48 protein-coding genes and 9 tRNA genes (2 of these 57 cut by a window edge) are annotated in these 57,671 nt (G+C 39.9%); 41 read left to right on the top strand and 16 right to left on the bottom strand.

Annotation, left to right across the window (positions count from 1 at the left end; translation table 11 throughout):
- From OCU77_RS12800 to OCU77_RS12755, 10 genes are all read right to left on the bottom strand, one after another.
- Positions 1 to 1,839, bottom strand: the 5' portion of a protein-coding gene (locus OCU77_RS12800; RefSeq protein ID WP_107302749.1) for a response regulator. Its footprint begins 75 nt before the window's first position; the window shows 1,839 of its 1,914 coding nt (coding positions 1-1,839); the start codon lies at positions 1,837 to 1,839; its stop codon lies off the left edge, out of view.
- Between the two features lie 264 nt (positions 1,840 to 2,103).
- Positions 2,104 to 2,188 (bottom strand) — tRNA-Tyr (locus tag OCU77_RS12795).
- A 73-nt stretch (positions 2,189 to 2,261) separates the two neighbouring features.
- Positions 2,262 to 2,346: transfer RNA gene (locus tag OCU77_RS12790), tRNA-Tyr, on the bottom strand.
- Positions 2,347 to 2,419: 73 nt separating this feature from the next.
- Positions 2,420 to 2,504: transfer RNA gene (locus tag OCU77_RS12785), tRNA-Tyr, on the bottom strand.
- 73 nt (positions 2,505 to 2,577) lie between these two features.
- Positions 2,578 to 2,662 (bottom strand) — tRNA-Tyr (locus tag OCU77_RS12780).
- Between the two features lie 73 nt (positions 2,663 to 2,735).
- Positions 2,736 to 2,820: transfer RNA gene (locus OCU77_RS12775), tRNA-Tyr, on the bottom strand.
- Between the two features lie 72 nt (positions 2,821 to 2,892).
- Positions 2,893 to 2,977: transfer RNA gene (locus OCU77_RS12770), tRNA-Tyr, on the bottom strand.
- 72 nt (positions 2,978 to 3,049) lie between these two features.
- Positions 3,050 to 3,134, bottom strand: a tRNA-Tyr gene (locus tag OCU77_RS12765).
- Positions 3,135 to 3,206: 72 nt separating this feature from the next.
- Positions 3,207 to 3,291 (bottom strand) — tRNA-Tyr (locus OCU77_RS12760).
- A 70-nt stretch (positions 3,292 to 3,361) separates the two neighbouring features.
- Positions 3,362 to 3,446, bottom strand: a tRNA-Tyr gene (locus OCU77_RS12755).
- A 203-nt stretch (positions 3,447 to 3,649) separates the two neighbouring features.
- Here OCU77_RS12755 and OCU77_RS12750 point away from each other — a divergent pair.
- From OCU77_RS12750 to aroC, 4 genes are all read left to right on the top strand, one after another.
- Entirely contained in the window at positions 3,650 to 4,762 is a 1,113-nt protein-coding gene (locus OCU77_RS12750) for an efflux RND transporter periplasmic adaptor subunit (RefSeq protein ID WP_048900942.1), read from the top strand.
- Positions 4,762 to 7,902 carry a multidrug efflux RND transporter permease subunit gene (locus OCU77_RS12745; RefSeq protein ID WP_107302919.1) on the top strand — a complete coding sequence of 1,047 codons (3,141 nt, stop codon included), beginning with the start codon at positions 4,762 to 4,764 and terminating at the stop codon, positions 7,900 to 7,902. Before OCU77_RS12750 ends, OCU77_RS12745 begins: the two co-directional genes overlap by 1 nt.
- A 245-nt stretch (positions 7,903 to 8,147) precedes the next feature.
- Positions 8,148 to 9,356 carry a 23S rRNA pseudouridine(2604) synthase RluF gene (gene rluF / locus OCU77_RS12740; protein WP_048900943.1) on the top strand — a complete coding sequence of 403 codons (1,209 nt, stop codon included), beginning with the start codon at positions 8,148 to 8,150 and terminating at the stop codon, positions 9,354 to 9,356.
- Positions 9,357 to 9,557: 201 nt separating this feature from the next.
- Entirely contained in the window at positions 9,558 to 10,643 is a 1,086-nt protein-coding gene (aroC, locus tag OCU77_RS12735; protein ID WP_048900944.1) for a chorismate synthase, read from the top strand.
- A 123-nt stretch (positions 10,644 to 10,766) separates the two neighbouring features.
- Here the strand turns inward: aroC and OCU77_RS12730 are convergent, their stop codons facing one another.
- Positions 10,767 to 11,423, bottom strand: coding sequence for a trimeric intracellular cation channel family protein (locus OCU77_RS12730; RefSeq protein WP_048900945.1), 657 nt, complete (start codon positions 11,421 to 11,423; stop codon positions 10,767 to 10,769).
- A 268-nt stretch (positions 11,424 to 11,691) separates the two neighbouring features.
- On the opposite strand from OCU77_RS12730, the gene OCU77_RS12725 reads away from it, so the two are divergent.
- A complete protein-coding gene (locus OCU77_RS12725; protein WP_048900946.1) occupies positions 11,692 to 12,228 on the top strand; it encodes an elongation factor P hydroxylase in 537 nt (178 codons plus the stop codon).
- 70 nt (positions 12,229 to 12,298) lie between these two features.
- Entirely contained in the window at positions 12,299 to 12,559 is a 261-nt protein-coding gene (locus OCU77_RS12720; protein ID WP_048900947.1) for a YfcL family protein, read from the top strand.
- Positions 12,560 to 12,713: 154 nt separating this feature from the next.
- Here OCU77_RS12720 and OCU77_RS12715 read toward each other — a convergent pair whose 3' ends face one another.
- From OCU77_RS12715 to OCU77_RS12695, 5 genes are all read right to left on the bottom strand, one after another.
- Complete coding sequence (locus OCU77_RS12715; RefSeq protein ID WP_144414943.1) at positions 12,714 to 13,853, bottom strand: LPS O-antigen chain length determinant protein WzzB; 1,140 nt, start codon at positions 13,851 to 13,853, stop codon at positions 12,714 to 12,716.
- 207 nt (positions 13,854 to 14,060) lie between these two features.
- Complete coding sequence (locus OCU77_RS12710; RefSeq protein WP_048900948.1) at positions 14,061 to 16,262, bottom strand: YjbH domain-containing protein; 2,202 nt, start codon at positions 16,260 to 16,262, stop codon at positions 14,061 to 14,063.
- A complete protein-coding gene (locus tag OCU77_RS12705; protein WP_048900949.1) occupies positions 16,262 to 17,077 on the bottom strand; it encodes a capsule biosynthesis GfcC family protein in 816 nt (271 codons plus the stop codon). The genes OCU77_RS12710 and OCU77_RS12705 overlap by 1 nt, the downstream gene beginning before the upstream one ends.
- Before the next feature lie 10 nt (positions 17,078 to 17,087).
- Positions 17,088 to 17,801 (bottom strand): YjbF family lipoprotein, encoded by a 714-nt coding sequence (locus tag OCU77_RS12700; protein ID WP_048900950.1) that lies wholly within the window; start codon positions 17,799 to 17,801, stop codon positions 17,088 to 17,090.
- A gap of 182 nt (positions 17,802 to 17,983) precedes the next feature.
- The gene (locus OCU77_RS12695) at positions 17,984 to 18,283 is read right to left on the bottom strand and encodes a hypothetical protein (protein WP_048900951.1); all 300 of its coding nucleotides are present in this window, start codon (positions 18,281 to 18,283) and stop codon (positions 17,984 to 17,986) included.
- A 625-nt stretch (positions 18,284 to 18,908) separates the two neighbouring features.
- Here OCU77_RS12695 and OCU77_RS12690 point away from each other — a divergent pair.
- The 35 genes from OCU77_RS12690 to OCU77_RS12520 all read left to right on the top strand — a co-directional run.
- The gene (locus tag OCU77_RS12690; RefSeq protein WP_107302918.1) at positions 18,909 to 20,099 is read left to right on the top strand and encodes a polysaccharide export protein; all 1,191 of its coding nucleotides are present in this window, start codon (positions 18,909 to 18,911) and stop codon (positions 20,097 to 20,099) included.
- On the top strand, positions 20,099 to 20,527 hold the full coding sequence (locus OCU77_RS12685; protein ID WP_048900952.1) for an arsenate reductase/protein-tyrosine-phosphatase family protein: 429 nt from the start codon (positions 20,099 to 20,101) through the stop codon (positions 20,525 to 20,527). The genes OCU77_RS12690 and OCU77_RS12685 overlap by 1 nt, the downstream gene beginning before the upstream one ends.
- Positions 20,528 to 20,656: 129 nt before the next feature.
- On the top strand, positions 20,657 to 22,825 hold the full coding sequence (locus OCU77_RS12680; RefSeq protein WP_048900953.1) for a polysaccharide biosynthesis tyrosine autokinase: 2,169 nt from the start codon (positions 20,657 to 20,659) through the stop codon (positions 22,823 to 22,825).
- Positions 22,826 to 23,088: 263 nt separating this feature from the next.
- A complete protein-coding gene (wecB, locus tag OCU77_RS12675) occupies positions 23,089 to 24,213 on the top strand; it encodes a non-hydrolyzing UDP-N-acetylglucosamine 2-epimerase (protein ID WP_048900954.1) in 1,125 nt (374 codons plus the stop codon).
- 17 nt (positions 24,214 to 24,230) lie between these two features.
- Positions 24,231 to 25,490 (top strand): UDP-N-acetyl-D-mannosamine dehydrogenase, encoded by a 1,260-nt coding sequence (wecC, locus tag OCU77_RS12670; protein WP_048900955.1) that lies wholly within the window; start codon positions 24,231 to 24,233, stop codon positions 25,488 to 25,490.
- Between the two features lie 19 nt (positions 25,491 to 25,509).
- Positions 25,510 to 26,523 carry a UDP-N-acetylglucosamine 4,6-dehydratase (inverting) gene (pseB, locus tag OCU77_RS12665; RefSeq protein ID WP_048900956.1) on the top strand — a complete coding sequence of 338 codons (1,014 nt, stop codon included), beginning with the start codon at positions 25,510 to 25,512 and terminating at the stop codon, positions 26,521 to 26,523.
- A 12-nt stretch (positions 26,524 to 26,535) separates the two neighbouring features.
- Positions 26,536 to 27,225 (top strand): pseudaminic acid cytidylyltransferase, encoded by a 690-nt coding sequence (gene pseF, locus OCU77_RS12660; RefSeq protein ID WP_048900957.1) that lies wholly within the window; start codon positions 26,536 to 26,538, stop codon positions 27,223 to 27,225.
- Complete coding sequence (locus tag OCU77_RS12655; protein WP_048900958.1) at positions 27,226 to 28,083, top strand: sugar nucleotide-binding protein; 858 nt, start codon at positions 27,226 to 27,228, stop codon at positions 28,081 to 28,083. It abuts the gene before it with no gap.
- Positions 28,070 to 29,158: an N-acetylneuraminate synthase family protein gene (locus OCU77_RS12650; RefSeq protein WP_048900959.1), complete on the top strand. Its 1,089-nt coding sequence runs from the start codon at positions 28,070 to 28,072 to the stop codon at positions 29,156 to 29,158. The genes OCU77_RS12655 and OCU77_RS12650 overlap by 14 nt, the downstream gene beginning before the upstream one ends.
- Entirely contained in the window at positions 29,140 to 29,805 is a 666-nt protein-coding gene (locus OCU77_RS12645) for a glycosyltransferase family 2 protein (protein WP_107302917.1), read from the top strand. Before OCU77_RS12650 ends, OCU77_RS12645 begins: the two co-directional genes overlap by 19 nt.
- Positions 29,806 to 30,114: 309 nt before the next feature.
- A complete protein-coding gene (locus OCU77_RS12640) occupies positions 30,115 to 31,317 on the top strand; it encodes a hypothetical protein (protein WP_048899062.1) in 1,203 nt (400 codons plus the stop codon).
- Positions 31,280 to 32,986 (top strand): hypothetical protein, encoded by a 1,707-nt coding sequence (locus OCU77_RS12635; RefSeq protein WP_048899063.1) that lies wholly within the window; start codon positions 31,280 to 31,282, stop codon positions 32,984 to 32,986. Before OCU77_RS12640 ends, OCU77_RS12635 begins: the two co-directional genes overlap by 38 nt.
- Positions 32,983 to 34,125 carry a hypothetical protein gene (locus OCU77_RS12630; RefSeq protein WP_048899064.1) on the top strand — a complete coding sequence of 381 codons (1,143 nt, stop codon included), beginning with the start codon at positions 32,983 to 32,985 and terminating at the stop codon, positions 34,123 to 34,125. The genes OCU77_RS12635 and OCU77_RS12630 overlap by 4 nt, the downstream gene beginning before the upstream one ends.
- 295 nt (positions 34,126 to 34,420) lie before the next feature.
- Positions 34,421 to 35,935, top strand: a complete 1,515-nt coding sequence (locus tag OCU77_RS12625) for a heparinase II/III family protein (protein WP_239685980.1) — start codon at positions 34,421 to 34,423, stop codon at positions 35,933 to 35,935.
- A gap of 65 nt (positions 35,936 to 36,000) precedes the next feature.
- A complete protein-coding gene (locus tag OCU77_RS12620; protein WP_244915183.1) occupies positions 36,001 to 37,191 on the top strand; it encodes a glycosyltransferase family 4 protein in 1,191 nt (396 codons plus the stop codon).
- Positions 37,175 to 37,786: a sugar transferase gene (locus OCU77_RS12615; RefSeq protein WP_162845627.1), complete on the top strand. Its 612-nt coding sequence runs from the start codon at positions 37,175 to 37,177 to the stop codon at positions 37,784 to 37,786. The genes OCU77_RS12620 and OCU77_RS12615 overlap by 17 nt, the downstream gene beginning before the upstream one ends.
- Positions 37,783 to 38,409, top strand: a complete 627-nt coding sequence (locus OCU77_RS12610; protein ID WP_048899067.1) for an acetyltransferase — start codon at positions 37,783 to 37,785, stop codon at positions 38,407 to 38,409. The genes OCU77_RS12615 and OCU77_RS12610 overlap by 4 nt, the downstream gene beginning before the upstream one ends.
- 25 nt (positions 38,410 to 38,434) lie before the next feature.
- Positions 38,435 to 39,610, top strand: coding sequence for a DegT/DnrJ/EryC1/StrS family aminotransferase (locus OCU77_RS12605; RefSeq protein WP_048899068.1), 1,176 nt, complete (start codon positions 38,435 to 38,437; stop codon positions 39,608 to 39,610).
- 57 nt (positions 39,611 to 39,667) lie between these two features.
- Positions 39,668 to 41,590, top strand: a complete 1,923-nt coding sequence (locus OCU77_RS12600) for a polysaccharide biosynthesis protein (protein WP_107302914.1) — start codon at positions 39,668 to 39,670, stop codon at positions 41,588 to 41,590.
- A gap of 626 nt (positions 41,591 to 42,216) precedes the next feature.
- The gene (gene rffG, locus OCU77_RS12595; RefSeq protein ID WP_239685982.1) at positions 42,217 to 43,383 is read left to right on the top strand and encodes a dTDP-glucose 4,6-dehydratase; all 1,167 of its coding nucleotides are present in this window, start codon (positions 42,217 to 42,219) and stop codon (positions 43,381 to 43,383) included.
- Positions 43,383 to 44,270 carry a glucose-1-phosphate thymidylyltransferase RfbA gene (rfbA, locus tag OCU77_RS12590; RefSeq protein ID WP_048899069.1) on the top strand — a complete coding sequence of 296 codons (888 nt, stop codon included), beginning with the start codon at positions 43,383 to 43,385 and terminating at the stop codon, positions 44,268 to 44,270. The genes rffG and rfbA overlap by 1 nt, the downstream gene beginning before the upstream one ends.
- A complete protein-coding gene (gene rfbD / locus OCU77_RS12585; RefSeq protein WP_048899070.1) occupies positions 44,271 to 45,152 on the top strand; it encodes a dTDP-4-dehydrorhamnose reductase in 882 nt (293 codons plus the stop codon). It begins immediately after the preceding gene.
- Between the two features lie 4 nt (positions 45,153 to 45,156).
- Positions 45,157 to 45,711 carry a dTDP-4-dehydrorhamnose 3,5-epimerase gene (gene rfbC / locus OCU77_RS12580; RefSeq protein WP_048899071.1) on the top strand — a complete coding sequence of 185 codons (555 nt, stop codon included), beginning with the start codon at positions 45,157 to 45,159 and terminating at the stop codon, positions 45,709 to 45,711.
- Between the two features lie 124 nt (positions 45,712 to 45,835).
- Positions 45,836 to 46,780, top strand: a complete 945-nt coding sequence (locus OCU77_RS12575; RefSeq protein WP_048899072.1) for a hypothetical protein — start codon at positions 45,836 to 45,838, stop codon at positions 46,778 to 46,780.
- A gap of 10 nt (positions 46,781 to 46,790) precedes the next feature.
- Positions 46,791 to 48,587 (top strand): aminotransferase class I/II-fold pyridoxal phosphate-dependent enzyme, encoded by a 1,797-nt coding sequence (locus tag OCU77_RS12570; RefSeq protein ID WP_048899073.1) that lies wholly within the window; start codon positions 46,791 to 46,793, stop codon positions 48,585 to 48,587.
- 13 nt (positions 48,588 to 48,600) lie between these two features.
- Positions 48,601 to 48,990, top strand: a complete 390-nt coding sequence (locus OCU77_RS12565; protein ID WP_048899074.1) for a ParB N-terminal domain-containing protein — start codon at positions 48,601 to 48,603, stop codon at positions 48,988 to 48,990.
- Positions 48,991 to 49,041: 51 nt separating this feature from the next.
- Positions 49,042 to 50,274 carry an oligosaccharide flippase family protein gene (locus OCU77_RS12560; protein ID WP_048899075.1) on the top strand — a complete coding sequence of 411 codons (1,233 nt, stop codon included), beginning with the start codon at positions 49,042 to 49,044 and terminating at the stop codon, positions 50,272 to 50,274.
- A 9-nt stretch (positions 50,275 to 50,283) separates the two neighbouring features.
- Complete coding sequence (locus tag OCU77_RS12555; protein ID WP_048899076.1) at positions 50,284 to 50,907, top strand: LicD family protein; 624 nt, start codon at positions 50,284 to 50,286, stop codon at positions 50,905 to 50,907.
- A 35-nt stretch (positions 50,908 to 50,942) separates the two neighbouring features.
- Positions 50,943 to 52,193 (top strand): hypothetical protein, encoded by a 1,251-nt coding sequence (locus OCU77_RS12550; RefSeq protein ID WP_107302913.1) that lies wholly within the window; start codon positions 50,943 to 50,945, stop codon positions 52,191 to 52,193.
- The gene (locus tag OCU77_RS12545; protein ID WP_048899078.1) at positions 52,171 to 53,070 is read left to right on the top strand and encodes a glycosyltransferase family 2 protein; all 900 of its coding nucleotides are present in this window, start codon (positions 52,171 to 52,173) and stop codon (positions 53,068 to 53,070) included. Before OCU77_RS12550 ends, OCU77_RS12545 begins: the two co-directional genes overlap by 23 nt.
- Positions 53,067 to 54,137: a glycosyltransferase family 4 protein gene (locus OCU77_RS12540; protein WP_261855988.1), complete on the top strand. Its 1,071-nt coding sequence runs from the start codon at positions 53,067 to 53,069 to the stop codon at positions 54,135 to 54,137. The genes OCU77_RS12545 and OCU77_RS12540 overlap by 4 nt, the downstream gene beginning before the upstream one ends.
- 13 nt (positions 54,138 to 54,150) lie before the next feature.
- On the top strand, positions 54,151 to 54,924 hold the full coding sequence (locus tag OCU77_RS12535) for a glycosyltransferase (RefSeq protein ID WP_048899080.1): 774 nt from the start codon (positions 54,151 to 54,153) through the stop codon (positions 54,922 to 54,924).
- Positions 54,925 to 55,072: 148 nt separating this feature from the next.
- Positions 55,073 to 56,119: a UDP-N-acetylglucosamine--undecaprenyl-phosphate N-acetylglucosaminephosphotransferase gene (gene wecA / locus OCU77_RS12530; RefSeq protein ID WP_048899081.1), complete on the top strand. Its 1,047-nt coding sequence runs from the start codon at positions 55,073 to 55,075 to the stop codon at positions 56,117 to 56,119.
- A 100-nt stretch (positions 56,120 to 56,219) separates the two neighbouring features.
- Positions 56,220 to 57,410, top strand: a complete 1,191-nt coding sequence (locus tag OCU77_RS12525) for a UDP-N-acetylglucosamine 4,6-dehydratase (protein WP_048899082.1) — start codon at positions 56,220 to 56,222, stop codon at positions 57,408 to 57,410.
- 18 nt (positions 57,411 to 57,428) lie between these two features.
- Positions 57,429 to 57,671: the 5' portion of a LegC family aminotransferase gene (locus tag OCU77_RS12520; protein ID WP_107302912.1), read on the top strand. Its footprint extends 975 nt past the window's final position; 243 of the gene's 1,218 nt are visible here — the first part of the coding sequence; it begins with the start codon at positions 57,429 to 57,431; its stop codon lies beyond the right edge, outside the window.

Raw genomic sequence — 57,671 nt, 5'->3', positions numbered from 1 at the left:
ATTTTCGCTATAACTATTTTCTACACAGCTATTCTGTGAAGCGCTCTCTTGCGAAGAGTCGTCTTGTGAATAGCGCTCATCGGAATAGTGATTTTCGGCAGAGTCGACATAGGCTGGCGTTAAGTCTATCGCGAGAAAAGACGGTGTGGCTGCTGGTGGTTCATTAAAATGGGGGGATGGGTTATCAAGTTGATTAAAAATACGGCTTCGCCATGCTTCGTAATCAGCAGGTAGCGGCATCACACTGATGGCTTGGCGGCGCTGTCGTGAATAAGACTGCGTTGGCTGATCTAATTGTAATTCTTCTGGTACATTGGGGGGAGTCACTTGGCGGCTGTAAGCATCAAGATAGCCGAGATTTGCATCGGAGCTGTATGGGTAGCGACTGAGTATTTGATTGTAGAGGCGCATGGCATCGATGGGCTGATTGACAATTAAGGCTTTGGCTTCACTAAGCTGTAATGCGAGGGTTTTAATACCGCTTGCCGCCTCAGCATTGCTTTTTAGCGAGTCGATTCGTTGTAGGCTATGGCCGTCAAATCGGTCTCGTAGGCTTAAGGTTTGGTGAACTTCACTGATCAGTAACACTTCGCCAAGGTGGATCAGAATTGGCAGTAGTTCGACCAAAATAACGGAAGGCAGTTTGGTGACTCTATCGAAATAGTGACTGAGGCCAATTAACGCTCGACGTTTTGCTTTTAGTGGTTTGTTTTCGCTGAGGTAAAAACGCGCTCGAACAATATGACCATAGGTGGTTAAAAAGGGTTGCTGAGCTGGTAGCAAGCGGCTGAATGCCCGTTGCTGAATACCTTTAAGCTCTTGTAGTAGCTGACGACGCGATTGGTTGGTACGCGGCGAGAAATACAATTGCTCAAAAATAGCGTTAAACTCAGCGAAACGCACAATCCAGCTGATATCGATAATGGGTAAGTGATTTGCTAATACCCGCCCTGCACTGAGTAATTCATCTGATTTGTTTAAGTCGGCCGCTTGCTGGGCGACGATCAAAGCACGATGACTGGCACTCGGGGTGAGATGAAACGCACGTTGCGCAGTGTTAAGCGCATCAAAAGCTTGATGATTAAACTGCTGGTATTGCACTAGCGTATCCAGTGCTTCAACACAGAGTGGCGCTCGCTCAATTAAAGCCTCTAAATGTTGAATAGCCTGCTCAAGGTAACCGTCATGGTGCATCAGTTTCGCTTCAATAATGGTGACTTTATGGCTTGGGTGCTTTGCATTTAAGAAGGCTAAAATGGGTTTAAGCTGTTGCCAGGCCTGCTCTTCGACCAGTAAATCAAGCAGTAAATCCGAAAGCTTTTGGTTATGACCAAATTGCGTTAACTGTTGTTTACATAGCTCGATTGCACGTTGTGGCTGATGTACTTCAAGTGCTTGATAGACGGGTTGGCGAATGACACAGTCGGTCAGAGTTTGAGTGAGCTTTTGCTTCAGCGTGGTATTGGTTATCGGCTTAGTAAGAAAACAGTCGGGTTGAACGGATAAGGTCGATAAAATGACTTCTGTCGAATGATCACCAGAAATCATCATAATGCCGCAAGCGGATGAAAGCAGGCGTTTACTCCGTAGCAAGCAAATCAATTCACTGCCATTTAATGCCTGATTCAAGTGATAGTCTGTTATAAGGACGCTGTAATGGGTTTTGCGGCAGGCACGAACAGCTTCATCATAAGTATCTGCAATATCGATATGTTTAATCCCAAGGGGCGTGAGTAAACTCTTTAGCATGAGTGAAGCAGAACGCTGATCATCGATAATTAATATTTTGTTTTTTTCCCAGTCAACCTTGGGTGGAACCTTGTTGCTAGCTGTCATCATCCTTGATCCTCGCTGCCTAGCGCACGACAAAATAATTATAAGTCTTGTTGTCGATCTTGTATTTCTTATTATGAATAATAAGAAGTATATGCAATAAGTAGCAAAATGCGTGATATATGATGAAAGTGGTGTGAGGTTGGGTGTAAAAAAGTGCTTACTATGGCTTAGTTATAGAAAAGTGTGTGAATAAATAGGGAAGTGCTTTTTGGTTTAGATTGAGCTGATATGAAAAAAGCCAGCTGCTTGCGCAACTGGCTTGAAGGATGGTGGAGGGAGATGGATTCGAACCATCGAAGGCAGAGCCGACAGATTTACAATCTGTTCCCTTTGGCCACTCGGGAACCCCTCCACGGGGTGTCGCTACACTGTACTTGGCTAAACGTACAGCAATTGAAACACGCTATTGCGAATTTCAAGAAAGATGGTGGAGGGAGATGGATTCGAACCATCGAAGGCAGAGCCGACAGATTTACAATCTGTTCCCTTTGGCCACTCGGGAACCCCTCCACGGGGTGTTGCTACACTGTACTTGGCTAAACGTACAGCAATTGAAACACGCTATTGCGAATTTCAAGAAAGATGGTGGAGGGAGATGGATTCGAACCATCGAAGGCAGAGCCGACAGATTTACAATCTGTTCCCTTTGGCCACTCGGGAACCCCTCCACGGGGTGTTGCTACACTGTACTTGGCTAAACGTACAGCAATTGAAACACGCTATTGCGAATTTCAAGAAAGATGGTGGAGGGAGATGGATTCGAACCATCGAAGGCAGAGCCGACAGATTTACAATCTGTTCCCTTTGGCCACTCGGGAACCCCTCCACGGGGTGTCGCTACACTGTACTTGGCTAAACGTACAGCAATTGAAACACGCTATTGCGAATTTCAAGAAAGATGGTGGAGGGAGATGGATTCGAACCATCGAAGGCAGAGCCGACAGATTTACAATCTGTTCCCTTTGGCCACTCGGGAACCCCTCCACGGGGTGTTGCTACACTGTACTTGGCTAAACGTACAGCAATGAAACACGCTATTGCGAATTTCAAGAAAGATGGTGGAGGGAGATGGATTCGAACCATCGAAGGCAGAGCCGACAGATTTACAATCTGTTCCCTTTGGCCACTCGGGAACCCCTCCACGGGGTGTTGCTACACTGTACTTGGCTAAACGTACAGCAATGAAACACGCTATTGCGAATTTCAAAAAAGATGGTGGAGGGAGATGGATTCGAACCATCGAAGGCAGAGCCGACAGATTTACAATCTGTTCCCTTTGGCCACTCGGGAACCCCTCCACGGGGTGTTGCTACACTGTACTTGGCTAAACGTACAGCAATGAAACACGCTATTGCGAATTTCAAAAAAGATGGTGGAGGGAGATGGATTCGAACCATCGAAGGCAGAGCCGGCAGATTTACAATCTGCTCCCTTTGGCCACTCGGGAACCCCTCCACGGGGTGTTGCTATATTATTCTGGCTTTTCAACCAGTTGAAACCCGCAATTGCGCATTTCAATAAATGATGGTGGAGGGAGATGGATTCGAACCATCGAAGGCAGAGCCGACAGATTTACAATCTGTTCCCTTTGGCCACTCGGGAACCCCTCCACAAGTGCGGAGCGGATAATAGCAAACCCTCTGATGCTGTAAACCTTTTTTCTTGAAATTTTGCGCGCTTGCTGGATTTTTCGGCATATTGTATTAGCTAGACTATTTCTTGCTTAACTTTACATTTCTTTACCGCGCAGGTGACATAACTCAGATATTATTCTCGTAGTGCTAGATCTTTAGAGATATATGGTTTTTTTATCATGAAAAAAGTAATTGTTGCTGTTGTTGTGGCTGTCGCTTTGGCAGGAGGAAGTCAATTCGTCTTCAATGGCGAATCGCAAGCGGCTGAAAAGTCATCGAAAAGTATGGCAGCGCAACGTGCTGTTGCAGTCACGACGGGTATAGTAGCTTCAGAACCTGTTGCCCAGTCGCTTTCACTGGTAGGTAAATTAGAAGCGCAACGCTCAGTCATGGTTGCCACTGAAGTCGCCGCTAAAGTGAATGATATTGCGGTCGGCGTGAATAGCAAAGTTAAGAAAGGTGATCTGCTATTACAACTCGATGATGCAAAAGCGCGTGCCAGCTACAGCGAAGCAAAAGCTTACCTTGCTGATGAAAAACGCAAATACACCGAGTTTGAGCGTTTGGTTAAACGCGGTGCATTAACTCAAACTGAATTAAACGGCCAGCTTGCTAGCGTTCAAATTGCAGATGCGCGATTAGATGCAGCAAAAGCCCAGCTGGATGATCATGCGATTCGCGCGCCTTTTGCGGGCACTGTGGGTTTGATTGATTTCAGCGAAGGCCACTTAGTGGCTACTGGCACTGAACTCTTCTCGCTTGATGATCTCTCTAAGATGCGCCTTGATATCCAAGTGCCCGAGCAGTATCTCTCTTTTCTTCGTGAAGGCATGACAGTTAACGCCACCAGTCAGGCATGGCTAAATACGGCGTTTAGCGGAAAAATTGTTGCCATTGATTCTCGCGTACAGCGTGATTCATTGAATATCCGCGTGCGTGTGAACTTTGATAATAAAGATAACAAACTCAAACCAGGGATGCTGATGGCGGCTAATTTAGACTTTATTCCCCAAGAAGCGGCGATAATTCCTGTTCAAGCGTTGGAGTATTCCGGCTCTAAACGTTTTGTGTATGTGGTTGATGAAGCGGGTATTGCCCATCGCACCCAAGTTGAACTGGGTGCACGTATTGAAAATGAAGTGGTGATTGAATCGGGTATTGGTATAGGCGATCGTATCGTGGTGCAAGGCTTGGTGAATATTCGTGATGGCGCGGCGGTCAATGATTTAACCGCGCAGCAGGCCAGTGGAAAAAAGAATCAGACTGATACTCAGACTAAGGCGGGTGCCTAATGTGGTTATCTGATGTCTCTGTAAAGCGCCCTGTGGTCGCGGTTGTATTGAGCTTACTATTAGTCATTTTTGGTGTTGTTTCATTTTCTAAGCTCTCTGTTCGTGAAATGCCAGACGTTGAAAGCCCTGTGGTGTCGATCCATACCTCTTATAAAGGGGCATCGGCAACCATCATGGAAAGTCGGATCACCACGCCATTGGAAGATGAACTTTCAGGTATAAGCGGGATCGACACCATTCAATCAACCACACGTAACGGTTCTTCACGGATCAGCGTGACTTTTGAAATGAATTGGGATCTAACCGAAGGGGTCAGTGATATTCGTGATGCGGTAGCGCGTGCACAGCGTCGTTTACCTGATGAAGCCGATGATCCTGTGGTATCGAAAGATAATGGCAGCGGTGAACCTGCGGTTTATGTCAATTTAACCTCAAGCGTGATGGACCGTACTCAACTAACTGATTATGCCGAACGGGTATTGACCGATCGCTTTAGCTTAATTAACGGTGTAAGTTCGGTGGATTTAAGCGGTGCGCTGTACCGTGTGATGTATGTAAAGCTAAAGCCCGATCAAATGGCAGGGCGTGGCATTACTACTCAAGACATTGTGAGTGCGCTTAATGAAGAAAACGTAGAGCTGCCGGGGGGGATTGTTCGTAATGATATGACCACCATGTCGGTACGTACCGCGCGCTTATATCGTTCAGCAGAAGACTTCGCTTATTTGGTGGTGCGTACTGCCGAAGATGGTTCGCCAATTTATCTAAAAGACGTGGCTGATGTGTCTATCGGTGCGCAAAATGAAAATGCGACCTTCAAGAACAACGGGGTCTCGAACTTAAGCCTTGGCATTATCACCATGACAGATGCCAACCCTTTGAATGTTTCAAAAAGTGTGTACGAAGAAGTGGAACGCATGCAACGCTTCATTCCTGAAGGGACTTCTTTGTATGTCGATTACGACTCAACCGTCTTTATTGAACGTTCTATTAACGAAGTTTACAGCACACTGTTTGTAACAGGCATGCTGGTTGTTATGGTGCTGTACATCTTTATTGGCCAAGCGCGTGCGACGTTGATCCCAGCGATTACCGTGCCTGTTTCTTTGATATCTGCCTTTATGGTGGCGTACTTCTTTGGTTTCTCTATCAACCTATTAACCTTAATGGCGTTGATCTTAGCCATTGGCTTGGTGGTCGATGATGCTATCGTGGTGGTGGAAAATATTTATCATCATATTGAACGTGGTGAACCGCCATTGCTAGCCGCTTATAAAGGTACTCGTGAAGTGGGCTTTGCCGTGGTTGCTACCACAGTCGTCTTGGTGATGGTCTTCCTGCCTATTTCATTTATGGATGGCATGGTAGGGCCGCTGTTTACTGAGTTCTCGGTATTACTGGCCGTGTCGGTGATCTTCTCTTCCATCATCGCACTGACATTAAGCCCTGTGCTGGGTAGTAAGCTATTAAAAGCCAATGTTAAGCACAGTAAATTTAATCAATGGGTTGATCGCGGTTTTGCAAAATTAGAAGCGGGTTACCGTAAATGGGTTACTGCTGCGGTACGTTACCGTTATGCTGCGCCTGTTGTGGTCGTCGCTTGTATTGGTTTGAGCTTTGTCTTACTGAAATCGGTTCCTGCCCAGTTAGCACCGCAAGAAGACCGTGGTGTGATCTTTGCCTTTGTAAAAGGGGCAGAAGGCACCAGTTATAACCGTATGGTAGGTAACGTCGAAGAAGTTGAGCGTCGTTTACTGCCTATGGTGGGTGAGGGGGTGATCAAGTCTATCAGTATTCAAACGCCTGCTTTTGGTGGTCGTGCTGGGGACCAAACGGGCTTTGTGATCATGCAACTTGAAGACTGGCTAGAGCGTGATGTCAGCGCGGCTGATGCCCTGAGTCAAGTACGTAAAGCGCTAGCGGGGATTCCAGATGTACGGGTGTGGCCTTTCATGCCGGGCTTTCGTGGTGGTTCTTCTGAGCCTGTCCAGTTTGTTTTAAATGGCGCGGACTACACCGAGCTGTTTGAATGGGCGACGGTGCTGAAAAACTTGGCAGAAGAAAGCCCTATGATGGAAGGCGCGGATCTCGATTATGCAGAAACTACGCCTGAATTGGTCGTGAGCGTAAACCGTCCGCGCGCGGCAGAGTTGGGTATTCCAGTTGCAGATATCGCTAAAACCTTGGAAATTATGCTAGGCGGTACCACAGAAACCACGTTTGTTGAGCGTGGTGAAGAATACGATGTGTACCTACGTGGCGATGAAAACAGCTTTAATAACGCGACTGATTTAAGCCAAATCTATGTTCGTTCACGCAGTGGCGAGCTATTAACCTTAGAATCTGTTGCGAGTGTGGAAGAAGTGGCGTCAGCACAAAAGCTGAGTCATAACCAAAAGCAAAAGTCGATCACGCTAAAGGCTAACCTAGTACCTGGTTATACCTTGGGTGAGGCACTGGAGTACTTAGATAGCGAAGCGCTCGATCGTTTGCCAAAAGACATTACGATTGATTACGCGGGTGAGTCGAAAGATTTCCGAGAAAACCAAAGCAGTATTTTATTGGTGTTTGGTTTGGCGCTATTGGTGGCGTACCTAGTGCTAGCTGCGCAGTTTGAAAGCTTCATTAACCCACTAGTGGTAATGCTAACTGTCCCTATGGGCGTCTTTGGTGGCTTGGCAGGGCTGATTATCTTGGGACAAAGCCTGAATATCTTTAGCCAAATCGGGATGATCATGCTAATCGGTATGGTAACCAAAAACGGTATTCTGATTGTCGAATTTGCTAACCAACTGCGTGATAAAGGGGTTGAGTTTGAAAAAGCCATTATCGAAGCGTCTGAGCGCCGTTTACGCCCGATCTTGATGACAGCCTTTACTACCTTGTTTGGTTCCGTGCCTTTGATTTTATCCACGGGAGCTGGCTCTGAAAGCCGTATTGCGGTGGGTACTGTGGTGTTCTTTGGCATGGCGTTTGCGACTTTCGTGACCTTGTTCGTGATCCCTGCGATGTATCGCTTGCTATCGGCGAAAACTAAATCACCGGGTTATGTCGCGGATCAGCTTGAACTCGCACTCCAAAAAGATTTTGTTGCAAGACAAACCCATGGTGATATTCCACACACTGAAGCGAAGTCATAACCTAGCTTAGTGCAGGCTAATTGCTATTCTTGAAGAAGACCGCCATCTGGCGGTTTTCTTTTAATCGTCTACTGTTAAAAGCCATGTAGTGTTAAATGCCATATAAACAGTGAATTTCTTTTCGGTTTGCGAGTAGATTAGGTAGAATTGCTGATTGCAAAAGAATTGATACTAATTGGGGCGCGTTTCGCCGCAATTGACGAACTTTGATTACGTTGAAAAACGCTCATTAATAGAAGAAAACCATGTCCCAGAATCAGACGCCAAACAATCAATCTCAGAACGATACAAAAGCCGTTCGTTTAAATAAATTTATCAGTGATACTGGCTTTTGCTCACGCCGTGAGGCGGACAAGCTTATTGATCAAGGACGTGTAACTATTAATGGCAACGAGCCAGAGATGGGGACTAAAGTTCAGCCGAATGATGAAGTTCTGGTTGATGGCCGTCCACTACGTGCTAAAGAAGCGCCAATTTATATCGCGCTGAACAAACCGACGGGTGTGACCTGTACGACTGAGCGCCATATTAAAGACAACATTGTTGATTTTATTGGTCACCGCAAGCGTATTTTCCCGATTGGTCGTCTGGATAAATTCTCAGATGGTCTGATTTTCATGACTAATGATGGCGACATCGTCAATAAGATCCTACGTGCGGGTAACAACCACGAAAAAGAATACGTCGTTCGTGTAAACCGTATCATCACCGATGAGTTCATTACCAAAATGGGCTCAGGTGTGGAAATCTTAGATACAGTGACCTTGCCATGTAAAGTGGTGAAAGAAACAGACTTCTCGTTCCGTATTGTATTAACACAAGGCTTGAACCGCCAAATTCGCCGCATGGTTGAAGCATTGGGCTATGAAGTATACAAGCTTCGCCGCGTTCGTATCATGAACATCACCATCGATGGCCTACCAAACGGTAAATGGCGTTACATGACAGATGCAGAGATGGCTGAGATCCATGCCATGATCGACGGTCAATCAGGCACAGAAGAAGCATCACGTACGGATGGTAAAGGCCAGAAAATCGCTAAGGCAACGGATGCTAAGCTATTTGATAGCCGCCAGCAGGAAGCGCAGCAGCGTAGTAATGAACGTACTGGTCGTAACGAGCGCTCATCGTTTAAAACCTACAAAGGTAAAGGCGAGCGTAGCCGCTTTGATCGCGGAGAAGAGCGCTCTGGCAGCCGTCGCTCTAACAACGGTAGCCGTGATGGTTACCGCTCTGGAGCGAACCAAGGTTCTGATCGTAATGACCGCGATGCTCGTGGCACGCGTGATGGCCAACGCACTGAGCAGGGACGTAGCCAAAATCGTTCACAAGGCTATTCACAAGAGCGTTTACAAGGTAAGGGCAACAACAACTCGCGCAGCGAAGCGCCTCGTGGTCGTAAGCCTGTATCGAGCGGTATTAAGAAATGGAAATCAAAGAAAGAGAGCGAATAGTTGCTTGCGAGTAAACTTGCTCACTAACTTGTGATATTGAAAGGCTAAATACTTTGGTGTTTAGCCTTTTTTGTCGCTGCTAAACAGACAAAACCTTGTAAATTATTTGGTATAGATTAGTCCTTGCAATCCCCTCGTTGAATTTGCACTATGTACTCATTAGAGATCACAGACATAGTCGGAAAGCAGACAGGGGAAGTAATGGCTGGCAATACAATTGGACAATTATTCCGAGTGACAACATTTGGTGAAAGCCACGGCCTTGCATTAGGCTGCATTATTGACGGTTGTCCTCCTGGGCTTGCGCTTACCGAAGCGGATATGCAGCACGACTTAGATCGTCGTCGTCCAGGAACATCCAAATACACCACGCAGCGTCGTGAACCAGACGAAGTAAAAATTCTATCTGGTGTGTTTGAAGGCCAAACCACAGGCACATCTATCGGCCTGTTGATCGAAAATACCGATCAGCGATCTAAAGACTATTCCAACATCCAAGATTTATTCCGCCCTGGTCATGCTGATTACACTTACCACCAAAAATATGGGGTACGTGACTACCGAGGCGGCGGCCGTTCGTCTGCACGTGAAACGGCGATGCGCGTCGCTGCTGGTGCTGTTGCTAAGAAATACCTAAAGCAAGTACACGGCATTGAAGTGCGTGCTTACCTATCGCAAATGGGCGATGTGAAAATCGAGAAAGTCGATTGGGATCAAATCGAGCAAAATGCGTTCTTCTGCCCTGATGTTGATAAAGTTGACGCTTTTGATGAGTTGATCCGTCACCTCAAAAAAGAAGGGGATTCGATTGGCGCTAAGCTAACGGTTGTGGCCAATAATGTGCCTGTTGGTTTAGGTGAACCAGTCTTTGATCGTTTAGATGCCGATGTTGCCCACTCGCTCATGAGTATTAACGCGGTAAAAGGTGTCGAAATTGGCGATGGCTTTGACGTGGTGGAACAACGTGGTAGTCAACACCGTGATGCAATGACTCCGGACGGCTTTAAGACCAACCATGCGGGTGGCATCTTAGGTGGCATTTCGTCTGGCCAAGATATTGTGGCGCATATTGCATTGAAACCAACCTCTAGCATTACCGTTCCGGGTGAAACCATTACTAAACAAGGTGAAAGTGCTGAAGTGATCACTAAAGGTCGTCACGACCCATGTGTTGGTATTCGCGCTGTGCCGATTGCCGAAGCCATGCTGGCGATTACCTTGATGGATCATTTACTGCGTCACCGTGGTCAGAATGCCGATGTGCGAACGGATACGCCTAAGATTTAGCGCTTAAACATGTAGGATAATACTGTTTAGGTAAATACTAGATATAGAAAAGGCGAGTCATTCATAATGGCTCGCCTTTTTCGTCGGTACTGTTTGATCGATAGGCAGTTATAGCCGTAATTGCTATTTAGTGTCAGTTACTGACTCTTTTGGCGCAACAACAATACCTGTTTCATCATCAAGCTTGAACACAGGTAGGCTCCAACCCAGTTGTACTGCTGCCATTCGCGCGATAAAACCAACTACAAGAGTTGCAACAGTCGCAATCAGTTCTGGCACAGCAAAGTGCATCATGCCGAAGTACATACCGCCCGCAAGAAAAGCAACGGAGGCGTAAAGCTCTTTATGTAGCACCATAGGTGGGCGGCGGCAAATTAGGTCACGCAATAGACCACCAAATACACCCGTTACTACCGCGGAAACAACGCAAATAAGCACTGGTAACCCCATGTCCATCGCGACACGGCAACCAATAATACTAAATACGATCAGGCCAACGGCATCTAAAATCACGAAGATTTTGTGATAACGCATAACCCATTTTGCTACTAGCGTGGTGAATAGACCCGCAAGGCAAGTGATCACTAGGTATTGTGGGTTTGCCACCCAGCCTAATGGGTAATGGCCTAATAGTACATCGCGCACCGTACCACCGCCGATTGCCGTTGCACTAGCAACTAACATAACACCAAACCAGTCCATATGACGTTTGCCCGCCGCAATCGCGCCTGTCATGGCTTCTGCAGTAATACCTATAATGTAGAGAGTTGTTAATAGCATGAGAAATAATCACTGAAAATAAGAAGGCTAACAATGGTTTGAATTGTAATTGTGATGCTGGTCATTATCGAATGAAAAGAAAAAACATATACATGAATTGAGATCATGCTTAATGCCTCTTTTTATAAACTGGCTGTAGGGTACGTAGCCGTCTAACCCTGTCTTGGTATGTAATATCACCGTATGGTGTGTAATTTGAGCGTAAGTGGACTTTAGCTACGACTTTCCGCATCATAGTCGGCAGTTATTAGCCACTTTACGCACTAGAATGTCACACAATTACAACGACCTTATATCCGTGTTTAATACCACTTTTTTAGAATCGTATAATACCGAGTTGATTTTGGGCGGTGATGAGCCGATTTACCTCCCAGCTGATGACAAGCACCGTCATCATCGTATTATCTTCGCGCGTGGTTACTTTGCGTCAGGGCTGCATGAAATCGCACATTGGTGTATCGCTGGTCCTCAGCGCCGTTTATTGGAAGATTATGGCTATTGGTATGAACCTGATGGACGTACTGAAGCAGTACAGGCTGAATTTGAAAAAGTCGAAATTAAACCTCAGGCTATCGAGTGGATTTTAGCGGCTAGCTGCGGTTTTGCGTTTAGCGTGAGTTGCGACAACTTGAGTGGTGATTGTGAGCCTGATAGGGTAGGCTTCACAGCGAAAGTGCGTGAGCAGGTGTTTAGCTATTTGAGTAACGGCATACCAGATCGCGCTAAGCTGCTATCAGATGCGCTGCGTGAACATTACGGTATCGCACCGCTAACGCAAGCATGCTTTCCTGAATTAGTGTTATAAACATTGGCTGTAAATATCAATTGTAAATATCAACTCTAAATATTTACGGTAATAAAGTAGAGAGATTTCTATGATCCAGCAATACGAAGAAAAATTGCTTACTCACATCGACCACATGGTTGAAACGGCTTCTGATGACGAGCTTTTTGCTGGTGGTTACTTACGTGGACATATCTCATTGTCAGCAGCGAACTGCGAACAAAACGACATTAACTGCGTTGAAGAAATGAAAAAAGCGGTTGAAGCGAGTATCGCACAAGCCCAATCAGAGCTAAGCCCTGCCGATCAAGTGATCGTAAAAGCAATGTGGGAATCTCTGAAGAACGCCTAATGGCTTGATAGCCTTGGTATTAGCTGTAGAGCGCGTACCAAGCTAAACAGATATTAGGGTGTAATACGTAAGATTTAAAAAAGCCAGACTCACGTTAATGAGTCTGGCTTTTTTGTAGCATTCGTAAAGCTAAAGTAAATATATAAGCCTAGTTTTATTCTTCTTTATGCTTAGAGATAGCGTGCTGAATAAGCACTATAACTGCAGCTAATATACCACCAAGAAGTGTACCGAATATAACGATTAGTACACGCTTAGGCTTATCTCGATTAAGCGGCATTTCAACATTTTCTAAAAAGCGAAAAGTCTTGAAGCTAATATTGCTGTTAACTTTGGTGCTCTTTAGCAGCGATAATTTTGCTTTTACTTGTTGAATGTTTGGGTCAACAACGCCTAGGTTTTCGATACTATCTAGCGCTTTTACTTTTGCTTGTAATGCTTTAGCCCCTAGTTGAATATCGAATAATTTATTATCTGTGATATTGGTTACGGGTTGCTCTAGCTTTGCCGCTTTTGCTATATCTAAAGATAGTAATGAACGCTGCTTTTCAACATCAATATAGTTTGAGGCCTGCGCCTCAAAAATTGTTAGCATTTGCTTGAGTTCATTCTCTTTTGCTTGAGTAACGGCGGTTAAGTTAGATAGGTTGTCTTTGAAGACTTGTGCTGAGACAAATGCAATATAGCTGTTTAATAGCGCAAAGCTTGATTCACCAGTAGTAGCTTGTAGTGATAAAGTGTAAACATCACGACGCTTTTTATCCGTTATTATTGCTTTGATTTTATGAAACCAAGCATTAAGTGTACGGGATATAGCTTCTTCATCTGATATTTCATTGTTAGTTAAATATTCTTGAAATTGCTCACTAGAAAGTAGGAATGCTTTTTTATTCGCAAGTGAGTTAAAACTATTGATAAATTGCTGGAAAAGCTTTTCATTATCAATTAGAGGGGTGAGTTCTTCATTAACGAGGATTGTACCATCTTGCTGGTACACATCGAAGACAGGTTGAAACTGCTTTACTTGAAATTGGTATTCAGAAAAATCGTTCAGTTGTGCAGGGATGATGACAGCCTTAGATGACCACCATTGCTGTGCAGTAAGTGCATAAATGATTGCAGCTATAGCAAAAAGCAACGATAAAGCAATGATCTTAACTTTATTTAGCCAAAGAACATTACATAGTTCAAATAAATCAATTTCATCCTTTTTGTTGTTGAAATCATTAAATGCTGCTTGAGGTGAAGATGAATGTTGATAGTGTTGCATGACTTCTTTGCTACCTGTCGACACAATAAAACTTCCGCGAGGTTAAACAAGCTAAGTATATAAATCAAAACCTTAGATTAATTATAGCCACTTAGCTAAAAATAGGGGACGATTCTAACTAAAATCGCCCCCCCTTGTCATGAGTATATGCTAAAAAACATTTATAAATCACAAATACAGCATGGTAGGTTGATTATAGATAATAACTGCTAAATGCTTTTTTAACTTACCTTACTTCGCTGCTCGGCTATACCAAGGTGATCGTGCATCTGTCATTTCGTACAAACTGTACTTACGATTTAGCATTTGGCCACCATCGCGAGTCAGCGGTACCCAAGATACTGTCGCACGGTTGGTGCTTGGTTTCACCGTCATCAAATCAAACGGAATCGACACATAAAAGCCTTTAGTAAAGCTACCTTCACCGAATTCTTCTGCTGATAGATTCGTGAAAGATGCAAATGCGCCAGCAATCACGCCGCTATCAAACTGCTTCGAGAAATCCACCGTCATCCCTTTATCTTCGGTTAAGTACTGGCCAGCACTCATTTTCAATAAGGTATTAGGTAAGAGGCTCCATTGCGGTGTGTAATACACACTAGCATGGCCAGTAACCGTTCCCGTTTGTACACGATAAGTACGGTTGGTGCTTGGGTCGATTTGAACTTCATCAGTAAAGAAACCAAACTGTGAATTAGGGTCACGCTGTTTCACATAGTTAACATCGAAGCCTACTGCCCAGTTGCTGTTCATTGGGCGATATAAGACTTCACCACCAATACCGCCAAACATCATTTCAAGATAACCGCCATAGGCTTGACTGTAGAAGTTATCACCAAAGTGATCCATCCAAGTAAGTTGTAAGTTATCCAAGCGAACCGGGTTATCGCTGATATAGCTACGAACTAAGGTACGAACACGTTTCAAATCAGTACCATCTGGTGGTGGACCTTGGTACTTGAATTGGTCATAGTTATCGTAGATGTTGAAATACACCGAACCACTGGCTTCAACATGATTACCTAGCCAGTAAGACGCATTAGCATTAATACCAATATTGAATAGATAGAAAGCTTCTGGGCTACCAAATGATTGTTGTAGTGTAGGGGCGATTCCCCAATCAAAGTCATTGTCTGCATTAGCGACTTGTTGACCATGAACTGACATAGCTGTTGTGGTTGAACTTGTGTCTTTTACTTTGGCGTCAATGTATTCATGATTAGCCACTTTAGCAAAGTGCTCTGCATCAATACGGGTTTCGGTTGTTGGCTGGTTATTATTGGTTTCAACCAAGCGGTACTCATCAACGTTAACCCCAGTATTTGCCAACACCAAAGCGGCACGCTCGTGGGCTTCATTGCGGTCACGGTATTTGGTTTGGTTGCCAACGACGGTGATCGATGATTTATCGCCGGTTAGTGTGTCTTTTTCATTGATGTAAATAGCAGCATCATCGTAACCAGCATTAGTCGCAAGTTGTTCTTTCACCCGCTGCCAATCTGTTGTGTTGATATCAGCTTGTTGTGATGTCGGTGTATAAGCTACTTTGGGCTCATCGTGCCAGGTTGTGGTTAAGTCATTAAAGTTGGTATTTAGGTTTACCCCAAAGGTCCAAGTATTACCGCGTTCATAACTTAAACGCATGTCGCCCCAGTCACCTAAACGGTATAGAGCACCATAGTTAATTTGGCTATCTTGCGGCATATCGATAGGACCACGAGTGACGGGGAAATCGCTCTTATAGTCGTTACCATCCCATTCGGCTTTTAAGCGCAGCGGTGCCCAAGGTGTTTGATATTCGACACCACCAAATACAGCTGCGCAGCCAGTGAACCAGCGTTTGTAATCAACCTGGCCACCTTTGCCTTTAAAGGATGTATCACGGCCACAATCTCGCCCTGCTGATTTATCGCCACTTAAATTAGCACTGTTACCGATATAGCCCCAACCCACCCCTAAGGTAAAATCAAGTGGGCCAAAGTGCTTGCTAGCAGCAATAAATTCACCATCAAACAGGCCAGTACCACCAATATCACGCAAACCGATAGAGGTCTCTGGCAGCCAGTAACTTTCTTCGAGCAAACGGAACTTAACATCTATACCTTTATCGGTTAATTTGTTATCACCGCTAAAGTCAGGATCTGGGTTATAAAGAATATCTTGGACATTGGTATAGCGGATGGTGGTTTCCATCCAAGGCAATAACTGTAGCGAAACTGTGTAGTGATGGTACTCTTTGTTAAAAGTCGCGCCTAAGGTAAATTCACCTTCTTTGGCAACGCGCCCTGTTGGCATTTGCATCAAACCTACGCCACCAAAATCAGATTGTGACGGTGTAAATGTAGGGGAGTCAAACTCATCAGCTTGAACATGACAAATAGGCGTTAATGCGAGCGCTAATGCCGAAAGCGCAAAAGTGTTTGTTTTTTTCATTACAATACTCGCTCCCGTAGTAGGGAAACAACCGCTTGGTTTATCTCGTTAAACCCTGAAGCATCAAAACCCAAATTATCCAATGGCGCCAGCCAGCCGCCAGTAAACGGTAGGTAAATAATCGCACCTGGGGCGACATCGTGGTGACGGTCGTTCCAATAAGCGATAGGGTGCGTTTCCACTTTGCCATCTGGTTGGATCACAACCGCAGTATCATTCTCAGCAGCAGAAATAGTTTCCGCTTGATTTAGGTATTCGGCTGTCGATTGGCGTTGTTGCCACTTTACAGCACCTGCTTCAGTTACCGCGCCTAACACCCAGACTTGTTGCGAGCGAGCAGGCAATTGCAGTGTTAATTCACCTGATAATAACGGATTAGCATTGCTTGTGATGCGGGCTTGGTCGTAGTCCAACTCAAGCGGTGCACGCTTTGCAAAGTGACTGCTAGCAATAAACTGATGCAGTCTTGCTAGTGCTGCGTAGCGCTCATCACCTTGGTCAAACTCACTTTGTTTTCCTGCAATTAAAGCTAATAAAGCCGATTTTTCTTGCTCTAAAGGGGGAGTGAAAATGGCTGCTTGTAACCAATATACTGGCGTCGTTAGTAATGCGTGTTTCGCGATTTGTAATTGAGCGTCTTTTAATACTTGCTCGGTACGTACTGCACTCGCATAGTTAAGCGTGATTTGTTTGCGCTTACTTTGAACTTGCCCTGTATGTATTTGTACTGTTGTATTTGCTGTCTCTGCATAAGTGGCTGAAGTTGCCAGCAAAGAAAAAGCGATGATCAGCAAAGGGGTAAGTAACGATTTCATGATATTACCCTTAAGAAAATGGTTTCAAGATTGAAAATTCGACCACAGGCAAGCCAGGGGCAAGCTGTTGGCGGCTTTTTATAACAGTCCCATTTTTTGGGTTTAACCAAAATTCATTTTGGTAGCTCTTTCCTAAGCTTGGTACGTTAACCTCTTCCGTAAAGTACAAGCTTTTAACGGGTTGGTCGTTAATGACGATAACTTGCTCAGAACCGTTTGAGAATGTGGAGTTAACGGTATAGCCAAAATGGTAACCTGGCTGCCAATCAAGGGTGCGAGTCCAAGTTTTAGGCGTTAAAGCTTGGTGTAACCCTAATGCTAAAGGGTCGATAGTCGTACTGGTGGTTGCCACTAAGTTCCCTTGGGTGAGAGAGGCTGTTTTGGTAATACGGCCTGCTTGAGTCACAATTAAGCCGCGATCGGCTGAGAGCCATTTTAGTTGTGGCGCAGTACGGTCATTAGTCGAGTCTTGCGCACTTAGTATAATATCTTGCTCAGCAAAGGCTAATACCATGAAAGCCTGAGGGCCGTCACCGATACGTGCATACATGCTGGCATAAGGTAGCTGGTTAATCGCTTGGGCTGTAAGCTGTGTGTCATCGTCACCAAACAAGGCTAACTTAGCGGTGTCGTTGACATCTTGGAACTTTTGACTACAGCCAGTGAGTAGTGTTAGGCATAAAAAAATCCCACCAAATGGGATTGTGAAGTGAGATCTTCGCATCCTAGCGCAACTTAAATTTTAAAAAGGGTAAGAAAATAACCACACCCTATACTATGTAGATTTTATCGATAGTTAGAGGTGTGGTTCATTATATTTATCGCTTCTTGAATAGTTAATTAGTCAGTTCGTCTTTTAACCTCGAGATTAAGCAACTAAGCAACTAAGCAACTAAGCAACTAAGCTTATGCTGCAGGAGCAGATACTGACGTTGTAGAGTTGTTGCTACCTGAATCTGCTACGGCAACAACAGCAACAGCTGCTGCTACGCCAACAGCGATAGTTGTAGCAGTAACACCACCAACGGCTGCTGTAGCCGCGCCAGCTGTACCAGCTGCAGTGCCTGTTGCGGCTGTTGTAGTTGTCGCTGCAGTTGTGCCTGTTGTACCAGTTGTCGCGCCTGCAGTACCTGCTGTCTCAGTTGCTGCAAGTGCTGAACCAGACATAGCAAGTGCCGCTAATACCACCAATGCTGTCTTTTTCATAAGTTGTCCTTGTTGTTCTAAAAACGTTATAAATAAACATAAAAAGAAGGAAGCCTTCTACCCACAATAATATGCGGTTATGCCGTGTTAAGCAATCACGTCTCTCATTCCTCTTGTGAATCATTAACTCAATTCAAAACATTTATTTCGCCGTGTTTGTTTTAAAATAATAATAAAAGCAAGGTGTTATTTTTAAATTGGATATTCAGCTGTCAAGATAAAGACATAAAGACTGAAAATAGAGAGGGTGTTTTGAGACCGAGCTCTAAAAAGTGGTTTTGATAGTCCTTTATTTTGGTAATTAAATTACGTAAAATACAGCCGTTAATTTGTTGTATCGAAAGATATGTGTAACAAACGAGTTTAGATAAGAGGGCTAAATTTTTTAAAAGCCTTTTCTGTAGCACGTCAAATTGACAGGTTAAGGTCTAGTACTGTTCTTTAAGTGAAGATCAAGTGAAGACATAAAATATGCAGATTCATTTTCGATAGCAGATTGGGGGCTGACATCCCAAGGGCGGTAGCGTACTTAAATTGTGGGGGCTGGTGTATAAGCCTCAGTGTAAAGAGTAACTAAAACCCCCTGCTAATCCCTTCATCATCTTTACTATAACGATATAATCTCATGGATTTTAAGAAAAAATTACTTATTACTGCAATGACATCCTCCTTGCTGGTAGGCTGCGCTGTGCCTGGTTCACATCTAGAACTTGATAATAAAAATATTATTGAGCCAGAGCAGACGGATACAAGCACCGAAAATAGCATTGATGATCGCGTCAATGTTTACCCTTTAACCACGCAGTTAGTTGGTCAACTTAAAGCACCTAAAACCCAGTCTAGAACGAACCCTAGCTTAGATGCCCAACTAATTCGATACCAATACCGCGTTGGCCCAGGGGATATCCTTAATGTCACTATTTGGGACCACCCTGAACTAACCATACCTGCGGGCTCCTACCGTAGTTCAAGCGAATCAGGTAACTGGGTTCATGCTGATGGCACTATCTTTTACCCATATATCGGCTTAGTGAAAGTCGAAGGCAAAACCGTTACCCAAATTCGTGATGAAATGGCACGCCGATTAGCCAAGTTTATTGAAGCGCCGCAAGTCGATGTGAACGTTGCCGCGTTTCGCTCTCAAAAAACCTACATTACAGGCGAAGTCAATAAACCAGGCCAACAAGCCATTACTAACGTGCCATTAACTCTGCTTGATGCTGTTAACCGTGCGGGTGGCTTAAATACCGATGCGGATTGGCGCAATGTGACCTTAACGCGTAATGGTGTTGAACAAAGCCTGTCATTACATGCGCTGATGCAACGTGGTGATTTAATGCAAAATCGCCTGCTTGAACCTGGCGATATTGTGCATGTGCCGCGTAACGATGCACAAAAAGTCTTTGTCATGGGCGAAGTAAAAGAGCCTAAATTGCTTAAAATCGATCGTGCAGGCATGAGCTTAACGGAAGCATTAAGTGGTGTAGGTGGCATTAACGAACTTGAAGCCGATGCGACAGGTATTTTCGTTATTCGTAGCACGCTAAATCAGCAAGCGGTTAATCAAGGCGAACAGCCTATAAACCAAGAACAACAAACGAGTAATCAGGGTACAGTAGCCAATATTTATCAACTAAATATTAAAGATGCTTCAGCATTGGTGATAGGTACTGAATTTGAACTACAGCCTTACGATATTGTGTATGTGACAGCGGCGCCAATCTCGCGCTGGAACCGTGTAGTAAAACAGCTACTACCGACAATTTCAGGGTTTAATAACCTAACCGAAGGTGTTAACCGAGTGAGGGTTTGGTAATGTTTAATAAAATTTTGGTGGTGTGTGTAGGTAATATTTGTCGCTCACCCTCTGGCGAGTACATGCTCAAAAAATTGTTGCCAACAAAAGAGATTGCTTCCGCTGGGGTTGGTGCCCTAGTTGGTAAGCCTGCCGATAAAATGGCAGCACAAGTTGCACAAGAACACGGTATCAGCTTAGATGGGCATGTCGCACAGCAAGTGACTAGTAATTTGTGCCGTGACTATGATCTGATTTTAGTGATGGAAAAAGGCCATATCGACGCTGTTGCGAATATTGCCCCTGAAGCACGCGGCAAAACCATGCTGTTCGGCCAATGGATAGGGCAACAAGATATTCCTGATCCATACCGCCAAAGCCGCGAGGCTTTTGATCATGCTTACGCATTAATTGATGATGCCGCACAAGCATGGGCGAAAAAGTTATAAATAGCGTCTTGTTTAGTCAATAAACGAGCCTAGTTATTGCAAAAAAATTGCAAGAAAGTTTGCAATTAAAAAATACGAAAATGCAGCTTAGCTGTGTTTACACAACAATACTCATTATTGGAATTAACAATGAGCATTTCTCAAAACTTGCCGCCGAAACAATCTGAGTCTGATGAAATTGATTTAGGGAAATTGTTTGGTATTTTAGTTGATAGCCGCTGGATGATTATTGCAATCACCATTATTTTCAGTGTTGTTGGGGTATGCTATGCCTTACTCGCAACACCTGTTTATAAAGCTGATGCGTTATTGCAAGTCGAAACCAAAAGCAGCGGAATGCCAGCGCTTGGTGACATGGGTGAGCTATTTGCTCAAGAGTCATCGGCGACCACAGAAATTGAGATCATTAAATCTCGGATGGTATTAGGTAAAACAGTTGATAAACTCAACCTAACAACAATTGCTAAGCCTAATTATTTTCCATTCATTGGCAAAGGTTTAGCGCGAATTACGGGGAATGAATCATCTATATCGATCGCTCGTTTTGAAATTCCTAAATACGTAGCAGAGCCGAATTTTACTCTAGTCGTTACCGATTCAGAGGCTGGCAAATTTACACTGATTGATAGCAACGAACGTGAAGTGCTAACAGGTAAAGTGAATGAATTAGCGCAAAATGGCGAATACCGTCTGTTTGTGACTGCGCTAGTGGGTGAGGTTGATAGTGAGTTTACGCTTGCTAAGCGCTCACGCTTAGATGCAATACAAGCTCTGCAACAAGATCTAGCCGTTAGTGAACGTGGTAAACAAACGGGTATTTTACAGCTTTCGTTAACCGGTGAAAATCGCGCTAACATTGAACGTGTTTTAAATGATATTAGCCAAAACTATTTTCTACAAAACGTAGAGCGTAACTCTGCAGAAGCTGAAAATAGCTTGGCGTTCTTGCGTAAACATTTACCTGATATTAAATCTGAGCTGATCACTGCTGAAGATAAGCTTAACCGTTTCCGTCAAGCTAACGACTCGATAGATCTTGGCTTAGAGGCAAAATCGACACTTGAGGTAATGGTAAAGCTAGAAGCGCAGTTAAACGAGCTGACATTTAAAGAAAGTGAAATTTCGCAACGTTTTACTAAAGAACACCCAGCCTACAGCGCCTTACTTGAAAAGCGTCAAACCTTATTAGGCGAACGTGAGCGATTAAATAAACAAGTACAAAAGTTGCCTAAAACACAGCGTGAAATACTGCGTATGACGCGAGATGTTGAAGTTAACCAACAAATTTACGTTCAACTGCTTAATAAAGTGCAAGAGCTGAATATTGTTAAAGCCAGCACTGTCGGCAATGTACGCATTTTAGACGTTGCTCAATCTTACACTCGAGCGGTTAAACCGAAGAAACCTCTGATTGTAGTTCTAGCGACTTTATTGGGCGGTATGCTTTCTGTTGCGATTGTATTACTTAAAGCCGCTTTCCACCGTGGTGTTGAAAACCCAGATGATATCGAAGCCTTAGGATTGCCTGTATACGCAAGTGTGCCTATGTCGGACTGGCAAACTGAGATCGAGAAGAAACGAGGCAACAAAAAAACACTATTGCCGGTTGAGCAAACCTTGCTTGCGGTTTCTAACCCTGCCGACCTATCCATTGAAGCGCTGCGAAGCTTACGTACCAGTCTGCATTTTGCAATGATGGAAGCAAAAAACAATATTTTGATGATCTCGGGCCCGAGTCCTGGTATTGGTAAATCGTTCGTTTCCTCAAATATGGCAGCAGTCGTTGCCAAAGCGGGTCAACGTGTATTGGTGATAGATGCTGATATGCGTAAAGGTCGAATGGAGCAGCAATTAGCAGTAGAAAATAAAATCGGTTTGTCCGATTTCCTTTCAGGTCAAACAAGTATTGAAAGCCTGATTAAAAAACCAGGCGTTGATAATTTAGATTTTATAACCCGTGGTAATGTACCACCAAATCCATCTGAGCTTTTAATGCACCCGCGTTTTAAACAGCTAATGGATTGGGCTTCTGAAAATTACGACATTGTTATCGTCGATACGCCGCCGATTCTAGCGGTAACCGATCCTGCTATTGTTGGTGCTCACGCTGGTACAACGCTATTAGTTGGACGCTTTGGTCAGAATACAGCGAAAGAAATTGCAGTGACCAAACAACGCTTTGAACAGAACGGAATCGAAGTAAAAGGCTTTATCCTGAATGCCGTTGTGCGTAAAGCAAGCAGTTATTATGGCGGTAATTATGGTTATTATAACTATAGTTATGAGTCAAAAAAATAAAGTGAATATATGGTCGAAATAAAAGAGAGGTGTTGCATGCACCTCTCTTTTTGACGACCGAACGACTTATAGGGACTCTTTCTCAAAACTAAATAAAACCCAATTTTTACAAGGGCTAACCCGTAATGGGCTGTCTCAGAATGAAATAAATATGTCTCAGTGTAGCAGAAAAAACTGAGGTGTGATCGCATGAAGCTTTTGAGAACCCTTACCTCCATCCTCACGTACGTGAATGTATTTCATGACCATAGAAGAGATTACGAATGGCTAAGAAGAAAATTCTTACGGTTTTTGGCACCCGTCCAGAAGCCATTAAAATGGCGCCTCTCGTACACGCGCTAGCAGCAGATGACCGATTTGACTCTAAGTGCTGCGTGACGGCTCAGCATCGTGAAATGCTTGATCAAGTGTTAGATCTTTTTGAAATCGCGCCTGACTATGATTTGAACTTAATGAAAGCGGGGCAAACACTTAACGAAGTAACCGCCCGTATTTTATTAGAGTTAAAGGCTGTTTTGGAAGAATTTAAGCCTGATGTTGTGTTAGTGCATGGTGATACAGCGACGACTTTTGCGACGACGCTAGCCGCTTACTATGAGCAAATTGCAGTTGGTCACGTTGAAGCTGGACTTCGTACTGGTAATATTTACTCGCCTTGGCCTGAGGAAGGTAACCGTCGATTGACTGGGGCGTTAACGAGGTACCATTTTGCTCCGACACAAAACTCAAAACAAAACCTTTTAAAAGAGAACTTCACTCCAGACGACATCTGTGTCACAGGTAACACGGTTATTGATGCCTTGCTAATGGTTAAAGATAAAATTGATACAGATACCGACTTAAATACGACGCTAGCTGCACAATTTACGTTGTTAGACGAGAACAAAAAACTCATTTTGGTTACTGGTCATCGTCGGGAAAGTTTTGGTGGTGGTTTTGAGCGTATTTGTGAAGCGTTAGCGATAACCGCAAAAGCACATCCAGAAGTTCAAATACTGTACCCAATGCACCTTAATCCCAATGTCCGAGAACCTGTGAATCGCATCTTAGCGGGAATTGATAATATTCACCTCATTGAACCTCAGCAGTATTTGCCTTTTATCTACCTTATGAGTCGCGCGCACATCATTCTTACTGACTCGGGTGGTATCCAAGAAGAGGCGCCTTCACTAGGCAAGCCAGTGTTGGTGATGCGTGATACTACAGAAAGACCAGAAGCCGTTACTGCAGGTACCGTAAAACTGGTGGGTACTGATGTTGACAAGATTGTCACAGGCTTAGAGGTGTTGTTGAGCGATGAAGAAGCTTACAAAGCAATGAGCTTCGCACACAACCCTTACGGTGATGGCTTAGCATGCCAACGAATTTTAGACGAATTAGCAAAATAAAACTTTAGGAAATTATTATGTCTTTCGAAACAATTTCAGTTATTGGCTTAGGCTACATTGGTTTACCCACAGCCGCGATGTTTGCATCACGTAAGAAAAAAGTCATCGGCGTAGATGTGAATCAACACGCTGTAGATACTATTAATCGTGGTGAGATTCATATCGTTGAGCCAGATTTAGATATGATTGTGAAAGCAGCAGTTACTGAGGGCTATCTAAAAGCAGTTACAACACCAGAAGCTGCCGATGCGTTTCTAATAGCAGTACCTACGCCTTTCAAAGAGTGCGCTGAAGGTGAAATTCCAGAGCCAGATTTGAGGTTTATTGAAGCCGCTAGTAAAGCAATTGCTCCAGTACTAAAAAAAGGTGACCTAGTAATTCTAGAATCAACTTCACCTGTTGGTGCAACTGAGCAAATGGCGGAATGGTTGGAAAAGTCTCGGCCAGACCTTTCATTCCCACAGAGCTGTGGTGAAGAAGCTGATGTTAATATTGCGCACTGTCCTGAGCGTGTTCTACCTGGCCATGTTGTTAGGGAACTAGTAGAAAATGATCGTGTAATTGGTGGCTTAACTACAAAATGCTCAGAGCGTTCTGTAGAGTTGTACAAAACCTTTGTTCTAGGTGAGTGTGTTGTCACCAATGCTCGTACGGCTGAGATGGCGAAGCTAACCGAAAACAGTTCACGTGATGTACAAATTGCTTTTGCCAACGAGCTATCAATCATCTGTGACAAGCTAGACATTAATGTCTGGGAATTGATTAAACTAGCAAATCGTCATCCGCGTGTAAATATCTTACAACCGGGTCCTGGTGTTGGCGGCCATTGTATTGCAGTTGACCCGTGGTTTATTGTTTCTAAAACACCTGAAGAAGCACAAATAATCCACACCTCACGTAAAGTAAATGATGGAAAACCAAAGTGGGTAATTAATAAAGTTAAATTGGCTATCGCAGAGTTCTTACAAGCAAACCCGGATAAAACAGCCCGTGAAGTGACGGTTGCTTGTTATGGCTTGGCGTTTAAACCGGATATTGATGACTTGCGTGAAAGCCCTGCATTAGAGATCACTAAATGCATTGCAAATAACCATGTTGGTAAAGTGCTAGCGATTGAGCCCAATGTTGAAGCCATTGGTTTAGATAATATCGAATTAGTGAGCATTGATGAGTCACTAATAAAAGCTGATATTCATGTGATGTTAGTCGATCACAAACAGTTCAGAAAAGTTAAATTAAACGATGCTTTTGTAGTAGATACGAAAGGTATTTGGTAATTATATAAGGGGTAAATCAATGTTAAATGAAAAAGTGGTACTAATTACTGGCGGTACAGGTTCTTTTGGTAAACAGTTTATCAAAACCATTCTTGAACGTTATGAAAATGTCAAAAAGATCGTTATATACTCTCGTGATGAGTTAAAACAGTTTGAGATACAACAAAACTATCCGAAAAAAGACTTCCCTCAATTGCGTTTCTTTATTGGGGATGTTAGAGATCGACAACGTATGATTCAAGCCTGTGAAGGTGTAGATGTTATTATTCATGCAGCGGCTATTAAGCAGGTTGATACCGCAGAATATAACCCAACGGAATGTATTCGTACCAACATTGATGGCGCTGAGAACGTGATTCAAGCTGCATTACAATGCGGTGTTCATGATGTGGTTGCGCTCTCCACAGATAAAGCATGCGCACCTATCAACCTTTATGGTGCAACTAAATTGGCATCAGATAAGCTTTTCGCGGCTGCGAATAATATTAAAGGGTCAAAAGACATTCGTTTTAGTGTTGTTCGTTATGGTAACGTAATGGGGTCTCGTGGTTCTGTTATTCCGTTCTTCATGAAGAAGAAAAGAGAGGGGGTAATACCTATCACACATAAAGAGATGACTCGTTTTAATATTTCATTGCAGGATGGTGTCAATATGGTGATGTATGCCCTAGAAAATCATATTGGAGGTGAAATTTTTATTCCCAAAATTCCATCATACAAAATTCTAGATATTGCAGAAGCCGTTGCCCCTGGAGTTGAAACTAAAGTAGTTGGTATTCGCCCTGGTGAGAAGCTGCATGAAGAGATGATTACTGATACAGATTCACTTAATACGATTGATCTTGGTCGTTATTACGCGATTTTGCCCTCAGTATCGTTTACTTACGAAGAAGCTGAATATATTCAACACCATAAGGCAGAAAAAGTACCGTTTGGATTTAAATATAATTCAGGTACAAATACGGAATGGGAAACAATAGAAGGTTTACGCGAGTTGATTAAAGAGCATGTTGATCCTAGCTTTTCTGTTTGATTTGGTGTCTGTATGAAAAACAAAATTTTAGCAATTATTCCGGCTAGAGGTGGTAGTAAGCGAATACCAAAGAAAAACATTAAATCATTTTTTGGTCGAGAGATTATCACTTATTCGATTGAAGCTGCGGTTAAATCAGAAATATTCCAAAAAATAATTGTTTCTACAGATTGTAACGAAATCAAAAGCGTAGCACTTACGGCAGGTGCAGAGGTTCCGTTTTTGAGAAGCGAAACAAACTCTGATGATTTTGCGACAACATTCGATGTAATCAAAGAGGTGCTGGCGGAGGTAGGGGAACAGTTTGATTATGTATGTTGCATTTATCCAACTTCAGTATTCGTCAGTCCGGAAGTGTTAGTAGACGCATACAGCAAGTTAAACAAGAATGAAAGTGCAACGAGTATCGCCTCAGTTCTCCAATACTCACATCCTATACAACGCTCACTGACAATAGATTCTGAGTATTTGGTATCTAATCATCCAGAATATTATAATTCTAGAAGCCAAGATCTGGAAGTTAACTACCATGATGCTGGGCAGTTTTATATATGTAGAACTGTCGCTGTTTTAGAAGAGGAACGCCTCATCACTAGCCGTTGCATTCCTTATGTACTGCAAGATAATCATGCCCAAGATATAGATACATTGGAAGATTGGAGTATCGCTGAACTTAAATATCAACTCTTAGTGAGAAAATAAATGAAACGAGTATTAATTGTGGGCTCCAGTGGATTATTAGGGTCTTCTTTGACAAGTTATTTGACGAGCCAATATGATGTTAAGACTGTAACAAGTTCATCCTCTGAGTCTGATTTTAAAGTGGATATGAGCTATCAAGATTCTTGTTTAAGCCTATTGAATGAAATAGCTCCTGACTTCATTATTAATTTAGCAGCATATACGAATGTAGATGGATGTGAATCTAATATTGAAAAAGCATATCGAGTAAATACTAAAATCACAGAAAACATTGCAAAACATTGCAAAGAGAATAAAAGTGTATTTGTTATCCATATATCTACTGACCATTTTTATGACGAATTTAAATCTAATGAGGGAATGGTCAAAGTATATAACTCATATGCTTTAACCAAATATAGTGCTGAATTGTCTTGCGTGTCTAAACAGACGACAATATTAAGAACAAATTTCTTCGGTCGAAGTTTTAGTCTAGTTTCCTCTGGCTTATGTGATTCTATTTATGAGTCAACTCGCAATGGAAAAGAATTGAATCTTTTCAGTGATGTCTATTTTTCACCGCTATCAATTAATACACTATGTGAAATTATAGAGTTGAGCTTAAGGAAGAAGTATCCTGGAGTATACAATGTAGGCTCTAAAGACGGAATGTCTAAGCAAGATTTTTTGCTGGAGTTTTTAAATAGATGTGGGTTTCGCGACATCAAATATAAATCGGTTTGTGTTGATTCAATGAATTTTAAAGTGAAACGTCCTAAAGATATGAGAATGGACGTAACTCTATTTGAGAAAAAATTTGAATATATATTACCATCACTAATTGATGAGATTAAGAGTGTAGCAAATGACTATAATTAATGATTTTTCTAGAAAATTAAATATTGGAAACACAGAAGTATCTAAAGAAGGTACACCTTACTTTATAGCTGATATTGGTGCAAATCATAATGGAAACTTAGAAAAGGCTAAAGAACTTATTTATCTAGCGTCAGAAGCCGGAGCTCATGCAGCTAAGTTTCAACATTTTAAAGCGGAAACCATTGTTAGCAAACATGGTTTCGAAAACCTCTCTGGTGGGCAGTCGCATCAAGATAAATGGAAGAAATCAGTTTTTGATGTGTATAAAGATGCGTCTATTAATCTGGAATGGACTCAAACATTAGTTGATACTTGTAAAGATGCAGGTGTTGAATTTTTTACGAGTCCTTACTCATTGGATCTGGTTGATTTTGTAGACCCATTTGTTCCTGCGTATAAAGTTGGTTCTGGTGATATTACTTGGCCTGAAATTATTAATAAGATGGGAAGTAAAAATAAACCTCTATTGTTGGCTTGTGGCGCATCAACGATGGATGAGGTCGACTTTGCTGTTAATACAGCACTAAGACAGACCAGTGATATAGTATTGATGCAGTGTAATACTAATTATACTGCTTCATTAGAAAATTTTAAGTATATAAACCTTAATGTATTGAAAACACTTCGAGCAATGTACCCGGATGTCATTCTTGGGTTAAGCGACCATACTCCCGGTCACTCTACCGTATTAGGTGCAATAGCGTTGGGTGCAAACGTGATAGAGAAACACTTTACGGACAGTAATAATCACGAAGGTCCTGACCACAAATTCGCGATGAACCCTCATTCATGGAAAGAAATGGTAGAGCGCTCTCAAGAGTTGCACTTTGCTTTAGGTAACGGAGTTAAAAAAGTTGAAGATAACGAGAAGGATACTGTTATCGTGCAACGTAGATCTATCCGATTCAAATCAGATATCATTGCCGGTGAGCAAATTACAAGGGAGCATCTTGAATGCTTGAGACCTTGTCCTGCGGATGGTATTGAGCCTTACCATTTAGAAGCGATTCTGGGACGAACAGTTAAAGATAGTGTTAGTAAAGGTGAGTATATTAAATGGAATCAGATAGACTAGCTGTTGTAATTCCAGCATATAACGAAGAAAGTACCATAAGCAACGTAGTTAAAGAGATATTTGATGTCCTTGGTAAAGATGTAAATGTAATAGTTGTTAATGATTGTTCAAAAGATGCTACGTCAAAACTGTCTTTAGATGCGGGTGCGATAGTGTTGAACTTAGAAAGTAATCATGGTTATGCGAAGGCAATTGAAAAGGGGCTTGACTATGCTACCGAGCACCTCAACGTTACTTATCTTTTGACTATGGATGCTGATGGTCAGCATGATCCCCGTTCGATTTTAGCTATTTACAAAAAAGCAGTTGACGGTAATTGCGATTTAGTTATTGGTCAAAGGCCAACTTGTGCTAGGTTTTCTGAACGCCTATATTCATTATATTTTAAGTTTAGATTTAAAATAACTGATCCACTTTCTGGTTTGAAGCTCTATAAAACATCTTTATATCGGCATTTTGGTATATTTGAAACTTATGATTCAATAGGTACTGAGTTGTTAACGTGCTCATTGATTAATAACAGAAAAGTAAGTCAGGTTCCAATTGTAATCAGGGATAGAAAAGATTCATCGCCGAGATTTGGTAGTTTTTGGACTGCTAATTTTAGAATAATTGCTAGCCTTTTTCATACAATAAAAAAGTTTTAATTTTAATATATTATTATTGTTAATTTTTATCTTTTAATAAATAGCCCTTGTTTCAAGGGCTTAACGTAACTAGAGCAATGAAATAAATATGTAAATAAGAGAGTCTAGCTTTAAATCAAGTATCAGACATAAAAAAGGCTAAGTACGCGATGGGTGAAAGCTACCATAATTAAGCACTGACAAGTTTTATATAATTGATATGTTTGTCAGTCACCTGAAATACCACGCTATTAACAGTGAAATTAAAATTTGTAGGGCTAGATAAACCTAATTAAAAACTTGATGATATTATCATGTGGTAGAAATTAAATGAATAGACTAGTTTTATTTTCAATTTCAAAGTATTTTGAAATTGCTGTTTTGTCAACAGCTATGCTTATTTTGGCTAATAAAATAGGCCCTCTAGAAATGGCATTAGCAATGCCTATTTTACTTTATGTGACATATTCGAACTATCTCAATGTTGGCTCGTCTCAGCTTGTATTAAAATACCTATCGAGATTGAACGGTAAGGAAGAAAAAATAGAGTTGATGAGTGTGACGATTGTGATTTTTATAATTTCATCTTTTGCTGCATTCCTATTATCTAGTTGTTTTATAACAGACGATTTTTGGCTAATAACTTCAGCTATAGTGATATCAGTATTCTTTAAAAGTTTCATGGTTGCATACCTTCGAGTAGAAGAGAAGTTTACCCCTATTAATATGAGTAATATTATAGCGTCAAGTGTATTACTTGTAATGGTTTTATGTGTTGTAGATAATTTATCAAAATATCTATATGCCTTATTTTTTTCCAATGTACTGTATATCATTATTACTTTTTTATACCACTCGAATATTAGGAACTATATCCTAAATCTATCATTACGCTTTAGTGTGGAAAAACTCTTATTTTATGTTAAAACTGGAGTGAAGATATCTTTTGTGAGTTTTTTAGTCACAGTTATTTTGACTATAGATAAAATTATGCTACAAAATATTATAATAGAAAAAGAGTTTCTGGGTACTTACCAATTAGCGGATAACATAGGTACGGCAGTTTATATGATTTTTACCACTATATTCTATTTTTTCTATCCTATTTGGCTAAAAAAAATAGATGAGGATAAGGAGTTCGAAAAAAAATATTGTGATGTTACTTTGTATTGTTTGCTTGGGATTCCTTTGATTGTTTTCGTCGCGATGCCTCTATCCTCTTTTTTTAGTGGCCTAATATTCCCTGATTTTACAGGATTAGAACTAATGATACCTAGAGTGATAGCACTAAAGCTAAGTATTATTTATCTAACATTGAGTACAACTCTTTTTATCTCTAAGAGTCGAGAGTTCCTAGCAATACTGTTGCAGATGAGCATCATTTTTTCTTTTGCTCTACTGTTTATTTTTTTTAATAGTGTTAGCTTTCTTGACAAAACTAATATTCCTTTAGTAATGGCTGGAATAATATTAACTTTTAATACAATTTTTATTTATGATTATCGAAGAAAAAATACGAAAACTAATACTTGATTTTGATGGTAGTGGCCTCAAGTCAACAGCATCGATCTCAGTTATCTCATCATCAAAAAATAATTCTGGTGGAATTGATGTGAATTCGATGTCTAATCCATCGCAAGTATTTGCGTCGGAGTTTTCTTTAATCTGGTCTCAGATAATAGAGAGTTCTCCAAAGAAAGAAAAACTAAAACTGAAGGCATCTGAGGCATATTTTTATAGAAATACAATAGTTCCAATAATGAAATGGGTTTATGCTGTTGATGAGCAAATAAAGAGAAATAATATCGAAGAAATTGAGTTTACTCAATATTACGACTCTGATTTCATATTTACTTATGAGGCTGAAGGGGAGGTTAATAAAAAGAGACTTTATAAATCTAGTTATTTTATTCCTTATATCTTACGTAAATACATTAGCGTTAACTATCCGAAAGTTAAATTAAATTATAACTGCAAAAAGGGCTTTATGCCCAAATTATCTTTCTATGTGAGGAATGTTGCTTATATAAGTACATTGTTTTTATTGTCTTTTAGTCATAGGTTTTTGGCTTTTTTTAAGAGTAAAGCTAGAAATAAAATAGATCCACTAGCGAAGGTGCTTCTTGTTCGCAGTGTTGTACAAGCAGAGTTTATCAGAGGAATGTATAATAAAAACAAAAAAAAATACACAGTTATAGCTTTTCCTCAAATATTTAAGCGAGATTCTTTTTTTGGCTATTTGAGATCTGTTGATATAGATGCAATTGACTCGAGTAGCTATGTGGGGTTATGCTATATAATAAAAGAATACTTCAAAGCTTTATTTACGCTGTTTTTTGTCAATGATAACCGAAGTCTGGTCATAAATGATGGTAGAATTATCATTCCTATCAGCAGCATTTTGAAGGATATTTCGTGTAGGCAGTTAGATTATTTACTTTATGCCGAGGGCATAGCTAATTTACTTCGCACATACCAAGTGAATAGCAATATCTATTCTTTTGATATGTTTACTCCACATTCATTTTATGTGGTTGATAAGATAAAGCTTCCTCTCTATCAAGTTCAAACAACATTGATATCACCTAAAGTCGAAGTCAATTTCATTTCAGGTGAACAGTTTTTTTTTACAAATGAATATGCATATAATAATTTCTTATCTAAGAATCCGATGCTTGAGAATAAGGTTGGTTTAAAAACTAATCTTAAATATGTCGGAGTTAACAAAAAATTTAACTTAAGTTCCAACTTAAAGTGTATTACATATTTTTCTCAGCCCTTTGAATATGCAGAAGAGCGAACGCTTTTAAAGCTGTTAGATGTTTTTTGTTTTAAAAATGATATTTTGCTAAATATCAAATATCATCCAAGACAAGAACACTATAAAGAACAATTCACTTCTCTTAAAGTATTAAATAGTTATGTTACATTTGAAGATGTTGTTGCAAGCTCAGATCTAATCATAACTAGAACTTCTTCCATTGGATTAGATTGTTGGTTACACAATATACCGGTTGTTTTTTTTAGAGGGAATGCAACCTCGAAAGCAATATCTGCTGAGTATTTACCGGTTGATTATGTAGGTGATGTATCTAATTTTGAAGAGCTTCTATTCCTGATTAATAATTTCAAATTATTACTTGATGATTTTGAGAAAATATCGTCTCAGTCCTGTTTTTCTATTGAAGATGTAATATTATGAATGGCCAAGTAAATGTCAATACTATTATTGTAAGGTTTTACCTACTGTTGCTTCCATTTATTTCTTTGATTTCCATAGTGCTATCTGGGATTAGAATCGCTGAAAATAATTCTTATGTGCAAGCCTTTCTTATTGTATTACTTTCCTTTGATATATTTATTGTTTTCTCTTGTACTAGCGTATTTAAAAATAAATGGGTGGTATTATGTGCGTTTCTGTTATTTCCGTCACTTTCGATTGGTTTGGTCAATTTTGATTTGACCAGAAGAGTTGTCACGGATTTTCTTATTCCATTTTTGTTTTTCTCGAAAGTTATTGTGTTTTCAAAGTATTGGTCTAATGATGTTTTTTCTGACTATGTAAAATATTATTCAAAGATTACATTGTTAGGGAGTTTCCTTTTAATATTTTTTATTTATTATTTGTTTTCATCAAGTGGAATTAGTAGGCTTGCAATTTTCCCTCCCCTGGAAATGACTATGGCTTATTATATGTTTTCTAATTTATGGCTTTTCCCAATATCTTTAATTTTGATTTTCTTGTATGGGAAAAGAGCTCAGTTAGTATCAGCTATTATTGTCATTGTCATTGGTGGAGCATTCTTTAAGGGGGGCTATAAGTATCTTTTTTGGTTTGGAATAGCGCTATTGTTCTTTCTTGGGGGGGTGTTTATAATCGACAACCCCGATAATTTATCTGTAAGGCGTATATTGTATACATTGGAATCGATCGATTTTAGTAGTTTAAGTTCTATAAATGCAGTTAGTGCAGGAAGATTAGACGAAGTCATGGCTATCATTCCTCATCTGGATGGTTTGAGTTTTATTTTTGGTAATGGCAACGGCTTCACATATGAGATAGTTCTCAATAGTGGAGAAATAAAAACAGCGTCAAATTCACATTTTTCCCCACTCGGTCTTTTTTCTAAGTACGGGGTTGTATTTACAGTATTTGTTTATTTTTTCTTATTTTCAGTTATTTGTAAAGGTGCTGGAAATGCTAAAAATAATAGGCTTGACTTGATTTGTTTTATTACAGCACTATTTGTTCTGCTTGAATCTTTCTTTTCTTACGCCATTTTTGCAACATCAATAAATGCAGTTGTATTGGGTTTTATTCTTAGGGGGGATAATGAGTAGGTTAGTATACCTAGTTGTGACCACATATAGATTGGGCGTTGTTAATGTAATGAGGCTTCTAGTTTATAGGTTCGCTTTATTCATAGGACTTAAGCGAGTGGAAGCTCTTGGTCAAGATCCAGTAAGTGGAGTTTTGTTTCGCCCGATAAGGCATTTGACCGAATGTAAATCCCACCAACATTATGAACTAGTCCCTTTTGGATGGATGCCTAAGCAGTGCGTTACTCAGTTGAAGTGGGATAGGAATATATTAACAGGCTGCAGATTTTCTGGGATGAGAAGGCCTTGGTTCAGTTTGTCTGACTTTGATTCAAATATTGGTGATATAAAAGGTATTTGGGAAGTATCAAGGTTCAATTGGGCTTTGGGATTAGCAAAAGATTATCTTGCAGGGAGAGATGCAGCTTTAGAGGAGCTAAATGCTACCGCAAAAAGTTGGATGGACCAGAATGAGCCTTATCTTGGCCCGAATTGGAAATGTGGACAAGAAGCCTCGATACGGGTTATGCATTTAGCGTTCACTGCTAAACTGCTGAATCAAGTACATCAGCCTGAACCTACACTTTTGGCGTTGGTGAAGGCTCATCTTCAACGAATAGCTCCGACGATCTCCTACGCTGTTGCACAAGATAATAACCATGGTACGTCTGAGGCGGCAGCTTTGTTCATTGGTGGTAGCTGGTTGGTTATTAATGGTGATGAAAGTGGTGAACGTTGGCAAAAGCTAGGGCGAAAATGGTTAGAAAACCGAGCCAAGCGCCTGATTGCCAAAGATGGCACCTTCAGCCAGTATTCAGCTAACTACCACAGGGTGATGTTAGATACCTACTCAATGGCAGAGCTTTGGCGCCGAGAATTAGAGCTGACCCCATTTACTACAGAACTGACAAAAAGAATAAGTTTGGCTACTCAGTGGCTTTATCAGCTAGTCGAACCATCAACTGGTGATGCGCCTAACTTAGGTCATAATGACGGCGCTCATTTGTTACAATTAACAGACACCGACTATCGAGATTTTCGTCCATCCGTCCAGCTTGCCTCTGTAGTGTTTCTTCAAGCTTCTGCATGGCAGGAGGATGGGAAGTATGATGAGGTGCTTTCATTATTGCAGTTGCGACCCCCCCAAAAAAACTTACAAACTCAAACATCGTTTCACTTTGATCAAGGTGGCTATATTGGCCTAAGAAATAAATCAGGAGCATTTGCTTTCTTTAACTATCCCAAGTTCCGATTTAGGCCAGCCCAAAACGATGCACTTCATGTGGATCTATGGCGCGATGGAGTCAACCTATTACGCGATGGTGGCACGTTCAGTTATAACGCAGGTCAAGACTATATTGATTACTATGGAGGAACGCAAAGTCATAACACCATTCAATTTGACGAGCATGAGCAAATGCCAAGAATTAGCCGCTTTTTGTTAGGTAGTTGGTTAAAAGCAAAGAACGTCAACTTCGATGAACAGCTGTTAACTGGCCAAGCGGGTTACAGAGATTATTTGGGATGTGAGCATCATAGAAAGATTGTTCTCTCGGAAACGTCTTTGACGGTAACAGACCAAGTGCAAGGTATTAAAAATAAAGCAATCCTTCGTTGGCGACTCAACCCTGATAATTGGGTGGTTCAAGGTCACAAAGTAACGAACGGCAATCACGAGATCAAAATGGATAGCGACGTAAAGATTGATCGTTTAGAAATCGTAGAAGGCAGAGAGTCCCGTTATTACTACCAAGAAACTTCTATCCCTGTTCTTGAGGTAGAGATTTCGTCAGATGGCAACATTACAACAGAGTACCAATTTCACTCATGAATATTCTTTATTTTCATCAACACTTTTCTACACCAAAAGGTTCGACTGGGATACGCTCCTATGAAATGGCTAAGCGCCTGATTCATCACGGGCATAATGTCACTATGGTTTGTGGTACTTACGGTGGTGGCGAAACCGGCCTAGATTCTGTGTTTACCGCGGGTAGACGCGAAGGTACTGTTGATGGTATTCGCATCATAGAATTTGATTTGGCTTATTCAAACTCAGATGGTTTTTTAAAGCGCAGTATGACGTTTGTTAAGTTTGCATTGAAAAGTATTGGCCTTGCCTTTATTGAAAAATATGACGTGCTTTTTGCTACCACAACGCCTCTTACAGCCGGAATTCCGGGTATATTTGCTCGCTGGTTACGTGGCAAGCCATTTGTTTTTGAAGTGCGAGATTTATGGCCAGAGTTACCCAAAGAGATGGGGGTAATCAAAAACCCTGTCATTCTGGCGCTGATGTCTTTCTTAGAGTGGGCATCTTACCGTAGCGCGCATCGTTGCATTGGTTTGTCTCCTGGTATTGTTGAGGGAATTAAAAAGCGCGGCGTTGATGAAAGAAAAATAACTATGGTGCCTAATGGCTGTGATTTATCTATCTTTAGCCAACCAAGCGAGCTTTGGCGCCCTGAGGGAGTTAAAAATAACGATCTGATGGCGATCTTTACAGGCACTCATGGAATGGCAAATGGTCTCAACGCTGTTTTAGATACTGCTGTTGAGCTCCGAAAACGGGGCCGAGAAGACATTAAGCTAGTTTTAGTTGGGCAAGGTAAATTAAAGCCTGAACTAGAGAAACGAGCGACAGAAATTGAATTAGATAATGTCGTATTTCACCCGCCGGTAAATAAAGAAAAACTGTCTGGTTTAATGGCAAGTGCAGACGTAGGTATGCAGCTATTAGCGAATATTCCAGCCTTTTATTACGGTACGTCGCCCAATAAATTTTTCGACTATATATCCGCGGGGTTACCTGTTATCAATAATTACCCAGGTTGGTTAGCGGGAATGATTGAGCAAACACAATGTGGATTTTCTGTTCAGCCGGAGGACCCGAAAGCGTTTGCTGACGCGTTAGAAAATGCGGCTGACCAAAGGGAAGCCTTAGCTAAAATGGGAACGAATGCCCGTCAGCTTGCTGAAAGTAAGTTTGACCGCTCTCTATTGGCGGATAAATGGGTGGCTTGGGTGACTGGTGTTAATTCACCCGAGGTAACTTCTTCAGAGGTAAATGATGAAAAGACTGTTTGATTTTCTCGTGTCTCTTATTGCACTTATCTTGTTAGCTCCTGTTATTGCCTTAGTGGCTTGGAAGATTCGAAAAAACCTTGGCTCTCCCGTTTTATTTCGTCAAACTCGCCCCGGGTTGAACGGAAAGCCATTTGAGATGGTGAAGTTTCGCAGCATGAAAGATGCGGTGGATCAGCAGGGCAACTCGCTACCTGACTCTGAGCGTATGACGCCGTTTGGTGATAAATTACGCTCAAGTAGCCTAGATGAGTTACCTGGGCTTTGGAACGTTTTTAAGGGTGACATGAGTTTAGTGGGCCCTCGTCCTTTATTGGTACAATATCTCCCCCTTTATAATAAAGAGCAAGCTCGCCGCCATGACGCTCGCCCTGGAATTACGGGGTGGGCGCAAATTAATGGGCGCAATGCGATCAGCTGGGAAGAAAAGTTCGAATTAGACGTTTGGTATGTAGACAACAGAAATCTTTGGCTAGATATTAAAATTCTGTTCCTAACGGTAAAAAAAGTCTTTGTTAAAGAGGGTATATCAGCAGATGGGCACGTTACCATCGAACCTTTTACGGGTTCACAGCATCAAGGCAATAACCAATCATGAAAAGTTGCGCCATTTTAGGTGCCAGTGGACATGGCAAAGTTGTGGCTGAAATAGCTGAACTCAATGGTTTTCAAAATATCGTTTTTTTTGATGACCGCTGGCCAAGCTTAAAATCCGTCGAACATTGGTCGGTGTCTGGTGATACAAGCACGCTGCTCTCTACCGTGAAAGAGTATGACCTTACTGTGGTCGCGATTGGTCACAATGCGATTCGCTGTTCCAAACAGCGTGAATTGAGTTCTGCGGGAGCGAACTTTGATGTGCTTGCCCACCCAAGTGCGGTGATAAGTAAGTATGCTAATATTGGCATCGGTTCGGTTGTTATGCCGAATGCAGTTGTGAACCCTTTTAGTCATATTGGTGCTAGCTGCATTGTTAATACTGGCTCTACTGTTGATCATGATTGTAAGCTTGCTGAAGGTGTCCACATTAGCCCTGGCGTTAACTTAGCTGGTGGCGTTGAAGTTGGCAAAAACACTTGGATAGGAATCGGAAGCCAAGTTAAACAACTTATTGTTATTGGATGTGATGCCGTCGTTGGTGCTGGCTCAACCGTTATCAATAATGTTCCAAATTTTAAAACAGTCGTGGGCTCTCCAGCTTATGAGCTTATCAAATCATAAAAATTAAAACTGATTAGGTGACATCGTGCTTAATACACCATTTTCTCCATGGCCTTCCTTTACTGAAGAAGAAGGCAATGCGGTACGTGATGTGCTGCTATCAAACAAAGTCAATTACTGGACCGGTCAAGAATGCCGTGAATTTGAAAAAGAATTTGCTAATTGGGCTGGCTGTGAATATGCGATTGCACTGGGTAATGGCACGCTCGCACTAGATGTGGCATTAAAAGCATTAGGTGTTGGTGCTGGCGATGATGTGATTACCACGCCTCGTACGTTTTTGGCTTCTGCGTCATCAATTGTAACCGCTGGTGCTAATCCAATTTTTGCGGATGTGGATTTAAATAGCCAGAATATTACTGCAGAAACGATAGAAGGTGTATTAACGCCTAATACAAAAGCCGTGATTGTTGTTCACCTTGCAGGTATGCCTGCAGAGATGGATGCGATAATGGCATTGTCTGAAAAGTATGGTTTTAAAGTAATTGAAGATTGTGCTCAAGCCCATGGTGCGAAATATAAAGGCCGTAGTGTAGGTACTATTGGTCATATTGGCGCGTGGTCTTTCTGCCAAGATAAGATCATGACCACTGGTGGCGAAGGTGGCATGGTAACCACCAATGATAAAGATTTGTGGTCATTTATGTGGTCTTACAAAGATCATGGCAAGAACTATGACGCTATCTATAATCGTCAGCATCCGCCAGGTTTTCGTTGGTTACACGATAGTTTTGGCACTAACTGGCGCATGACAGAAATGCAAGCGGTTATCGGGCGAATCCAGCTTACTCGTATGCAAGCTTGGACATCACAACGTCAATCTAACGGCAAGCAAATCGATGATGCCGTGGCTGACCTGTCTATTGTTCGTCGAGTTGACGTTCCAGAATATAGCGAGCATGCTGAATACAAGCATTATTTGTTTGTTGAATCGCAATATTTAGCAGAGGGCTGGACAAGAGATCGTATCGTTGAAACTATTGTCTTTAAAGGTGTTCCTTGTTTCCAAGGCAGTTGTTCTGAAGTGTATAATGAGAAAGCTTTTGATAATACGCCTTGGCGACCTGCGGAACCTTTGCAAAATGCAGTCATGTTAGGGGAAACAAGCGTAATGCTGCTAGTTCACCCGACGTTAACGCAAGATGAAATTAACATAACTTGTAGTGTATTACGTGAAGTTCTGTTAGTAGCAACAAAATAATAACTAATAGGCAGGTGATAAAGCCTGCTTTTCTACAAAATAAAGTTGGTTAGTAAAGTGTTAGATAAATATCTGTTGTCTATTTCACGACCTAAAAAGCGATTATTTAGCATCATAATCGATGTTTTATTTGTTTTTATCGCATTCTGGGGAGCGTTTGGTGTGCGTTATGGTCATTTTGATAGCTTTTTATCAACTGATCTTTGGCAAGCATTTTTATTATTAACTGTTGTAACAATAGCAACTTTTGTTAAGCTTGGTTTATATCGGGCTATATTACGCTATTTAAGTTTCCATGCTCTGTTAGTGGTGAGTTGTGGTGCCTTCATTTCTGCGGTAGCACTGTCTGTTTCTGGTTTTTATTTTAGCGATACCACTATTCCCCGTACTGTACCTATTATATATGGTGCATTTTTAGCCTTATTAGCAGGCGGCGCACGCTTGTTAATGAGGACCATTGTTTTCTCAAAACGCTCACAAAAGAAAAAGCGAGTACTTATCTACGGTGCAGGTTCTACAGGCCGTCAGCTTTGTATTGCCCTTCGCCAAAGCCAAGATTATTTACCTGTAGGCTTTGTTGATCAAGACAGCAGCTTATTTGGCACTTATATTCTAGGCTTAAAAGTACTACCACCTAAAAAGATTGAGTTTTTAATCCATCGTCTTAAATGCGACAAGGTGCTGTTAGCTTTACCGCGTGCTAGCCGTTCAGAGCGTAAAGCAATTTTAGATACATTAGCCAATCTAACCGTCGAAGTACTTACAGTGCCAAGTATGGAAGATATTGTTAATGGTGATGCTAAAATCGATGAACTGCGTGATGTGCCTATTGAAGATTTGTTAGGCCGAGACCCAGTTGCGCCTCGCCCAGAGCTAATGCGTGCAGACACCACAGGCAAAGTGGTTATGGTGACAGGTGCAGGCGGCTCTATTGGCTCTGAACTTTGCCGTCAAATTTTGATGCAAAGCCCAACTAAGCTTATTTTATTTGAGCTATCCGAGTACGGTTTGTATGCGATTGATAAAGAACTTACAGCGCTAGCTACTGAACATGCTCTTAATGTGGAAATTATTCCTTTATTGGGTTCTGTTCAGCGTATGAACCGCTTACAGGCAGTGATGGAGTCTTTTAAAGTTGAAACTTTATACCATGCTGCGGCTTACAAACATGTTCCGCTAGTTGAGTACAATGTTGTTGAAGGTGTCCGCAATAATGTGTTTGGTACCATGTATACAGCCCAAGCAGCGATTAAAGCCAAAGTGGATACTTTTGTTTTAATCTCGACCGATAAGGCTGTTCGCCCGACCAATATTATGGGCACAACCAAACGGATGGCCGAACTTGTGTTGCAGGCTCTTGCTAAACAAGACCATCAAACACGCTTTTGTATGGTGCGTTTTGGTAATGTTTTAGGCTCTTCTGGTTCTGTTATTCCGCTGTTTAAAAAACAAATTTCGCAAGGTGGGCCTGTTACTGTTACTCATGAGGATATCACCCGTTACTTTATGACTATTCCAGAAGCGGCTCAACTGGTTATTCAAGCGGGTGCTATGGGTAAAGGTGGTGATGTCTTTGTACTTGATATGGGCGAATCAGTACGCATTACTGATTTAGCCAAAAACTTGATTAAGCTTTCAGGGCTAGATGTTCGCTCAGACGCTAACCCAAATGGTGATATTGCCATTGAGTTTACTGGCTTGCGCCCTGGTGAGAAATTGTATGAAGAGCTTTTGATTGGCGATAATGTGGCGAAAACCAATCACGAGCGAATTATGACAGCACAAGAATTGAGCTTAACTTGGGTTGAGTTGAGTAAAATTATCGATGTGCTAGATCGCGCTTGTCATGATTTTGATCATGAAAGCATTCGCCAGGGCCTATTGGATGCCCCTACAGGGTTCAATCCAACAGATGGTATCAGTGATCTTGTATGGCACGCTAATCATAGCAATACAAATGTTGTTGAATTAGCCAGTTAAGCGTGAGCTACTTAATGGGTTGGTATAAATTATATTGGCCTGTAGTTACAGCATTACGAGCACCATATCGTTAGTCATTATTTTAGATATTTTACTGAACCTCTAGTAAAGGCTGTTTCATCGCATGAGGCAGCTTTTTCTTTATTCCTCGCCTCCCTTATGAGTCTTCCATTTTTCTCTTCGCTTCTTTTTCCCGCATCGTCGCTTCCGTTATCGAGAATGCACTTTTTTATTTGTTAACTTCTATACGGCTACACATCAATAATACGTTTTTCGCTATAGAGCGCATAGCTCAGGCATAACAACTTGCTGAAGATAGTCCAGTCCAATATAATTAGTGATTACTCATTACAAATACAGCCATAAATTTAGTAATAATCCGCATGATAGGGGCGATACCTAGGGCGGTAGCGTGCAAAAAACTGATTATGCTTGTATTTTTTATGCAACTAACCCTCTATGTTAGCGGCTAAGCTAGGCGTGAATAGGGGAATTTGCTTCTTTCAATTTTTTAGTTAGCAGAGCATGCGGGAATCAATGTCTCACTCTTCTTTCAGTCATTCTATAGGCTGTTGAGTTGTTGTTTTGTAAGTGTAATCTGGTTGAAATGGATATAAGAATAGAAAATGAAAATTTTAGTAACAGGCGGCGCAGGGTTCATAGGTTCTGCAGTTATCCGCCATATTATCAAACATACATCAGATTCTGTACTCAACGTAGATAAACTCACTTATGCTGGCAATCTTGAGTCACTTTCAGACATCGATAGCAATGAACGTTACTCATTTGAACAGGTCGATATTTGCGATCGCCAAGAGTTAGATCGCTTGTTTACCACTTACAACCCAGATGCTGTAATGCACTTGGCCGCCGAAAGCCATGTAGACCGTTCTATTGATGGGCCCGCTGCTTTTATTGAAACCAATATCGTTGGTACCTATACCCTGCTTGAGGCGACACGCGCTTACTGGAATAGCCTAAATAATGACGCTAAGTCCGCATTTCGCTTTCACCATATCTCTACCGATGAAGTCTACGGTGATTTAGAAGGGACAGATGATTTATTTACTGAGACAACGTCTTACGAACCTTCAAGCCCGTACTCAGCATCAAAAGCTTCTTCTGACCACTTGGTTCGTGCCTGGTTACGTACATACGGCTTACCTACTATTGTTACTAACTGCTCGAATAACTACGGCCCTTACCATTTTCCTGAAAAGCTGATCCCATTAATGATTTTAAATGCTTTAGATGGTAAATCATTACCTGTCTATGGCAACGGTATGCAAATCCGAGATTGGTTATTTGTTGAAGACCATGCTCGTGCTTTATACAAAGTGGTGACAGAAGGCGTGGTCGGTGAAACCTATAATATTGGCGGCCATAATGAGAAAGCCAATATCGATGTCGTCAAAACGATTTGTTCTTTGCTTGAAGAATTAGTACCCAATAAACCGCAAGGCGTTAATCAGTATCTTGATTTAATTACTTACGTAACGGACCGTCCAGGACATGATGTTCGTTATGCGATTGATGCATCTAAAGTTGAGCGTGAATTAGGCTGGAAGCCAGAAGAAACCTTTGAGTCAGGTATTCGTAAAACGGTTGAATGGTATTTAAACAATAAACAATGGTGGTCGCGCGTTTTAGACGGCTCTTATGCTGGAGAACGTTTAGGTGTATCGAGCACGACTGTTACGAGTGAAAACGTTGCAAATGAAAACGTTGCAAATGAAGGCGTTGCAAATGAAGGCGTTGCAAACGAAAAAGTTGTAAATAAGGTAGTTAAGTGATGAAAGGGATTGTGCTCGCGGGTGGTTCTGGTACGCGTCTATACCCATTAACGCGCGGTGTATCAAAGCAATTACTGCCTATTTACGATAAACCTATGGTGTTTTATCCAATATCAACGTTAATGCTTGCTGGTATTAAAGATATTTTAATTATCACCACACCGGAAGATAACGCTGGCTTTAAGCGTTTGCTTGGTGATGGTTCAGATTTTGGTATCAACCTTGAGTACGCAGTTCAGCCTAGCCCGGATGGGCTTGCTCAGGCTTTTATTATCGGTGAAGAATTTATCAGTGATGATAGCGTGTGCTTAGTGCTGGGCGATAATATCTTCTATGGTCAGTCTTTTTCTAAAACGTTGCAAAATGCGGCTGCAAGAGAGTCGGGCGCAACCGTGTTTGGTTATCAAGTGAAAGACCCTGAGCGTTTTGGTGTGGTTGAATTTGATAAAGAGATGAAAGCGGTCTCTATTGAAGAAAAGCCTGAAACACCCAAGTCAAACTATGCGGTGACAGGGCTTTATTTCTATGACAACCGTGTTGTTGAAATGGCCAAGCAAGTTAAGCCGTCTCACCGGGGCGAGCTTGAAATCACCACACTAAATGAAATGTATTTAAATGATGGTACTCTGAATGTTGAGCTATTAGGTCGTGGTTTTGCTTGGTTAGATACAGGAACCCATGAAAGTCTTCATGAAGCCTCTTCATTTGTTCAAACTATAGAGAATGTACAGGGCCTAAAAGTGGCGTGCTTAGAAGAAATTGCATGGCGCAATGGCTGGTTGAGCGATGAGCAAGTACTATCACTAGCAAAGCCTATGATGAAAAACGAGTACGGGCACTATCTGACACGATTAGTGAAAGAAAAGCAGAAAAAGGCAGTGAATTAAATGCGGGTATTAATTACAGGTTGCCATGGTCAGGTGGGTCATTGTTTTACCGAACAATTAGCTAAAGATGAAAATACAACAGTATTAGCGCTAGATAAAGAGCACCTTGATATCACCAATCAAGAGGCTGTTCAGGCGACAGTTACTGAATTTCAACCCACGGTTATTATCAATGCCGCCGCCCATACTGCAGTCGATAAAGCAGAAGAGGAAGTTGAGCTTTCTTATGCGATTAATCGTGATGGTCCAAAATACTTAGCGCTCGCGGCACAAAGTGTAGGGGCTGCAATGCTGCATATCTCAACCGATTATGTCTTTGAAGGCAATAAAGTGGGTGAGTATGTAGAAAGTGACACCACCAACCCGCAGGGGGTTTATGGTGAAAGCAAATTAGCGGGTGAGTTTGCTGTAGCAGCTGCGTGCGATAAACACATTATTCTTCGTACTGCGTGGGTGTTTGGCGAGAACGGCAATAATTTTGTCAAAACCATGCTACGTCTAGGCACAACGCGTGACGCATTAAGCATTGTTGGTGATCAGTTTGGCGGCCCAACTTACGCTGGTGACATTGCTAAAGCGTTAATTCAAATAGCTACGCGTATAACTCAAGGCGATGCTGTTGAGTTTGGTATTTACCATTTTTCAGGCTTACCACATGTCAGTTGGTTTGAATTTGCAGATGCTATATTTGACTCGGCAGTTAAGCAAGACGTTATCGTTAAAAAGCCAAGTTTATCCAGTATTACGACTGAGCAATATTCAACACCAGCGAAACGTCCAAGCAATTCACGGTTAAGCACGGATAAAATCACACAAGCATTTTCTGTTGAAGCGAGTGATTGGAAGGCCGCACTAAATAATATTCAAGCGTATACAGGGTAATAAGATGAAAGTAATCGATACTCGCATTCCTGATGTAAAAATCATTGAGCCAAGTGTTTTTGGTGATGAGCGTGGTTTTTTTATGGAAACCTGGAACCAAAAAAAGTTTGAAGAAGTAGTAACAGGTAAGCCTACACAATTTGTACAAGATAACCATTCAAAATCAAAGAAAGGTATCTTGCGTGGCTTACATTACCAAACAGAAAATACACAAGGTAAATTAGTTCGAGTTGTTTCAGGCGAAGTATTTGATGTTGCGGTCGATATTCGGAAGGGTTCACTAACATTTGGGAAATGGGTTGGAGTGTATCTTTCGGCGGAAAATAAGCGTCAACTATGGGTGCCAGAGGGATTCGCACATGGTTTTTATGTGACGAGTGAGGAGGCAGAGTTTGTATATAAGTGTACAGACTACTACAATCCTGCCGCTGAACATTCAATTTTATGGAATGATCAGGATATTGGTATCGAATGGCCTTTAGGTTGTGAACTGCCGTTACTTTCTGACAAAGATATGCAAGGTATACATTTTCATAAAGCAAAATTAATGTCTATGTAATAGATATATGGAAATCAAAGCTAAATTCTTTTTAGCTAAGAAGCTCTAATCTTTTCTTGTCGCAAATACATTGTTCATCACACAAATAAATGTATTGAAATTCATTATTTTATTATGAGGTTATATGACAAAGATACTTAAATTTTCCGATTGTGTAAAAGTTGATTTATTTTCAGCTCAGGTTATAGAAAAGATTGAAGAGTGCTTCATTGATTATGCAAAAAAGAATTGTAATCTTGAATCTAAAATAGTTTTAAGAAAGGATGGGGCTTCATTTTATACAACCATGCCTGCAATATATAAAGATGTTATGTCTGTAAAAAGTATTCAAAGAGATGATGTTCAAGGACAGCCATCTATACGTGGTATGCTTATATTGAACGATAAAAATTCAGGAGAGCTTTTATCTTTAATGGATAGCACTTATCTTACGGCAGTGAGAACTGGTTTAACTGCTTATATATCACTAAAGAATACAACGGATATTGTGAATACAACTAAAACAGTGTCTGTTATCGGAATTGGAAATGCAATGGTTTCATTTTTGAAAACATTGAATAATTTCAAAAATGAGCACCAAATTAGAAAAATATACGTAATAGATTATAAAGATCATTTAAATCGTGTAGTTAGTATATTAGATGATGATTTTGAAGTAGAAAAGATTACTGAAAATAATGATTTGATGAATGCAGATATTATTGTTTCTGCAATTACATCTGCAAATGGAAGTATTGTAACTAAATTTGATGAAAACTGGAAAGGGAAAACAATCATTCCTATTCACGTAAGAGGATGGGAGCATTTTGACAAAGAAGTCGATATAATAACAACTGATTTTTATGAACAGACTAAAAATTGGATTAGACCTGACGCATTAGAGTTAGGTGATATTATTTTAAACAATGAATTTGTTAAAAAGCGCGATTCCGATGTGAATGTCATGAGCTATAATTATGGTGGTGCACTAATTGATTTAGTAATTGCAGACTATATTTATAAGGAAGCCATTAAGCTAGGTCTAGGAATGGATTTAGATATTTGGGATATGAATTCAAAATACTTTTAAAGGTAATAGTATGCAAGTGGTAATTCCAGCAGCCGGTATGGGCAATCGCCTAGGTAACCATACGAAAGATAAAACAAAATGTATGGTAAAAGTACATGACATCACACTGATAGAACGCAGCTTAGAAATATTGTCTAAGTATGATATTAAGCGTTTTGTTATCGTTGTCGGTTATCATAAAGATAAATTAACTGAATTTCTCGGTGATAATTATAATGGGATAGAGATTGTTTATGTTGAGAATAATATCTATGATAAAACCAATAACATTTACTCTATATACCTAGCAAAAGATTACTTAGTCGAAGATGATACTATTCTGCTAGAAAGTGATCTTATTTATGAACCTCAAATAATTGAAAATCTTATCTCGAATCAATATCCTAATGTTGCTGTTGTAGATAAGTACCAACCTTGGATGGATGGTACCGTTGTTGAACTAGATAATAGTTTTGACATTGTTAATTTTGTATCTAAGAAAGACTTTAACTTCGCTAAAACAGATGAATATTACAAAACAGTTAATATTTATAAATTTAGCCAAGAGTTCTTGAAAAAAACATATGTTCCATTTTTAGAGGCATATTCTTCTGCGTTGGGTGATAATGAGTATTATGAGCAGGTTTTAAGAATAATCACATTACTTGAAACGCAAGAGTTAAAAGCATTACCACTTCAAGGTGAGAAATGGTATGAGATCGATGATATTCAAGATCTTGATAATGCAGAAGTTATTTTTTCAAGCAAAGAGCAAAAACTAAAATTACTTTCTCAACGTTTTGGTGGTTATTGGCGTTATGAAGATATCAAAGATTTTTGCTATCTAGTTAACCCTTACTTCCCTAATGATACATTTGTTGGTGAAATGAAGCACTCATTTGATACTCTGTTACGAGAATATCCATCTGGTGCTAATGTTCAAGCATTATTAGCTTCGAAAATGTTCAATTGTGATCAGAGCCAAATTGTTGTAGGTAATGGTGCAGCAGAGCTTATTGATGCATTGTCTACAGAAATTGATTGTAAATTAGGTTTGTTTTTACCTACCTTTGAAGAGTATTCTGCAAGGTTTAAAAATGTACACCTAGAGAAAATTACGAACAAAAATTATTCATACACAATAGAAGACATTAAGCGATTAGCTGAAAAAGTTGATGGCGTTCTTTTAATTAATCCAGACAATCCATCTGGAAACTTTATTAAGTATGATGATTTACTTGAACTTATACATTGGTTTAAGAAAGAAAATAAAAAATTGATCGTTGATGAATCTTTTGTAGACTTTGCCGTTAACGGTATCGAATCAACACTATTATCTGAAGATACATTGAATTTATACTCTGGACTAATTGTTATAAAGAGTATTAGTAAGAGTTATGGTGTGCCAGGTATTCGCTTAGGTGTATTGGCATCATCAAATACTACTTTAATATCTCGAATTAAAAAGAAAATACCTGTTTGGAATATAAACTCTCTGGGCGAGTTCTTTTTCCAAATTATAGGGAAATACCAAAAAGTATATAATTCTGGTTGTAAGAGTATTATTAATGAGCGTAATGCTTTTTATCAGCAACTTGAGCAAGTTCCATTTTTAAGACCGATAGAATCTCAAGCTAACTACATATTATGTGAAGTTATAGGTAAAAATTCAGAAGAACTTGTCTCTGAACTTTGTCAAAAATTCAGTATTCTTGCTAAAGACTGTTCTAAAAAACAAGGTTTTGAAGATAATAGTAACTATATAAGACTGGCAGTAAGGAATTCGGCAGATAATCAATACTTAATTGATTGCCTAAAGGAAATATAATAAGGATTTTATTGTGTACAGCTTAGAGTTAGTTAATATTGATTTGATCAAAGAAACAGAGGAACATATACCCAGCCGGGTTGAATGGCTCGCTGAAAGAATCAAGGATGAAGGGATTTGGCGAGTACCTGTTTTACTTGAGAAAACAACGTATGCAATTATGGATGGACATCATCGCTATAATGTTGCTAAAAAACTGGGTTTAAAACGAATACCTGCAATACTGCTATCATATGATAGCTCTAGTGTTGTTGTCACCTCGTGGAGGGATGACTTTAAGGTAGATAAACAATTAGTTCTAGATTATATTAAAGCAGGTGAAATATTCCCGCATAAAACAACTAAGCATATAATTAAGCCTGCACCAAAAGAAATCCAGATTCCAATATCATTTTTATACTAGTCTAATACCCTTCGTTAATATGAAGGGTATTTATTAAAAGCGTAAATGTAAATGTCTATAAAAAAGTTTGTTAAGAATATCTCTTATTTGGGAGGTATTCAAATGCTAACATTATTTGTTCCTTTTTTATATTACCCTTATCTTATTCGGTATATGGGGGCTGAAAATTATGGTTTTGTAATCTATGTACAAGCTATAATCTTTATGCTTGGTATATTTATTGATTATGGGTTTAATCTTTACGGTACAAAAGAGGCCTCTCAGCGTAGAGAAGATAAAATAGAGATGTCTAAGTTATACTCATCAATAGTTTTTATAAAAATATTGATGTTTATATTCTTAATTCCACTCTATATTTTTATTGTTGAGTTTTTACCATCGAGTAATTTTCCTAATGCATATTACATCTATATTTTTATGTATTTACTGCTCATCAATGATGTTTTTTTCTCACAGTGGTTTTTCCAGGGTGTTGAAGAAATAAAATATGCTGCAATAATAAATCTTTCATCACGCATACTATTACTATTCGTTATATTTATAGGTGTAAATACAACCCTTGGATTGTATAGTTTGACGGTAGGATTGATTTTATCGGCTATTGCCAACGCTATACTATCAGTGTTGGTAATTAAATATAAGTTTAGTGTTAATTTTGTTTGTGTAAGGTTTGAAGAAATAAAATGTCATGCTAAAGCATCGAGCGCTTTCTTTTTTTCTAGAGTTGCAAATATATTTATACTTAAAATTAATGCGTTCATAATTGGTAATTCATTTGGAATGAATTATGTTGCTTATTATGATTTGGCTGAAAAGTTAGTTAATTTATTGACTATACCATTAAACATTCTCAACCAAGTAACATACCCCAAAGTATCAAAAGATAAAAATTATAATTTTGTCTACCTCATAATTAAACTTGCTCTTCTTTATGCACTTGTCACATATATGGCTATTTATTTTTTTGGCCAAGATATTATTCGTATGTTCGCAGGCGATGGAATGGAGGGGAGCATTACACTATTATGTATTTTACTAATTACATTGCCAATAAATGCAATCAGCTATTTTTTAGGCAATTGTGTGTTAATAGTTGCCGGATATATTAAAAGCTTCAACATGAGTATACTTCACCCAGGTCTTCTTTATTTGGTTATTTTGGGAACCTGTTGGTGGCAAGGCTATTTATCGCCTGCTATTTTAGCAACCTTCGTTGTAATTAATTGCTTTTTTGTTTGTTTATATAGAGTGGTTGTTTACTTTAAAATTAAGAAAGAACTGTAAGAGTAAATTATGAGTTTAAATATTTTTATAAATAGATTTCCGTATGTGTCAAAAACTAAAGTTCTTTTAATCTATCGACGTTTTTTCCTTTCTATATATAAGAACAAGTTAATGGTTATATTAACTGAGCTTAACAAGATATTAGATAATAAACTTATCTTAGAGTACGGTACTATGCTTGGAGCTGTTCGCTGTAATTCAGTACTTCCTCATGATTATGATCTTGATTTTGGTTTCCCTCTTAGTGACTGGTCTTTAAAAATACGCGAAGAGTTTTTCCTAAAGGGTTTTACTCTAAGGCATGAGTTTATTGTTGATGGAGTAGTCTTTGAAGAGAGTTACGGTTACAAAGGTATTGTAGTAGATATTTTTTATTATGAAATAGAAGATCAAAAAATATATACACCTGTTTTTCGTCGAGTTAATGATCGTTGGACTTTGTTTCAGTTTAGTAACCGTTTTAATGGCTTTAAAAGCATACCGTTTGAAGACACAAATATGTCGATTCCGGTTAACTTTGACTCTCACTTGAAATCATATTATGGCGCTGACTATATAATACCTAATGCTCAGTGGTCTGGTCCTAATGATGCAGTTTCGACTCAACGTTTAGCATCATATGTAAAAAAATAGCATAATCGTGATATTATTTAATTGAGTATTGATGAATGGCTAAAAGGCTTCTTGTAATCTATTTGTTTTTGTTTGTTTTCTCATTGACCATCCCAATTTTTTATCATTCAGCTTTTTTAGTTGGATTTATTAGCTTTGTTCATCTTATAACGGTCTCTAATTTTAACTATAGGCATGTTTCTAAGTATGTAGGCTCTTTTTTGTTCTTGACAGGTATAGGGTATATTTTAGTTATATTCATATCTATATATTATGAGACGTATGATTTTTCTTTTTTAAAAACATATACGAATAACTTTTTATCTTCACTTTGTGCTATACCATTAGCTCAACTATTTGTTCTGTACTATAAAAAAGATGCTTACGATCAGATATGTAAATCACTTTTTTATGTTTTTTTTATTCAATCTCTCATCATAATTGTTGTTCTACTCTTACCATTCTTAAAACCTATAGTACAAGTTTTTCACCGAAATGCAGAGTTGGCTATGCAAGCAGATGTTTTCTCAAGTGGAATACGTACTAATGCACTCTCTGGTGGTTTGTTCTTTGGGTTGACAATATCTTTCAGTATCGCTTTGATTATATATTTCCATTATTATATGAATCAGCCGATAAAACGTATACTTGCTAAAGATTTTGCTAAGTTTTCTATTGTTAATATTGGGATGTTAATATCAGGAAGATTCGGCGCTGTATACCTTTTTTCTTTGCTTTTTATGAAATTATTTTCTTTAAGAGTACTTTCAAAGTTGCGCACTGTATTCTTGTGGTCTTTTTTAACCATAATTTTTGCTGTTTTTTATGTTTCGATATTTTCTGTAGATCTGTCTTTTTTATATGAGAATAATATTTCTACTTATGTACTTGAATTTATAGAAAATGGTGCTGAGTCACAGTCCACAAATAGACTGCTTGAAATGTACCAAGTTAACTTTCCTCTAGCTGATGTGTTATTAGGTACTGGACATTACACTAATTTAGATGGGTCATATTATCAACACATAGATGTTGGATATTTTCGTGTTTTATTATTTGGAGGGATACCCTTTCTTCTTTTTTCGATACTCTTCACATTGAACTTGTTATCTCCAATTTTAAAAGCGAACAATATACCCTCTGCTAAGTCGCTATGGATGTCTTTAGTCGTTTTCTTTTTCCTATCTAGCTTTAAAGGTGAAGTGATGGTGACAATGGTATCTGTTAACTCAACGTTGTTTTTATTTTGTTTAATTATATCACTTACGAATAAGAAGTTTTACCATGAGCCAAATGCAGTCACCTGAATTAAGTGTTGTTCTTCCTGTCTATAATGCTGAAAATTATGTATCTGAGGCAGTAGAATCAATTTTATCTCAAGATTTTGAAAATTTTGAATTAATAATAATTGATGACTGTTCTACTGATTCATCTTACGAAATACTGAAAAAAAAATCAGAATTAGATAATAGAATTAGATTATACAAAAATGAAGTGAATTTAAGGCTAATTAAAACTTTAAACCTTGGGCTATCGCTTGCTAAGGGGAAGTATGTTGCTCGGATGGATGCAGATGATGTTTGTCGAAGAGATCGCTTTACAAAACAATATAGCTATATATCTAAAGGTAATGTTGCTATTGTTGGTTCTAATTATAAAGTTTTCGGAACCAAAGAACGAACTATAAAATTACCTGAGGATGATGCTTCATGTAAACTGGGTTTATTAACATGTTCACCATTCTGTCACCCCGTAGTTATGATGAATCTAGATATAATCAAAGATAATGGTTTAATATATGATGAAAACTTCATTCATGCGGAAGATTTTGAGTTTTTTATTAAACTATCTAAATGCGGGGAAGTTCATAATATTCAAGAGCAACTGATTAATTATAGGTATCATGATTCACAGATATCTAATGTACATAAAAATAAACAAATAGAATCGAGAGTTAAAGCTATATTAGAGCATTATAATGTTGATGAAAAAAACTTAGTAAAATCAATTCTAGCAATGGGAAAAGATAGTTCTGCTATCGATACTAACCAGTTTTATAAAGGTATTTTTGAGTTACTATTATATAAAAATGAATCACTGTCACTAGACTCTTGGTGTAACATAATATTCAATGCATCTAAAATTGATCTTGTTAAATATTTTATTAAAAGGGTTATTTTTTGAAAATTGCATTTATTCTTCCTTCTTTGAAGCCTACTGCACCAATTCTTGTTGCTCAAGATATTATTGCTGGTTTAAGGAAATGCCATCCAAATGTAGATGTTACAGTTTTCTATTTAAAACAAAGCGATTTACAAGTCACTTTTAATGTACCGACGGTGAAAATTAGCTTTTTCAAGGCTATAGATTTTTCCAACTATGACATAGTTCACTCTCATATGTTCAAGCCTGACTTCTATATATTTTTACATTCAATGTTTAAGCAAAAAAAAACCAGGTTTGTATCGACGTTGCATAGTCTCTTCCTTGAAGATCTATACGATCACTATGGGTATATAAAGTCGCGTATATTTGGGTTGGTCTGGGCTTTATCGTGGTCAAAGTTTGATAGATTAGCAGTTTTGAGTCATACATCAAAAACATATTATTCTAAAGTACTCCCTTTTTTTGAATACAAGTTATCAATAATAAATAACGGGAGAGATGTAGATTCATCTTTGATCCAAAATTGTTCTAATGACGATGTTTCATGTAAAATAAAAGCGTTGAAAAATGACAAGAATATTGTTATTGGGACTTGTTGCATTGTTAGGGAGTTAAAAGGCCTTGAACTTGTTATTTATGCTTTGGCTAAGAATGATTCATTTGATTTTGTTTTAATTGGTGATGGTCCTTATTTGGAATACCTAATTGAGTTATCAGTCAAACTTGGTGTCCGTGAACGATTTCATACATTAGGGCGTATTGAAAATGCATATGTTTATGTATCTTTATTTGATATATACGTTATGCCTTCAATTTCGGAAGGTTTTGGTTTGGCCTTATTAGAAGCAGCAGCGCAAAAAAGCAATATAGTCACGTCAAATATTGAAATATTCAAAGAGATTTTCCCGAATGAAGTTACTTTTTTTGAATTAGGAAATGTGGACAGCTTGGTTTCTGCAATAGGAACAAGCTATAAAAAAGATTTAGGTGATGATGTTTATATGAAATATAAAGAAAATTATACGGTAGATGTCATGTCCAATAATTATTATGATTTATATATCACGATGATGAATAATAAATAGTATAGGCTTATTTATGAAGGTTTTTTTTTCAGTGGTGTCTCACGGACACGAAAGTATTATTCGAGAGTTAGATTGTATAAGTAATTTGTGTCAAGAGTTTACTGTCGTTCTAAAGAGTAATAAATCAGGTGATGATTTTCATTATTTAATGGCGAGTGAAACTTTCCACTGGATAGATAGCGATTATGGTTTAGGTTTTGGTCATAATAACAATAAAGTTTACTCTTATTGTAAAGATAAGCTTGGTATGAAAGAGCATGATATTTTTGTTGTTCTCAACCCTGATGTACTAATTGATATTGAGTCTGTCCGTAGGCTAATATTCTTTATGAAGAAAGATAAAAATAAACTCTGTGCGATTAATCTTTTTAAAGACCGTGATCTGCAAGTATTTGACAACTCCATAAGAGAATTCCCATGTTTGAATCAATTTGTCAAGTCTTTTCTTGGGTTTGGTAATTCATCGATCATAGATAAAGCATTGATTGACAAACCTACAAGTGTTGACTGGGCTGCTGGTTCTTTTCTTGCATTCAAAGCAAATCTTTATCAATCTCTGGGGGGATTCGATGAGGGGTACTTTATGTATTGTGAAGATATTGATATTTGTTTTAGAAGCAAAAAAGCAGGGTTCCCTGTAGTCTATTATCCAGAGGTTAGAGCTTTGCACCTTGCTAAGCATGCCAATAGGTCTTTATTTTCTATGCATTTATATTGGCATGTGAGCAGTGTTATTAGATTTTTGTGTTCTAAAAGTGGCTTGGTGAAAGCAAAGTCTAAGATATAGGTATCGAATTTTAAGTTTGTCGAGATTTTTCTATTATTTTAAGTGTTAAACATTTTATAATCGATTATCTATTTTAACCTAATTAATGTAAAAGATAGTTCCATTTAGCATGGACAGATAAAAACTTCCAATTATGTGAACGAAATATATGGCTATAGACTTATTTTTTGTATTCTTAACATCATTTGCTACATTGTTTTTACTTCGAAAGGTAGCAAAAATAGTGGGGTTAGTTGATAAACCAAATGAAAGAAAAATGCATGAAGGTGCAGTGCCTCTTGTTGGTGGTTTATCAATATGTATTACTTTAGCTCAATATTTGTACTATAGCCAGCATGTCCTTTTACATTCTGAGTTATATATTTATTGCATTTCGATCTTGGCTATCGTCGGGGCGCTTGATGACAAATATGATGTTAGTTTCAAATTTCGCCTTTTGATTCAAGGTGGGTTGTCGGTTGCGATGATCTATTATGCAGGGCTGGAACTACACACTCTGGGTGATATGTTCGGTTTCGGTACGCTTGATCTTGGTACTCTTGGTTATGTGATCACTGTCTTTGCCGTTATTGGCGCTATTAATGCGTTTAATATGGTAGATGGTATAGATGGCTTGCTGGGTTTCTTATCTATCGTCACTTTTGGCAGCCTTGGTTTGATGCTGACGATTGATGGTCAACCTGACTTAGCTTATTTTTGCATTATTATCATCGTTGCCATCATTCCGTACATTCTTCTCAACTTAGGTGCGTTTGGTAAGAAGAAGAAAGTATTCATGGGTGATGCTGGCAGTATGCTGATTGGTTTTACCGTTATTTGGATGCTTTTACTCGCTAGTCAAAATGGTACTCGCCCGCCACTTCGCCCTGTAACAGCATTGTGGTTTATTGCTGTGCCTCTGATGGATATGGCTGCAATCATGATCCGTCGTGTTCGGCGTGGTGACTCACCGTTTAAGCCAGATCGTGAGCACTTACACCATATTTTCCAGCGTCTTGGGTTTAACTCGACTCAGACTCTCATTGCTATTTGCTCGATTGCGATTCTATATTCTGCTGTAGGCATCTTAGGCGAAGTCTATGATGTGGCTGAGTACATTATGTTTTGGGGCTTTATTGCTTGTTTCTGTATTTATGCGGTCTTACTTTCATACGTATGGCGTATTACGGCTTTTTTAAGAAAAAAAACAAGTTAGACGTTACATTAACGTCGTTACTATCAGCACTCAAACCACTCCACCTATCAACCCAATTAAGCTAGAATACCCACCTCTAGCTTAATTGGGTACTCTTCACATGCTCTCCCTCATTGGTCGTTCTGCGCCATTATTTTCTTCAGATTTACACTCTCATCAGCAAGCATTAGCTGCTAAGGTTTCGCGATCGCGCTTTTTGGTGCTAGGTGGTGCGGGCTCGATTGGTCAGGCGGTTGTTAAAGAGATTTTTAAGCGTCAACCCAAGGCGTTGCATGTTGTTGATCTTAGCGAGAATAACCTGGTTGAGTTGGTGCGTGATATTCGCAGTTCGTTTGGTTACATCAATGGTGATTTCCAAACGTTTGCCCTTGATATTGGCTCGGTAGAGTTTGATGCCTTTATCTCACAGCAAGTAAAAGCCGCTGGCTATGATTACGTTCTTAATCTATCAGCGCTCAAGCATGTCCGTAGTGAGAAAGACCCGTTTACCCTGATGCGCATGGTCAATGTGAATGTATTTAATACCGATAAAACCGTACAGCAAGCGATAGAACTTGGCACTAAAAAGTACTTTTGTGTCTCAACCGATAAAGCGGCTAACCCTGTTAATATGATGGGGGCGTCTAAGCGCATTATGGAAATGTTCTTGATGCGTCGTAGCCAAGATATTGCCATTTCAACGGCGCGTTTTGCTAATGTGGCTTTTTCTGATGGCTCTTTGCTTCATGGTTTTAATCAGCGGATCTTGAAGCAACAGCCTCTCGTTGCCCCTAATGATATTAAGCGCTATTTTGTCACGCCGCAGGAGTCTGGTGAGCTGTGTTTGATGTCTTGTATCTTTGGTGAAAACCGAGATATCTTCTTTCCAAAATTGAGCGAAGCCCTTCACCTTATCTCGTTTGCCGATATTGCCGTTAAATACCTTAAACAGCGTGGCTTTGAACCTTATCTGTGTGAAACAGAACAGCAAGCGCGAGAGCTAGCGAAGATACTACCTGAGCAAGGAAAATGGCCGTGTTTGTTTACCTCTAGTGATACTACGGGTGAAAAAGACTTTGAAGAGTTCTACACGGGTGACGAAGTACTTGATATGGCACGGTTTGATAATTTAGGTGTGATTAAAAATAAACCTGAGTTTAACCCTGAATTACTTGCTCATTTTGAACACGCTATTGCCGAGATCAAAGCTAATCAGTGTTGGAGCAAAGACGAGTTAGTTGCGCTTTTTCATCAAATGATCCCTGATTTTGGTCATAAAGAAACGGGTAAGTACCTCGATAGCAAAATGTAATGGCGGTGATAAAGAACGATGAAAGCTATTTATAACAGCGCTATACCCCAAAATACAGCAAGCCAGCGACTGGTTGAATTTGTCCGCGATACCTATCAAACCAATGATTTTGTCCCTCTGCATGCGCCCTGTTTTATTGGCAATGAAAAGCACTACCTGCTTGATACCATAGATAGCACTTTTGTTTCGAGTGTCGGTCGTTATGTTGATCAGTTTGAGCAACAAATCGAACAATATACTGGCTCGGCTAAAGCGGTTGCG

Source organism: Photobacterium swingsii (assembly GCF_024346715.1).
Lineage (GTDB): Bacteria > Pseudomonadota > Gammaproteobacteria > Enterobacterales > Vibrionaceae > Photobacterium > Photobacterium swingsii.
Note: the sequence above shows the minus strand (reverse complement) of the source record. Positions and strands in the feature narration are given on the sequence as shown.

What these genes read in the sequence shown, in the direction of transcription:
- OCU77_RS12750 (WP_048900942.1), top strand. Translation starts at nt 3,650, where the DNA reads ATGAAAAAAGTAATTGTTGCTGTTGTTGTGGCTGTCGCTTTGGCAGGA.
- OCU77_RS12560 (WP_048899075.1), top strand. Translation starts at nt 49,042, where the DNA reads ATGTCTATAAAAAAGTTTGTTAAGAATATCTCTTATTTGGGAGGTATT.
- OCU77_RS12575 (WP_048899072.1), top strand. Translation starts at nt 45,836, where the DNA reads ATGACAAAGATACTTAAATTTTCCGATTGTGTAAAAGTTGATTTATTT.
- OCU77_RS12645 (WP_107302917.1), top strand. Translation starts at nt 29,140, where the DNA reads ATGGAATCAGATAGACTAGCTGTTGTAATTCCAGCATATAACGAAGAA.
- OCU77_RS12685 (WP_048900952.1), top strand. Translation starts at nt 20,099, where the DNA reads ATGTTTAATAAAATTTTGGTGGTGTGTGTAGGTAATATTTGTCGCTCA.
- OCU77_RS12615 (WP_162845627.1), top strand. Translation starts at nt 37,175, where the DNA reads ATGAAAAGACTGTTTGATTTTCTCGTGTCTCTTATTGCACTTATCTTG.
- aroC (WP_048900944.1), top strand. Translation starts at nt 9,558, where the DNA reads ATGGCTGGCAATACAATTGGACAATTATTCCGAGTGACAACATTTGGT.
- OCU77_RS12680 (WP_048900953.1), top strand. Translation starts at nt 20,657, where the DNA reads ATGAGCATTTCTCAAAACTTGCCGCCGAAACAATCTGAGTCTGATGAA.
- OCU77_RS12725 (WP_048900946.1), top strand. Translation starts at nt 11,692, where the DNA reads ATGTCACACAATTACAACGACCTTATATCCGTGTTTAATACCACTTTT.
- OCU77_RS12635 (WP_048899063.1), top strand. Translation starts at nt 31,280, where the DNA reads ATGATTATCGAAGAAAAAATACGAAAACTAATACTTGATTTTGATGGT.
- OCU77_RS12630 (WP_048899064.1), top strand. Translation starts at nt 32,983, where the DNA reads ATGAATGGCCAAGTAAATGTCAATACTATTATTGTAAGGTTTTACCTA.
- wecC (WP_048900955.1), top strand. Translation starts at nt 24,231, where the DNA reads ATGTCTTTCGAAACAATTTCAGTTATTGGCTTAGGCTACATTGGTTTA.
- rluF (WP_048900943.1), top strand. Translation starts at nt 8,148, where the DNA reads ATGTCCCAGAATCAGACGCCAAACAATCAATCTCAGAACGATACAAAA.
- OCU77_RS12690 (WP_107302918.1), top strand. Translation starts at nt 18,909, where the DNA reads ATGGATTTTAAGAAAAAATTACTTATTACTGCAATGACATCCTCCTTG.
- rfbD (WP_048899070.1), top strand. Translation starts at nt 44,271, where the DNA reads ATGCGGGTATTAATTACAGGTTGCCATGGTCAGGTGGGTCATTGTTTT.
- OCU77_RS12745 (WP_107302919.1), top strand. Translation starts at nt 4,762, where the DNA reads ATGTGGTTATCTGATGTCTCTGTAAAGCGCCCTGTGGTCGCGGTTGTA.
- OCU77_RS12550 (WP_107302913.1), top strand. Translation starts at nt 50,943, where the DNA reads ATGGCTAAAAGGCTTCTTGTAATCTATTTGTTTTTGTTTGTTTTCTCA.
- OCU77_RS12695 (WP_048900951.1), bottom strand. Translation starts at nt 18,283, where the DNA reads ATGAAAAAGACAGCATTGGTGGTATTAGCGGCACTTGCTATGTCTGGT.
- OCU77_RS12720 (WP_048900947.1), top strand. Translation starts at nt 12,299, where the DNA reads ATGATCCAGCAATACGAAGAAAAATTGCTTACTCACATCGACCACATG.
- OCU77_RS12640 (WP_048899062.1), top strand. Translation starts at nt 30,115, where the DNA reads ATGAATAGACTAGTTTTATTTTCAATTTCAAAGTATTTTGAAATTGCT.
- rffG (WP_239685982.1), top strand. Translation starts at nt 42,217, where the DNA reads ATGAAAATTTTAGTAACAGGCGGCGCAGGGTTCATAGGTTCTGCAGTT.
- OCU77_RS12700 (WP_048900950.1), bottom strand. Translation starts at nt 17,801, where the DNA reads ATGCGAAGATCTCACTTCACAATCCCATTTGGTGGGATTTTTTTATGC.
- OCU77_RS12535 (WP_048899080.1), top strand. Translation starts at nt 54,151, where the DNA reads ATGAAGGTTTTTTTTTCAGTGGTGTCTCACGGACACGAAAGTATTATT.
- OCU77_RS12610 (WP_048899067.1), top strand. Translation starts at nt 37,783, where the DNA reads ATGAAAAGTTGCGCCATTTTAGGTGCCAGTGGACATGGCAAAGTTGTG.
- OCU77_RS12620 (WP_244915183.1), top strand. Translation starts at nt 36,001, where the DNA reads ATGGCTAAGCGCCTGATTCATCACGGGCATAATGTCACTATGGTTTGT.
- OCU77_RS12570 (WP_048899073.1), top strand. Translation starts at nt 46,791, where the DNA reads ATGCAAGTGGTAATTCCAGCAGCCGGTATGGGCAATCGCCTAGGTAAC.
- wecB (WP_048900954.1), top strand. Translation starts at nt 23,089, where the DNA reads ATGGCTAAGAAGAAAATTCTTACGGTTTTTGGCACCCGTCCAGAAGCC.
- OCU77_RS12650 (WP_048900959.1), top strand. Translation starts at nt 28,070, where the DNA reads ATGACTATAATTAATGATTTTTCTAGAAAATTAAATATTGGAAACACA.
- OCU77_RS12655 (WP_048900958.1), top strand. Translation starts at nt 27,226, where the DNA reads ATGAAACGAGTATTAATTGTGGGCTCCAGTGGATTATTAGGGTCTTCT.
- rfbC (WP_048899071.1), top strand. Translation starts at nt 45,157, where the DNA reads ATGAAAGTAATCGATACTCGCATTCCTGATGTAAAAATCATTGAGCCA.
- OCU77_RS12705 (WP_048900949.1), bottom strand. Translation starts at nt 17,077, where the DNA reads ATGAAATCGTTACTTACCCCTTTGCTGATCATCGCTTTTTCTTTGCTG.
- OCU77_RS12710 (WP_048900948.1), bottom strand. Translation starts at nt 16,262, where the DNA reads ATGAAAAAAACAAACACTTTTGCGCTTTCGGCATTAGCGCTCGCATTA.
- rfbA (WP_048899069.1), top strand. Translation starts at nt 43,383, where the DNA reads ATGAAAGGGATTGTGCTCGCGGGTGGTTCTGGTACGCGTCTATACCCA.
- pseF (WP_048900957.1), top strand. Translation starts at nt 26,536, where the DNA reads ATGAAAAACAAAATTTTAGCAATTATTCCGGCTAGAGGTGGTAGTAAG.
- pseB (WP_048900956.1), top strand. Translation starts at nt 25,510, where the DNA reads ATGTTAAATGAAAAAGTGGTACTAATTACTGGCGGTACAGGTTCTTTT.
- OCU77_RS12730 (WP_048900945.1), bottom strand. Translation starts at nt 11,423, where the DNA reads ATGCTATTAACAACTCTCTACATTATAGGTATTACTGCAGAAGCCATG.
- OCU77_RS12545 (WP_048899078.1), top strand. Translation starts at nt 52,171, where the DNA reads ATGAGCCAAATGCAGTCACCTGAATTAAGTGTTGTTCTTCCTGTCTAT.
- wecA (WP_048899081.1), top strand. Translation starts at nt 55,073, where the DNA reads ATGGCTATAGACTTATTTTTTGTATTCTTAACATCATTTGCTACATTG.
- OCU77_RS12525 (WP_048899082.1), top strand. Translation starts at nt 56,220, where the DNA reads ATGCTCTCCCTCATTGGTCGTTCTGCGCCATTATTTTCTTCAGATTTA.
- OCU77_RS12555 (WP_048899076.1), top strand. Translation starts at nt 50,284, where the DNA reads ATGAGTTTAAATATTTTTATAAATAGATTTCCGTATGTGTCAAAAACT.